Source organism: Streptomyces sp. NBC_01549 (genome assembly GCF_026339955.1).
Classification (GTDB): domain Bacteria; phylum Actinomycetota; class Actinomycetes; order Streptomycetales; family Streptomycetaceae; genus Streptomyces.
This window is the reverse complement of the sequence record NZ_JAPEPW010000001.1, coordinates 6,930,922-6,985,936: the sequence shown is the minus strand read 5'-3', so window position 1 is coordinate 6,985,936 and position 55,015 is coordinate 6,930,922. Positions and strand designations below refer to the sequence as shown.

The following is a 55,015-nucleotide window of genomic DNA, read 5'->3' as shown; positions in this document are numbered from 1 at the left end:
CGGGCCGGACGGCCGTGCGGCGAAGAAGCGGCTGCTGTCCGCCGTGCGGTTCGTCTTCTATGCGTTCGTCGCCTACTCCGTGCTGTCGTTCGCGGCGGGCCCGGGCAGTGGTGGGCAGAGTTCGAGCGACCGGCAGTCGCGGGATGTGACGGCCAAGGTGCTGGACCTGTCGGCGGGGCAGTGGATCGTCGGCGCCGCCGGAGTCGGCATCGTCGTGGCGGGTGTGCTGATCGGCGGGCGGGCCGTGTTGCGCAAGTACCACAAGAAACTGAAGCTCGGTCAGATGTCGGCGCGTACGCGGCGGCTGGTGGATGTGACCGGCGTGGGCGGCGGTGCGGCGCGGGGGCTGGTGTTCGCCGCGGCGGGGTGCTTCGCCGTGCGTGCGGCGATCGACTACGAACCCGACCGGGCGAAGGGGCTGGACGACACGATCCGCTCGTTCGCCCACACCCCGGCGGGACCGTGGCTGCTGGTCTGCGTCGCCGGCGGACTCGTACTGTTCGGTCTGTTCTCCTTCGCGATGGCGCGCTGGCGCCGGGTCTGAGCACGTCACTTCACCAGGCCCTTGTCCTTCAGATAGGTCCGGGCCACGTCCGCGGGCAGCCGGCGCCAGCTGTCCACCTGCCGGTTCATCGATGCCAGGTCCGCGGTGGTGAGGACGTCGTTGAGCTTGCCGAGTGCTTTGGTGACGCCCTCGCTGCCGGCGCGCGAGCGGTTGACGACGGGCACGATGTAGTCGGCGTTCTGCAGGTGCTTGTCGTCGGCGAGGAGGACGAGGCCGAACTCGTCCAGCGTCGCGTCCGTCGTCGTGGTCAGGACCATCTGGTCCTGACCACTCTGCACGGCCCGCTTCGCCTGCGTGGTGCCCACGCCCTTCGGGTCGACGCCGATGATGTCGATGCCGTACGTCTTCTTCAACCCGGGTTCGCAGTAGGGCCGTTGAACGCATTCGTCGCCCGCCGCGAGCCGTACCGGAAGATGCGACGCGCCCAGGTCGCTGAGGGTCTTCAGGTGATGCTGCCTGGCGTACGCCTTCGTCACCGCGAAGGCGTTCTGGTCGACGGCCCTGCCGGGGTCAAGGACGGTGAGGCCGCGCGGTGTGGCGAGCGACCGGAGCGCCTTCATCGTGGCGGCGAGGTCGGGTGAGCCGACCGGCGGGGCGCCCGCGCCGTGGGTCTTGGCGTTCAGCCAGTCCGCGAAGGTGGCCGCGTACTCCGGTACGACGTCGATCTGGCCCGATTCCAGGGCGGGTTCGTAGAGTTCGCGGTTGGCGACCGTCAGCGTGGAGGTCTTGTATCCGGCCTGGTCGAGCAGCAGCGCGTACATCTGGGCGAGCAGGTCGCTCTCGGTGAACCCCGCCGAGCCGATGGTCAGGTGCTTGCTGTCGCCGGGCGAGGCGGTGACCGCGCCGCGGTTCTCCAGGGACGGACCGGTGCCGCATCCCGTCAGCAGGACCAGGCACAGCAGGGCGCCGCCCCGCCTCATCGGACACCCCTCGCCCAGCGCGGTGCCAGCCGTTCGGCGATCTCGAAGATCCCCTCGACGATCAGGGCGAACACGGCGACGAGCATCGCGCCGGCGACGACCTGCGGGGTGCTCGCCAGGTTGAAGCCCGCGGTGATGATCCGGCCGAGTCCGCCGCCGCCCGCGAGCGCGGCGATGGTGGCGGTCGCGACGAGCTGGACGGCGGCGATCCGCACGCCGTTCATCACCATGGGCAACGCGAGGGGCAGTTCGACATGGAACAACATCTGCCGCCCCGTCATCCCCATGCCTCGCGCCGCGCGCACCACGCTCCGGTCGACCTCGCGCATCCCCACGTACGCGTTGGTGAGCAGCGGCGGTACGGCGAAGAGGACCAGCGCGACGACGGTCGGGCCCTCGCCCCACTTGCCGAGCGGGGTGAGCAGCAGGAGGACCAGTACGGCGAAGGTGGGGACGGCGCGGCCGATGTTGGAGATGTTCACGGCGAGCGCGCCGCCCTTGCCGAGGTGGCCCAGGACGAGGGCGACGGGCAGCGCGATGAGGCAGCTGATGACGAGGCAGACGACGGTCAGGACGAGGTGCTGGGCGAGGCGGTTCCAGACGCCGTCGTCGCCGGACCAGTGCGCGGGGTCGGTGAGCCAGTCCCAGGCCCCGGTCAGGGTGTTCATCCGCGGGTCGCCCGGGTCCAGGGGGTGATGAGCCGCTGCGCCGCGAGCAGGAGGAGGTCCGCGGCGACGGCGATGACGACGCAGAGCACGGACGCGGTGAGGACCTGCGCCTTGAAGTAGGTGTTCATGCCCGCGTAGATGAGGTTGCCGAGGCCGCCGAACCCGACGATCGCGCCGACCGTCACCAGCGAGACCGCCGAGACGGTGGCGATGCGCAGTCCGGCCATCGCGGCGGGCACGGCGAGCGGCAGTTCCACGGTGAGCAGGAGGCGGATGGGCCCGTATCCCATGCCGCGTGCGGCCTGCCGGGTCTCCTCGGGGACGGCGCGCAGGCCCGCGAGGATGTTCCGGACGAGGAGGGTCAGTGAGTAGAGGACGAGGCCGGAGACGACCAGCGTGGCCGACAGTCCATACACGGGCAGGAGCAGCGAGAACATCGCGAGGGACGGGATGGTGTAAAGGATCGTGGTCACCGCGAGGACCGGTCCGGCCGTCCAGCCCCAGCGACGGGCGAGGACGGCGAGCGGCACCGCGATGACGAGTCCGACGAGGACGGAGACCGCCGTGAGCTGGAGGTGCTGGACGACCGCGTCCAGGAGGATCTGGCGGCGCGTGCTCAGATACTCACCGCAGATCCACTCGTTGCGGGCGAGACAGTCGTCCGGGGGCGCGGTCACGCGTCCATTGCACCGGGGGCGGGCGGGGGTCGGCGCGTTCTGGTGACCCGTACGGGGTGTCACTGGGTACACCCCGCGATACGGGTTCTGTGCCCCATGTGGGTCGGGCGTGCGCTCCGTAGCGTCGTGAGCGAGGCACAGGGCGTGCCGGACGGAGAGTGATGACGATGTTTCGCCGCACCTCGCGACGTACGAACGAATCGGAACCCGACCGGGAGGCGCTGCGACTGGTCAAGGTCGGCAAGACCTACGGCGCCGGGGAGAGTGCCGTGACCGCGCTGGACGAGGTCAGCCTCGGTCTGGCACGGGGCAGCTTCACCGCGGTCATGGGGCCCTCGGGGTCCGGCAAGTCCACGCTGCTTCGGTGCGCGGCCGGGCTGGAGCGGCCCGACAAGGGCATCGTGCGGGTCGACGGTGTGGAGATGACGGGCGGCGGGGAGGCCGAGCTGACGAAGTTCCGGCGCGAGAGGATCGGTTTCGTCTTCCAGCAGTACAACCTGCTGCCGACGTTGACCGTCGCCCAGAACACGATCCTGCCGCTGAAGCTGGCCGGGCGGCGCGTCGACCGGGCCCGGGCGCGGGAGATCCTGACGGCGGTCGGTCTGGGCGAGCGGCTCGGCAGCCTGCCCGACCAGCTCTCCGGCGGTCAGCAGCAGCGCGTGGCGATCGCCCGGGCGCTGGTCGCCGAGCCTCGGGTGATCTTCGCGGACGAGCCGACCGGTGCCCTCGACAGCCGTGGCGCACGGGATGTGCTGCGGCTGCTTCAGGAGGCCGTGCGGGTGCACGGCAGGACGGTCGTCATGGTGACGCACGATCCGGTCGCCGCCTCGTACGCCGACGCGGTCGTGTTCCTCGCGGACGGGCGGCCGGCCGGTCAGCTGCGCGCGCCGACGGCGGACGCCGTGGCCGGGCGCCTGGCGCACCTCGGCGACGACGCGAAGGTGGGGGTGTGAGCCGTGTTCGCTCTGGCCCTGCGTTCCCTCCGGCAGCGCCCCGGGCGCGCCACGGCGACCCTGCTGTCCGCCTTCCTCGGCGCGGCGATCGTCATGACCTTCGAGTCGCTGCACGACACGGCCGGGCAGCCCGGGGTGGACTCCGTGAGCGCGGAGTCGCTGTCCACCGCGGCGGGCGTCGTCGGCGGCTACGGCACCCTGCTGGTGTTCTTCGCGATCGCCTCGACCCTGACGGTGAACGTCCGTCAGCGCGGTGCCGAGATGGAGCTGCTGAGGTGCTCAGGGGCGACTCCCGCACAGATCAACCGGCTGGTCGTGGCCGAGGCGGTGGCGATCGCCCTGGTGGGTGCGGTGCTGGCGATGGGTCCGGCGATGCTCGGCGGACGCGCCCTGCTGGGCGTCTTCCAGGACAGCGGCCAGGTCCGCCGCTCCGTCGACTACTCCTTCGGTACCGTCGCCCTCGCGTCGGGCATCGGCATCACGGTGTCGGCCGCGGCGGGCGCGGCGTTCCTCGCGGTGCGGCGGGTGACGCTCCGGCGTCGCACCCGGGGCGGGGCGCGGACGTTCCTCGCGTACGCGGCTCTGCTCGTCGGTGGTGCGGCGGTCTGTTCCACCTTCGCGTTCTCGGCCGAGGACGCCGCACTGATGGCGCCTCCCGCGTACGGGGCGATCCTGCTGTCCGTGGGGTGCGCGCTGCTGGCGCCGCGGCTGCTGGAGGGCCTGCTCGACCGGCTGCCCCTCGCGGGCTCGAGCGGGTATCTGGCCGTACGGAACCTGCGTCGGCGTGCCACGGAGATGTCCGGTGTCCTGATGCCGCTGATCCTCTTCACGTGCATGGCGTCGGCGACGCTGACCATGCAGGCGGTCGAGAACGACGCGATCAGGGCCTCCGGTGTCCTCGAGTCGGTCGACGCGAAGAACCTCGAGACGCTCAACCTCACGGTCGTCGGCGTCATCGTGGTCTTCTGCTGCGTCATGCTGATCAACTCCCTGTACGCGGCGACGACTTACCGCGGCCGGGAGTTCGGGCAGCAGCGGCTGGCCGGTGCGACGCCGGGGCAGGTGCTCGGCGCGGTCGGCGCCGAGGGCCTGATCCTGACGGTGACCGGCGTCTTCTTCGGCACCCTGACCGGGCTCGCCGGGGTCCTCGCGTTCACCGCCGTGCGTACGGACTCCCCGTGGCCGGGCCGGGGACCGGGCATCTGGCTCGCCGTCGTCGCGGTCGCGGCCGTGGTGACCCTGGGGACCGTCCTGTTCACGGCCCGCCGCACCCTGCGGACGCCGGCCGTGGCGGCGGTGACCCTGGTCGCGTGAACGGGCGGCGGACCGCGGGGGCGTTGCCCACTGGTACCTGCCCGGCCGAGTCGCCACGATGGACTCGAAGGACGACGGTTTCCGCCGCCAGGATCCGGACCCCGGAGGGGACGATGACGTCAGACACCTGTTCGGGAGGCGCAGATCCGCCCGACGCTCCGCAGGAGTCCGTACCCGCCGGCACCACGGACCGGATCGTCGAGCTGCGGGAAGAGGTCGACCAGCTGAAGGAAGCCGTCACCTCGCACGCCACGGTGGACCAGGCCATCGGCATGATGGTCGCCCTCGGCCGGGTCTCCCCCGACCAGGGCTGGGCCGTGCTCCAGGAAGTCTCACAGCACACGAACATCAAGCTGCGCGCGATCGCGGGAATGATTCTCGTCTGGGGGCGGCAGGGAGATCTGCCGCCCGAAATGCGCGCGGTCCTGGAGGAGACGCTCGACAAGTACGGGCCCACGCAGATCCCCGGGGGTTCCCCCGCCCCGTAGCCGCCGAATTTGTTTGGAACTGATCCACCCAGGTAGTCCAGAGAGAGGTGGCCCGCTGGCCAACCGCTCCCGGGAGGGTTCGGCAGTGAGCTCGCCTCCGACCGTCCGGACGGGGCAACCCCCCGGGCGGTCGGGTGTGTCCCCCGCCCATGGTTCCGCCCATGGTTCCGCCCATGGTTCCGCCCATGGTTCATGCCGCATCGGCGAGCACCTGTTCGCGCACGGAGGCGCAGCAGTTGCTGAGGAGGCGGGAGACGTGCATCTGCGAGATGCCGAGCTGATCGGCGATGCAGCTTTGCGTCATGCCCTGGAAAAAGCGCAGGTAGAGGATGGTGCGTTCGCGCTCGGGGAGCTCGTGGAGGGCCGGTTTCACCGACTCGCGGTCGATGACCAGGTCGAACCCGTTGTCGAGCGCGCCCAGCGCGTCGGTGAGCGCGTAGCCGTCGTCCCCGCCGGGCAGTTCGGCGTCCAGGGAGAGGGCGGAGAAGCTGTCCAGGGCCTCGAGACCGGTGCATACCTCCTCCTCGCTGAGGTGCGCGTACGCGGCGATCTCGGCGACGGTGGGCCGTCGGCCCTGCATGGTCTGCGACAGGTCCTTGAGGGCCGTGCGCACCCTGTTGCGCACGTCCTGGACGCGGCGCGGGACGTGCAGGGTCCACATGTGGTCGCGGAAGTGACGCTTGATCTCGCCGGTGATGGTCGGGACGGCGTAGCTCTCGAAGGCGTTGCCGAGCTCGGGGTCGTAGCGGTCGACAGCCTTGACCAGGCCGAGTGCCGCGACCTGGTTGAGGTCCTCGACGGACTCGCCCTTGCCCCGGTAGCGGCGGGCCACTCGCTCCGCCATGGGCAGCCAGGACCGGACGATCTGCTCGCGCAGCGCCTGCCGCTCGGGCCCGTCGGGCAGGGCGGCGAGGCGGATGAAGGCCGCGGCGGTGTCGGGGGCGTCGTCGTGGGGGTGTCGCTTGGTGCCGGACGTCATGCGCATGGTGCTCACAACTCCCTATGGGGTTGCCGACGGGACAGTCCCCATGGGAGGGCGCGCACAAAGAACCGGACGGGAGACACCGGCGATCTGGCGGAGCCAGCTCCCACGGACGTGCCTCCTGTCCGAAGCACTTAGGTGACAATTCCCCCATATCGGGCACGCAAACAATCCTGGAACAAACCTCGGAGAATCGCCCGAAGGAAGTGACACCGGGCGAAGGGCCGTTTCCGGAGCGTCACGAATCGTCCGCGAATCCGTATCCGTCGGATTCACCCGGACCCCCGCCGACCGTTGACGGGGCGGCCGCACCATGAAAATCTAATGCTCAATGAAGAGAATACGGTTCTCACCAGCAGGATCGTAACTGTTCACGCGACGTCCGCATCGGAGGACCGACGCGACGCGCCCACGCCGAGATCCGCCGCGTCGCCGAACCACTGCCCTGACCCCGCTCGACGGCCGCCCGAGCCCTGCCGACCCACCCCATTCACGACCACGGGGGGACACACGCGTCGCGGTGCCGAAGGGAGCGTTGCACACGGTGAACGACTTCGAGGCGATGAACTTCTTCCGGGACGACGGGCTCGTCGCGGATCCCTACCCGTACTTCGAGGCGATGCGGGGGAAGTGTCCCGTACAGCGCGAGAGCCACCACGACGTGGTGATGGTGACGGGGTACGACGAAGCGATTCAAGTGTTCAACGACAGCGAGACGTTCTCGTCGTGCCTCTCGGTGAGCGGCCCCTTCCCGGGGTTCCCGGTCCCGCTCGAAGGGGACGACGTGACCGAGCTCATCGAGCGGCACCGTGCCGAACTCCCCTTCAGCGACCAGCTTCCGACGCTCGACCCGCCGACGCACACCGACCACCGCGCGCTGCTGATGCGGCTGATCACACCGCGACGCCTCAAGGAGAACGAGGCGGCGATGTGGCAGCTGGCCGACCGCCAGCTGGACACGTTCCTCGCCCAGGGCGAGGGCGACTTCATCAGCGGGTTCGCGGGCCCGTTCACCCTGCGCGTGATCACCGACCTGCTCGGCGTGCCCGTCGAGGACCACGAGGAGTTCGTCAAGGGGCTGGAGCACCGGCCGCAGACGGACGGCGGGGTGGGCAGCACGGAACGGGAGATGGAGCACACACCGCTGGAGTATCTGTACGAGCGGTTCGCGGCCTATGTCGAGGAACGGCGCCGCGAACCGCGGGGCGACGTGCTCTCCGGACTGGCCTCGGCGACGTTCCCGAACGGCTCTGCACCGGACGTCGCCGATGTGGCCCGGGTGGCGACCAATCTCTTCGCGGCGGGCCAGGAGACCACGGTCCGGCTGCTCAGCTCCGCGCTCAAGCTGCTCGTCGAGCGCCCGGAGCTGCAGCGGCGACTGCGCGAGGAGCGCGACCGCATCCCCAACTTCATCGAAGAGGCGCTGCGGATGGAGAGCCCGATCAAAGGCGACTTCCGGCTGTCCAGGGTGCCGACCACGGTGGGCGGTGTCGACATACCGGCCGGCACCACGGTGATGGTGCTGAACGGGGCCGCGAACCGCGACCCCCGCCACTTCGAGGAGCCGGACACCTTCGACCCGGCCCGCGCCAACGCCCGCCACCACATCGCCTTCGGACGGGGCATCCACACCTGCCCCGGTGCGCCGCTGGCCCGCGCCGAGGGCCGGGTGGCCATCGAGCGGCTCCTCGACCGCACGGCCGACATCAGGCTCTCGGAGCGCGTCCATGGCCCTGAGGGCGAGCGCCGGTATCACTACATCCCGACGTACATCCTGCGCGGTCTGACCCACCTGAACGTCGAGTTCACTCTCACCGAGGAGCCGGCGCGGTGAAGGCGGACGTCGACGGGGACCGCTGCCGCGGACACGGGGTCTGCTGGTCGCTCTGCCCCGAGGTGTTCGACCTGACCGACGACGGCTACGCGGTCGTACTCGCTCCAGAGGTACCGGCCGAGTTCGAGGAGACCGTGCGTACGGCGATGGGCAGTTGCCCCGAGCGCGCCATCACGCTGGACTGAGGGTCGCGGCCCGCGCACACCGCGCGGGCCGCTTGCACGGACTCGAATTCGAGGACGACCGTACGGTTGCCGTGCCGGCTGCCCTCCAGGAGCTGGGGCCCTGAATCCACCGCCAGGACGACGGCTCCTCGACCACATCGACCTCAAGACGATGGTCGTCCACACACCGAGCGGACCCGATGTGGCCGCGAACTGCGCCTCGCCACCGCCCACCGGCAGCGGTCGGCGGCGGACCGCTGAACCCACGGGCACTCACGGGTCCTCACGTGGGTGCTGACGGCCTCACGTGCGACCGGCTCGCGTCCGGACGGCGGCGCACACACCGCCGTCCACGAGGAGGTCGATCCCGCTCAGGAATCCGGCCTCGGACGACAGCAGGAAGGCGACGGCCGCGGCGACGTCCTCGGACCGCCCCTGCCGGCCGAGCGGGGTCTGCCGCAGCAGCAGTTCCATCCCCGGATGGCTCGCGGATTCCTTCCGCCCCTGGGGAGTGTCGATCAGCCCGGGAGACACCGAGCAGATACGGGCGCCCAGCGGCCCGATCCGCACCGCCTCACGCTGGACGAAGCGGTGCACCCCGCGTTTGGCGCACGCGTACGCGATGCCGGTGTCCTCGATGCGCGGTCCGACGGCCTCGTGCACGCGGTCGAGGAACCGCTCGTCGAGCGGGTCGTCCAGCACCGCGTCGACGGCCGGGTCCGGGTCGGTGCCGCCGAGCAGCGGGGCCATCGACGCGAAGCACACCAGGGCCGTGCCCTCGGTGGCGAGCGGGCGGAGCGTCTCGGCCAGCAGCGCGGTCCCGACGAGGTCGACGGTGAACATACGACGCCAGTCGGCCATGGTGGGCGAGATGCCCGCGGCGTGGGCGACGGCGCGCAGGGTGCCCAGTTCCCCGACCCGGGCGGCGAGCCCGGCCAGGCCCTCGGCATCGGTGATGTCGAGGACGAACGGTTCGACGACAGCGCCCTGACCGGTCGCGGACAGGTCCTTGGCGGCCGCGGTCACGGTCGCCTCGTCCCGGTCGACGAGAAGCAGCGTGTCCACCTGGTCGGTGAGTCGCCGCGCGCAGGCCAGCCCCATCCCGCGGCCGGCGCCGGTGACGATCCCGACGGTCGTCATGCGCTCATCCCCCAGAACCGCTCCAGGCTCTGCCGCGCCACCCGGCTCACCAGTTCGACGCGGTAGCCGCTGGCCGGGCTGCGGAGGAACGCGAACGGGGCGCCGTCGGCACCCCTGCGCGTCGCTTCCCGGACGAAACCGTGGCGTTCCAGTTCGGCGGCGTCCGCGGCGACGTCGTCGGACCAGTAGCCGACATGATGGACGGCGCCAGCGGCCGCCGGTTCCCAGAGGGTCCCCGGGACGCGCCGGACGATCTCGAGACGGGGTGTCGTCGTCGAGAACACACACACCCGAGTTCGACCACCGTGTCTCCACCCGGCAGCGTCACGGGAACCGGTCCGCTGATCTCGCCGCACCACCTGTACCCGAACAGGGAAGAGAACTCGGCCAAGGTCGTCTCGAAGTCCTCGACGACGATGCCGAGATGGAACTGGTCCTGAGCCTTCAGTACCCGGCCGACGGCCGCCTGCCCGTACTCCGTCGCTTCCACATGTCTCCCTCGTCGTTGAGTTCAACCACCGCTAAGAAGTGCGTTCTTTTAAATGAGAATTATATTCTCACGGGCTGTCGGGAAGCGCAACGGAACTCCTCGCCGCAACCTTTCTTCCTACCAACAGATTCATGCCGCTTCGCAACGAAACCGGGGGTTGCGGCGTGGGTGTTCAGGTTGTGTTCAGGCCCGCCGCGGGCCCTGGCAACTCCTGCACCAGAAGCACCAAAGCAATGGCAAAGACCCCTGTGACCAGGGCTGTTCGCCGTGTCATCGTGCGGGCATGAGCACAGAGCCCCTCACCCGCCGCCGTCGCGCACCCGGCACCGCCCATCTGGCGAGCAAGGTTCCGGAAGTCACCCTCTACTTCTGGGTCATCAAGGTGCTGACCACCGGTATGGGTGAGACCGCCTCGGACCTTCTCGCCAAGAAGCTCGGGCCGATCCCCGCAGTCGGCCTCGGCGGGCTCGCCCTCGTGGTGGCACTCACCATCCAGCTCAAGGCCCGTCGCTACGTCGCCTGGATCTACTGGACGGCGATCGTGATGGTCAGCGTGTTCGGCACCATGGCCGCCGACGTCCTGCACGTCGGCCTGGGCGTCCCGTACACGATCTCCACCCCCTTCTTCATGGCCGCGCTGGCAGCCGTGTTCGCCGTCTGGTACGCCAGCGAGAAGACCCTCTCCATCCACAGCATCCACACCCGCCGCCGCGAGCTCTTCTACTGGGCCACCGTGCTGGCCACCTTCGCGCTCGGCACCGCCGCCGGTGACCTCTCCGCCACGATCGGCTTCGGCTACCTCGGCTCGGCCGTCCTGTACGCCGTCGCCATCGCCGTCCCGGCCGTCATGCACAAGTGGGGCGCCCTGAACGCGGTGGCCGCCTTCTGGACCGCGTACGTCATCACCCGCCCGCTCGGCGCCTCGGTCGCCGACTGGATGGCCCTCGGCCACGCCCGCGGCGGCCTCGGGCTCGGGCTGGGACCGGTCACCCTGTCCTGGACCGTCGCCATCATCGGCTTCGTCGCCTACCTGGCCGTGTCCCGCAGCGACGTCGGGAACGCCGAGCGCCTCACGTAGGGCACCGGCCGCGCGGGCGGCTCGGGCCATCAGTACTTCTCCGACGACACCCACCACGACCATGTCCACGTGGGGTTCACCACCTGACGCCCGCGCCGCCGTCCCGCCACGCGTCAGCAGATCCTCGGCAGCTGTTCCCCGATCGGCAGGTCGACCACCCGGGTGCCGCCCAGTCCGGTGCGGGCCACCACCATGCCCGGATGGGCGTCCACGACCTCGCCGATGATCCTGGACTCCGTACCCAGCGGATGCGCCCGCATGGCGTCCAGTACGGCGTCGGCGTGCTCACGGGGCACGAACGCCACCAGCTTGCCCTCGTTGGCCACGTACATCGGGTCGAGGCCCAGTACGGCGCAGGCGTTGGCGACGGCCGGCGGGACCGGGACGTCGCGTTCCCGGATGACGACGCCGGTGCCCGAGGCCGTCGCGATCTCGTTCAGCGCGGCGGCCAGCCCACCCCGCGTGGGATCGCGCAGCACACGCAGATCCGGGGTGACGGCGAGCATGGCGTCGACCAGTCCGCCCAGCGCCGCACAGTCGCTCTCGATCTCCACCCCGAACTCCAGGCCCTCACGCACGCTCATGATCGCCACGCCGTGCACGCCGATCGCACCGCTGACCAGCACCACATCGCCGGGCACGACCCGCTGCGGGCGCAGGTCGACACCCGCCGGGATGAGCCCGATACCGGCCGTGTTGATGAAGATCCCGTCGCCGTGACCGGCCTCCACCACCTTCGTGTCGCCGGTCGCGACCTCGACGCCCGCGGTCCGCGCCGCCGCGCCCAGCGCTTGGGCCACCCGGGCGACGGTCTCCATCTCGACGCCCTCCTCCAGGATGAAGCCGCAGGAGAGGTACGCGGCCCGGGCGCCGCTCATGGCGAGATCGTTGACGGTGCCGTTGACGGCGAGATCACCGATGCTGCCGCCGGGGAAGAACAGCGGCCGCACCACGAAGGAATCGGTGGAGAAGGCCATCCGGACACCGCCCAGCGACAGCGCCGCCGCGTCGCCCAGCTGGGCGAGCACTTCACCTCCGAAGGCGGGCGCGAAGACGTGCTGGACGAGTTCGGCGGACAGCGCTCCGCCTCCCCCGTGGCCCATGACGACCCGCGGCTGGTCGCGCAGCGGGGCCGGGCAGGTCCAGGCGGCGGGGTCGAGTACGGGCGTACGGAGTTCGGTGGTGCCGGTGGTCTCAGACAACGGGGGTCGCCTCCCGGGGCGCGGGGGTGATGTCCAGGCGCCGGTAGAGGTAGTACGCGGCGCAGGCGCCCTCGCTGGAGACCATGGTGGCGCCGAGCGGGGTGCGGGGGGTGCAGAGCGTGCCGAACGCCTCGCACTCGTGCGGCTTGAGCAGTCCCTGCAGGACCTCGCCGCTGCGGCATTCGGCCGGTTCGCGGGTCTGGATGCCGTCGACCGAGAAGCGGTACTCGGCGTCGTGGTCACGGTATTTCGCCGACAGCCGCCAGCCGCTGTCGGGGATCACACCGATCCCGCGCCAGGCCCGGTCGGTGACCTCGAAGACGTCCTCCAGCATGGCCCGCGCTGCCGGGTTCCCTTCCGGGCGGACGGCACGCGGGTAGGCGTTGTCGACGGTGTGTTCGCCGCGCTCCAGTTGCACCACGGTCCGGCGTACGCCTTCGAGGATGTCGAGGGGTTCGAATCCGGTCACGACGATCGGGACGCGGAAGCGCTCCGCCAACTCCGGGTACTCCCCCACTCCCATCACGCTGCACACGTGCCCGGCCGCCAGGAAACCCTGGACGCGGCAGGTCGGCGACTGCATGATCGCCTCGATGGCGGGCGGTACGCGGACGTGGGACACCAGCAGACTGAAGTTCGGGATGCCGAGCTTGCGGGCCTGATACACCGTCATCGCGTTGGGCGGCGCGGTCGTCTCGAAGCCGATGCCGAAGAAGACCACCTCGCGGTCTGGGTTCTGCTGGGCGATCCGCAGGGCGTCGAGCGGCGAGTACACGACCCGCACATCGCCGCCCGCGCCCCGCACCTGGAACAGGTCCCGTCCCGTGCCGGGCACACGGAGCATGTCGCCGAAGGAACAGAAGATCACCCCCGGCCGGGAGGCGATCTCCAGCGCCTTGTCGATGACCTCCAAGGGGGTCACACACACGGGACACCCCGGACCGTGGATCAACTCGACCTGGTCCGGCAGGAGTTGGTCGATGCCATGGCGGATGATGGTGTGCGTCTGTCCGCCGCACACCTCCATCAGCGCCCATGGCCTGGTCACCGTGGAGTGGATGTCGTCGAGCAGCCGACGTGCCAGGTCGGGGTCCTGGAACTCGTCGATGTACTTCACTTCCGCGCCTCCTCTCCCGCGGCCGGCAGGGTCTCGCCCACCTCCGCGGCCAACTCCCAGGGGTCGCCGAACTCCTCCTGCAGCAGGCCGAGGGAGGCGAACAGTTCGAGCGTCTGCTTCGCCGACTCCTCGTCTAGGCGCTGCAGGGCGAATCCGACGTGCACGATGGCGTACTCGCCGACCTTGAGGTCGGGCAGGTACTCCAGGCACACCTCCTTGACCACACCGCCGAAGTCGACGTTGGCCATCCGGGTGCCGTCCCGTTCCTCGATGTCCAGCACTCTGCCGGGTACCGCCAGGCACATGGGCCTCTCCTCGCTGTTGGTCAGTCGTTGGCTCGGGTTCGGTCCTCGGCGCGCGCGGCCACCACGAGCTGCCCGAGGGCCAGACCGCCGTCGCCCGGCGGGACCAGGTGGTGGCGCAGGACCGTGAACCCGTCCGCGCCCAGGGCCGCCGCGCAGGCCGAGGACAGCGGGGAGTTGGCGAACACACCGCCGGTCAGGGCCACCGTCTCGACCGCGTGCCGTTCGCGCGCCAGCACACAGACGCGGTGCACGAGACCGGCGACGGCCCGGTGGAAGCGGTCCGCGACGACGGCCGGTCCGGCACCCGCGCGCAGATCGGCCACGATGGCGGCGAACACCGGTGCGGGGTCGGCGACGACGGGCCCCCGATCCGCCGAGCCCCCCGCGCCAGGTCCGCGTGCGCCATACGTCCTCGGGAGCCCGCCCTCGCCCGAACCGGGCGGCCGGAGGGCGAAGGTGTACGCGCCGGGATCCCCCGCGGGTGCCCGTAGCGCGGCGGCCTCCAGCTCCATCGCCGCCTGGGCCTCGTAGCCGGACTCGTGACAGACGCCCGCGAGGGAGGACACGGCGTCGAAGAGGCGGCCCATGCTGGAGGTCGGAACGCAGTTCAGGTCGCGCTCCAACTGCCGCTCCAGCACGAGCCGTTCATCGGCCGGACAGGCCCTCACGCAGGCCAGCTCGTCCGACCAGCCGATCCCCGCCGCGCGCAGATGCGCGAGCGCCATCCGGTACGGCCGCCGCACCGCCGCGTCACCGCCGGGCAGCGGCACATACGCGAGGTGCCCGAACCGGGTGAAGCCGTCGTAGTCGGCGAGCAGGATCTCCCCGCCCCACACCGCGCCGTCGTCGCCGTAGCCCGTGCCGTCGAAGGCGACCCCGATCACCGGCCGGCCGCCGTCCAGCCCGTGTTCGGCCATCGCGGCGGCGACATGGGCGTGATGGTGCTGGACGCGTACGACGGGCCGGCCCGCCGCGTTCCGGTCGGCCCAGCGCGCCGAGCGGTACCCGGGGTGCCGGTCGGCCGCGATCAGTTCGGGGCGTACGGGAGTGATCGACTCCAGTTGGGCCACGGCGCGTTCGAAGGCGTGCTGGGTGGCGAGGTCGTCCATGTCGCCGATGTGGGCGGACAGCCAGGCCCGGTGCCCCTCACCGAGGCAGAGCACGTTCTTGAGGTCCCCGCCGACGGCGAGGGCCTGGCGCACCGGGACCGGCAGGGTCAGCGGCAGCGGCGCGTAGCCGCGGGCGCGACGCAGTGGCAACAACTCCCCGTCGCACACCCGCACCACGGAGTCGTCACACGGCACATGGATCGGCCGGTCGTGGGTGAGCCAGCCGTCGGCCAGCCCCGCCAGCCGCTCCAGCGCCTCCCGGTCGTCGGTGACGATCGGCTCACCGGACACGTTGCCGCTGGTCATGACGAGCAACGGGGGTCCCTCGGGGTCTCCGGGCAGTCCGAACAGCAGGTGGTGCAGGGGGGTGTACGGCAGCATGGCACCGAGGTCGGGGCTGCCGGGCGCGACGGAGTCGGCGGGCCGTGGTGCCCCCGCCACGGGTACCTCCGTACGGCGGCGCAGCAGCACGATGGGGCGGGTGGCGCCGACGAGCAGGCTCCGCTCCTCGGCGCCGATCCGTACGAGGTGCCAGAGATCGTCGAGGCTCCGGGCCATGACCGCGAAGGGTTTGTCCCCTCGGGCCTTGCGTCGGCGCAGCAGATCGACGGCTGCGGGGTTCGTGGCGTCGCAGGCCAGGTGGTAGCCGCCGAGGCCCTTGACCGCGAGGATCGCTCCGTCCGCCAGGAGCCGGCGGGCCTCGGCGACCGGGTCCGCTCCGGCGACGGGCTCCGGAGGGCCGCTCACGCCCGGTCGAGGGACGAGCAGCCGCAGTCGCGGGCCGCAGTGCGGGCAGGCGACGGGTTGCGCGTGGAAGCGCCGGTCGGCCGGATCCGCGTACTCCCGGGCGCAGTCGGAGCACATCGGGAATCCGGCCATAGTGGTGTGGGAGCGGTCGTAGGGCAGGCCGGTGACGATGGTGAACCGGGGGCCGCAGTGGGTGCAGTTGATGAAGGGGTGGCGGTGGCGCCGGTCGGCAGGATCGGCGAGTTCGCGCAGGCACTCGGCACAGGTCGCCGTGTCCGGCGGGATCAGGGTGCCCGCCGGTCCGCCCGTGCGGGAGGCGAGGATGGTGAACGCGGCGTCACCGGTGACGGGTACGTCGTCGTGGTGCACGGAGTCCACGCGGGCCAGCGGCGGTGCCTGGACGGCGATGCGGTCGCAGAAGCGGGCGACGGCCGAGGGGGCGCCCTCGACCTCCGCGATGACGCCCTCGGGGGTGTTGGTGACATGCCCGGACAGTTCGAGGCCGGTGGCGAGGGTGTAGACGTACGGGCGGAAGCCGACGCCCTGCACCACGCCCCGTACGGTGACCCGTCGGCGCAGCGGTGTCCCGTCGACGACGGCGCCCAAAGAAGGCGAACCGCTCACGAGTGGGAGTGCGCCATGGCGCCGGTGCCGTGCGGGTGCTCATGGCCGTGGTGATGGTGGGTGGTCGAGGCGCCGTCAGGTCGGCGTGCCATGACGGGCTCGTGGAGCGGGGCGCCGTCCGCGGCCGCCAGCGCCCGGTCGAGCAGGGCGCCGACGCCCCGGTCCCGGCGGGCCGAGGTCAGCAGCACGTCCACTCCGGGGTTGACCCGCTCGACGTTCGCGCGAAACGCCGCCTCGTCGAACTCGACGGCCTCGGCGATGTCGGTCTTGGTGACCACCACGAGGTGGGCGAGGCCGAAGGCGGTGGGGTACTTGAGCGGCTTGTCCTCGCCCTCGGTCACGGAGGCGAGCACGACTCTCAGAGTCTCCCCGAGGTCGTAGGAGGCCGGGCAGACGAGGTTGCCGACGTTCTCGACGAACAGCAGCCGGGTGTCGTCGGGCAGCCAGCCCTCCAGGTGGCGGCCGAGCATCCCGGCCTCCAGGTGGCACAGCCCGTCCGTGAGGACCTGTTTGACCGGAACGCCCGAGCGGGCCAGCCGCTGCGCGTCGTTCTCGGTCGCGAGGTCGGCGGTGAGCGCCGCGACCGGCACGGACCGCTGCCGTGCGAGCCCCAGTTCCCTTTCCAGCAGTGCTGTCTTGCCGCTGCCGGGGCTGGAGAGCAGGTTGACGACCGTGGTGCCGCGGGAGGCGAGGCCGGTGCGCAGGGTGTGCGCGGTCTCGTCGTTCTTGGCCAGGACGGCCTGCTGCAGGTCGACCACACGACACATGGTTCAGCGCTCCTCGGAGATCGGTTCGCGGGGGTGGGCGTGCGCAGGGCCGTCCTCCCACTGCACGCTGAGGATCTGGAGTTCCCGGCCCGCCAGCAGCTCTGTGGTGGCTCCTTTGCAGCGCGGGCAGGTCAGCGCGGGCGGCATGCCGACGGCCCATTCGTGCGCACAGGGTGCGCAGCGGGCCCGTCCCGGCACGGCTTCGGTGACCAGTTCGGCGCCCTCCAGCACGGTTCCGGCGCAGGCCAGTTCGAAGCAGAAGGAGAGGGCATCGGGTACCACACCGGCCAGCTCGCCCACCTGAAGCCGTACCGAGCGCACGGCCGTGACGTCACCGGCCCGCTGCGCCGCCTCTTCCACCTGGCCGATCACCGCCATCGCGAGGGACATCTCGTGCATCGACCGGTCTCCGTCTCGGGCAGGGCGTCCGCCGCCCCTCATTAGAGAGGAGGCGTCCGGGGGCGGTGGACCGGCACGCCGTCGCCGGCCGGACGCGTACGCCGTTCGCCGCAACGGCGCCGCGCGGCGGGGGCGTTCGGCCGGGAGCACGTCGGCTCACATGCTGCGGATCCGCAGATAGCGTCTGAGGTCGGGCAGGATCTGCACGAGGACGGCGGTGACAACGGCGGCCAGCGCGCCGCCGACGAGGGTCTTGATCATGGCTTCTCTCCTCACTTCGCGGCTTCGCCGACCGTGGCCCGCGGCGCGGACTCTCCCGGTTCGTCGGCCCGCAGCAACTCTTCGATCAGCCGGACGGCCTCCGGTACGGCGGCCGACACCGGCGGGCTGAGCCCGATACCTTCCTCGACGGAGGCGGGTTCGCATCCCACGACCAGCGTGCGGCGCGGCGGCTGCCCGCCGGTTGTGGCGCAGAGGGTCTCCAGCAGCGCGAGCACGGTGTCGGGGGTCATCCGGTGTCCGTCGAGGGGTACGTCGTGCGGCTCGCCCGCGTCGGCGCTGTCGTGTTCGATGACGTACAGGGTCCCGGGTCGCTCGCCGTGCGCGGTGGCGTCCACGAGGATCAGGGTGTCGTAGCCGTCGAGGACCTGGTAGGCCAGGTGCACGCCCCGTACGCCGATGTCCACGGCCTCGACGTGCGGAGGCAGTTGCCGCCCGGTGAGGGCGCGCACGGTTTCGACGCCGAAGCCGTCGTCCCCGAGGAAGATGTTCCCGATCCCGGCGACGAGGACCTTGCCGCGCTCCTGGCGGGGTGAGTCCGCGGGCAGGCTCATGCCTCGTCCTCCAGCGGTTCGACCTCGTCGGGCTGGAAGTAGAGGAAGCGGCCCTGTTCGCGGCGGATGTCGGCGCCCGGATCGTCCTCGACCGTCACCGCCAGGTGCACTCCGCCGTCCACGTCGTGCAGCACGGCCTCGACCTTCGCCGTACGGCCCGCAAGGAACAGGTCCTGTGCGTCGGCGCGGCGCAGCCCCGGTCGCAGCAGCACCCGGCTTCCCGCGCCCAGCGAGCGGCCGTCGACGTCGATCCGGTCCCGCGCCGGGTCGAAACCGGCGTCGCTCGCCGGGTCCCACCACGGGGTGTCGGGACGCCGCACGCCGAACTCGTCGGGGAAGCCGTCCGCGGCCGGAGCGGACGCCGCTGCGGTCTTCTCGCCCGCTCCCGTCACCTCGCGCAGACTGCGCACCGCCCCGTGCAGGCGCTCGAGCACCTCGGGCGGCATGGTGTCGGCCAGGTCGATCACGGCGGCCGCCCGGTCGTCGGTGCCCCGGGCCTCGCGTTTCTCCTCGTCGGTGAGCGCGGCGGTGCGCAGGGCGAGGATCTCGTCGATCTCGGTGGCGTCGTACAGGGCCCCGGGGCTCTCCGGCGCGATGGCCGGGTGGTCCTCCAGGATGATCGGCGAGGACAGCACCACGTCCCCGCGCCCCGGTTCGCCGGCGAGTACGGGCCAGGTGTGCAGATTGCGGCAGGACGCGACCGCGCGCTTCGCCCACTCGGGGGGATCCGTCATCGACAGGAACGATCCCGCGCTCAGCCCCATGAGGAGGTGGGCGGCGACCAGGGAGCGCGGGAGCGCCGCGTCCCGGTCGGCCGCCGTGCCGTCCGGGGGTGTCCAGGTGCTGGTGTTCTCGACGATGGTGGTCAGCCGCAGTACGCGGTAGGGGCCGTCGAGTTCGCTCGCGGACAACCGGAGTACGCCGCTCGTCTCCTCGTAGCGGCGGACCATCCGGCCGACGACGCGGCCGGTCTCGTCGAGGACGGGCTCGGTGTCCTCACCTGCCGGTCGGTCGAAGGGGACCCTGACGCCGTCGCCCAAGAGTTCGCCGACCGGCACGACCGCCTCGACGCGTTCTTCCGTTCCCTCGTCCCAGGGGACCAGGGTCCGGTCCCCGAGCCGTAGTTCGGGGACCGTGTCGAAGCCGCCGTCCGGACGCGCCTGCTGGACCGTGCGGCGCCGGGCGCGCAGGAAGCGCAGCTCGACCGCGAGGCTGGCGTCCGCCTTGGGTTCCATCAGGCATTCGGTGTGCTGGAAGTCGTACTCCTCGCAGTCGGCGCCCCAGGCGGGCGGGACGAGTACGCCGAACTGCCAGCGCAGCCGGTTCTTGGCCGCCGAGGCACGGTACGGGTAGAGCACATAGCCCTCGAAGAGGACGGCGTCGGCCACCTGCCGGGCGAGGGCGAGGCGGGCCTCGGTCTCCGGGGCGAACGTGGTCACGCTCACGGAGCGGTCCTTCCGGTGGTGCTGGTGATGCCGGTGAGACTGAATCTTCGGGGTGGTGCGGGGGCCGCCCCGCCGTTCTCGTCGAGCAGGGCCCGCACGGTCGCTTCCCAGGAGGGCAGGGCCCGTCGGGAGCGGAAGGCGAGCAGGGCGTCCATGGTGTCGCGGGGCAGCCGGATCCAGCCGCAGCCGGGGAAGTGCTGTTCGACCATCTCCCGCCAGGTGGCCACCGGCATCCGGAAGACCGCCTCCCGGTCCCATGGGACGGGTTCGACGCGGAAGCCGCCCGCTCCGGTGAACGCCGTGCCGGAGAACAGCATCAGCAGTGGCACCTCGCCGCCGGTCAGCGCGGCGAAGTAGCGGGTCGCGGCGATGTCCATGTCGTACGTGCACGGTACGACGAGGTCCGTCTCGGTCTCTCCGGTGAAGGCGGGGACCATGACGGAGACCTGGGCGAACTGCACCGGCTGGAGGGTGCTGCCCCAGCGCGAGCGCTCACCGAAGAGGTCGGCGAGCCCGTCGGCCTCCGCGGTCTCGTAGCCGCGCTTGGCGGGCTCGATGCGGATCTGGCAGCGCAGGGCCATGGCGTGGACCGGTTGATCGCCGGTCGCGGTGATGCGCAGTTGGAAGACCAGGGTCGGTCCGGCGGCGAACCGGTCGGCGCGCACACCGGTGCAGGTGAAGGCGAACTCCGTCACGCCGGGCCCTCCTCGCGGACGGGGCGGGCGCGTCGGCCGAGGTGCTCGAAGAAGGCGTCGAGGGCGGCGCGGGCCTCGGCGCCGCCGTCGAAGCCCTGCCACAACAGGCGCATCCGGCCCACGAGTTCGTAGCAGATGTCGACGGGCACGAGATAGCACTCGCAGCGGCCCTCGTGACGGCGCAGCAGCAGCGCCTCCACATCGGGTTCGAGCAGTTCGGCGAGACGGCTGTCGCCGAGGACAGCGGTCCAGGTCGCCGGATCGAGTTCGCTCTCGGTGGCCCCGGCCGGGCTCGGGTAGAGGGCCACCAGCCGGTCGAGCGCGGCGTTGCGGAAGAAGAAGGCGACGCCGACCGGGATCTGCAGCGCCTCCCAGGCACCCTCGTCGAGGTGGTGGTCCGGGTCGGTGAGACAGCGGTCCGGGACCGCGCGGAAGCGGCCGAGGGCGGCGCCCGGCTGTTCCATCAGCAGGGCGCAGGGCGTACAGGCGCAGACGATGGCCCGGTGCTCGGTGTCCACCAGGTGGCGGTGGCGTGCCTCGTCCACCGCCACCGCGCACAGCCCGCAGCGCTCCGACCGCGGTTCACGGCCGGTCAGGAACCTGCGCAGCCCGGAGCCGCGCGTGGCCGGGCGGGGGGCCGGGGGCGCGCTCACGGGGTCTTCGCCGGGGCCGGGCGGGCGGTGGTGCCGGCGCGGGTCCCGGGGCCGGTGCCGATCTGGAGCAGCGTGGGTTCCCTCGACCGGTCGGCGTCCTGTACCTCGACCGCCGTGACCTCCGGCGCGAAGCAGGCGAGCGCGCCCTCGGCCGCCTGCTGGGCCGTCGTACCGCTCGCCGCGCAGCCGCATCCGCCTCCTCCGGCCGCCCGCAGCCGGAGGGTGCCCGTGTCCTCGTCGAAGTCCACGACGTCCAGTTCGTGGTCGCGGACGCTGTCGAGCGCGCGGGTGATGCGGGTCGACCGGTCCTCCGGGTGCAGGTCGTGCAGGACGAGGAGACTCGCGACCAGTTCGTCGCCGAGCAGCCCCGCCAGGGGGTCACCGGGGGAACTGCCGCCCACGGGCGCGGACAGCAGCTGGAGCATCCGGGCCAGGCCCGCCCCGTAGAAGTCCATGAGGGCCTGGACGAGTTCCTCGGCCGCCGCGCGGGTGGCCGGGTCACCGGTGGTGGCGAGCCGGTCGAGTACGTCCTCGATCCGCTGCCCGGTGCGCACCGCGTCGACCGCCGGTGCCGCCTTGGTCGTGTCGATGGTCGTGCCCGCGCTCATCCGCCCAGTCCGCTCAGGCCGGTGGGCATGTGCATCTTCTGGACGGTCTTGCCGCCACCGACGTACATGTGCACGCCGCACGGCAGACAGGGGTCGAAGCTGCGGACGGCGCGCATGATGTCGATGCCCTTGAAGTTCTCCGGGGAGTTCTCCTCGAAGATCGGCGTGTTCTGCACGGCGTCCTCGTACGGGCCGGGCGTGCCGTAGGTGTCCCGGGTGCTGGCGTTCCACGGGGTCGGCGGGTACGGGTGGTAGTTGGCGATCTTGCCGTCGCGGATCACCATGTGATGGGAGAGCACACCGCGGACCGCCTCGGTGAAGCCGACGCCGATGCTCTCGTCGGGCACCTCGAACTTCTCCCAGGTCTGGGTGCGTCCGGCGCGGACCTCCTCCAGCGCCTTCTCCGCGAAGTGCAGGGCGACGGCGGCGGTGTAGGCCTGGAAGTAGGTGCGCGCGCGGTTGCGTTCCAGCGCGTTGCTCCAGCGCGGGATCTGCCATTCGAAGGTGGTCTCGGGCTTGGTCATGGTGCGCGGCAGGTTGATGACCACGCTGTGGCCGGTCGCCTTCACATAGCCCGTGTCGACGAGGCCCGACAGGGCGGTGGACCACAGGCGGGCGATGGGGCCGCCGCCGGTGTCGAGGGCGAGGTGCTCCTTGCCGTCGAACCAGCGGGGCGACATGACCCAGCTGTACTTGTCGTCGAAGTTCCGCTTCTGCGGGGCGGGGATGGTGTGCTGGTTCCACGGGTGGCGCGGGTCGACCGGGTTGCCGAGCGGGTCGTGGGTGACGAACTGCTCCTGGCCCTCCCAGTCCTCGTAGTACGAACTGCCCAGCAGGATGCGGATGCCGAGGTTGATCTTGGTGAGGTCGTTGGTGACGAGCTTGCCGTCGACGATCACGCCGGGGGTGACGAACATCCGCCGGCCCCAGTCCGTCATGTTGGCGTAGGTGAAGTCGCAGTACTCGGGGTCGTTGAGCGCGCCCCAGCAACCGAGCAGCACCCGCCGGCGCCCCACTTCCTCGTACCCGGGCAGGGCCTCGTAGAAGAAGTCGAACAGGTCGTCGTGGAGGGGGACGACGCGCTTCATGAACTCGACGTAGCGCATCAGCCGGCTGAGGTAGTCCGTGAAGAGCTGGACGGAGGCGATGGTGCCGACGCCGCCCGGGTAGAGCGTGGAGGGGTGCACATGGCGGCCCTCCATGAGGCAGAACATCTCCCGGGTGTAGCGGCTCACCTGGAGCGCCTCACGGTAGAACTCGCCCTCGAGGGGGTTCAGGGACCGCATGATGTCGGCGATGGTGCGGTATCCGTGCTCGGCGGCGTGCGGCGCCTCGGTGCGCTCGGCGAGTTCGAGGACGCCCGGGTTGGTCTCCTTGACCATCTTCTCGCAGTAGTCGACCCCGACCAGGTTCTCCTGGAAGATGTTGTGGTCGAACATGTACTCCGCGGACTCGCCGAGGTTGATGATCCACTCGGCGAGGTTCGGGGGCTTCACGCCGTACGCCATGTTCTGCGTGTACACCGAACAGGTCGCGTGGTTGTCCCCGCAGATCCCGCAGATGCGGCTGGTGATGAAGTGCGCGTCGCGGGGGTCCTTGCCGCGCATGAAGACGCTGTAGCCGCGGAAGACGGACGAGGTGCTGTAGCACTCCGCGACCCGCTTCTGCTTGAAGTCGATCTTCGTGTGGATGCCCAGGCTGCCCACGATCCTCGTGATCGGGTCCCAGGCCATCTCCATCAGGCCGCTACCGTCTCCGGCCGCCTTCGTCTTCGGTGCCATCGTGTGTGTCGTGCCCTTCTTCGCGCGGGTGGTCCGGGAGGGTGTGGACGGGCTGGTGGAGCTCTGTCTCAGGTGGGGCGGGGGTTCACCACGGCGGCCGGTATCCGGTGGTGATCTTGTCTCCCGTGTGGCGCCACTTCGGCTCCTTGTCCACGGTGTTGGTCGTGAGCGACCTGAGTCTTCGGATCACCGCCCCGTAGGCGCCGCTGGCCGTGACGGACAACTTCGCGCCCGGGGGTTCGTCCATGAACGGCATGAACTTGTCGGGGAACCCGGGCATGGTGCAGGCGATGCAGATGCCGCCGACGTTCGGGCAGCCGCCGATGCCGTTCATCCAGCCCCGCTTGGGCACGTTGCACTTGACGACCGGACCCCAACAGCCCAGCTTCACGAGGCACTTGGGCGAGTCGTAGGTGGTCGCGAACTCGCCCTGCTCGTAGTAGCCCGCGCGGTCGCAGCCCTCGTGCACGGTGGCGCCGAACAGCCACGACGGGCGCAGCTTGTCGTCGAGGGGGATCATCGGGGCGGAGCCGGCCGCCTGGTAGAGCAGATACGTCAGTGTCTCGGCGAAGTTGTCGGGCTGGATGGGGCAGCCGGGGACACACACGATGGGGATGCCGGCGTGCGACTTCCAGTCCCAGCCGAGATAGTCGGGCACGCCCATCGCGCCGGTCGGGTTGCCCGCCATGGCGTGGATGCCGCCGTACGTGGCACAGGTGCCGATGGCGACGACGGCGAGCGCCTTGGGCGCGAGCCGGTCGATCCACTCGCTGGTCGTCATCGGCTGGCCGGTCTCGGGGTTGTCGCCGAAGCCGCACCAGTAGCCCTCGGGCTTGATCGACTCGTTGGGGACGGATCCCTCGACGACCAGCACGAACGGATCGATCTCGCCCCGCTCCCCCTTGAAGAACCACTCGATGAACGTGTCCGCGCCGCCGACCGGACCGCATTCGAAGTCGATGAGAGGCCAGTGGACGGCGATCTTGGGCAGACCCGGCAGATCGCTGAGCGCGATCTGTTCGATGCTCGGCTGCATGGCCGCCGTCAGCGCGACGGAGTCTCCGTCGCAGCTCAGCCCGGCGTTGATCCAGAGGATGTGGATCGTGGGCGTCTCGTCGGCGGGCGCACCACCGGCGTTCGTCGCGCCGGCCGTACTGGGTGTCGCCGCTGTCATGGGACCGCCTCCTCGGGGAGGTGAGGGACAAAAGCCTGTATTTCGACCATCAGCTCTCTTGGTACCAGCCATCCGGCCGGGGCGAGAGGTCATCCAGGGCCGATCCAGTGACGCGCGCCCGGGCGGACCGGTCCGCCGCCGCCCCCTGCCCTGGTGGTCGTGGTCGTCGCGAGGTCGAGGTGCGGCGGGGTGCGAGCCGGCCGTTCTTTGTGGACGAACGCGCGGCGCAGTGCGTGGTAGGGGGCGTCCGGGTCGTCGAAGGTGCGGCGCATCCTGGCCAGCTCCCGCTCCCGGAAGGCGGCCAGGGGCTCGCCGCACTCCTGGCGTTCCAGTTCCGCCTTCTTCGCGGCGATCCGGGACGGTGATCCCGGCAGTGCCGCGAGCCGGGCAGCGAGGCGGCCGACCTCCGCGGCGAAGTCCCCGGGACCGCAGTCGACCACCCGGTCGACGAGCCCGAGGTCGCGGGCGCCGACCGCGCTCATCGGCAGGGCCTCACCCAGGAGCCGGTCGGCCGTCGCCGCGCCCACGCGCCGTGGCAGCGTGTAGGTCCAGTACTCCGAGCCGTACAGGCCCATGAGCCGGTAGTGCGGGTTGAGTACGGCGCCCGTGCGGCACCAGACCTCGTCGGCGGCGAGGGCGAGCATCATGCCGCCCGCCGCGGCGTTGCCCGCGACGGCGCAGACCACGAGCCGGTCCGTGGTGGTCAGGACGGCCTCGACGAGGTCGTCCATGGCGTTGATGTTGGCCCAGGACTCGGCGGCGGGGTCCTCGGCCGCCTCGATGACGTTGAGGTGGATTCCGTTGGAGAAGAAGTCCCGCTGCCCGCCGAGCACCAGCACCGAGGTGGGCCGCGCGCACGCCTGTCGGTAGGCGTCGAGAAGGCGTCGGCACTGCGTGGTGCTCATCGCTCCGCCGGGGAACGAGAATGAGAGGATTCCGACGTTCCCGTCCTCCCGGTACCCGATGTCCGTCCAGGTGCGCCGGCGCGGGTCCGCGCAATCCGGCGCGGCGAGTTCCGGCAGCGACGGCAGCCGGTCGCCGAGAGCCTGTGCGGCGGGCAGTTTGTACGTGGGCGGCCGTCCCGGAGCACGCCTGCGCCGCAGTTCGGGGATCCAGACGGCGCCGTCCGTCGTGGCCCGGCAGATCGCGCCGGCCCGGGTGGCCAGCAACTCCCCCGGAGTGCCGCGCAGGCCGCCCTCGGGGTGGCCGCCGTGCAGGTACCACTCGGCGCCGCACAACACGTCCAGCACACCGGGCTGCGAGTCCGCCGCGCGCAGCTTGCGCAGGACGGTCTCCGTGGAGTCGGCGTCCCAGTCGATCCGCCGGACGCTCTGGCCGAGGTACGGGCGGATGCGCACCGGGGTGTACTCCGCGTGGGCAGGGCCCTGCGGGCGCGGGGTGTGGGTCCCGGAGGCGAAGCGCTCCACGGCGAGCAGGACGGCCGTGAGCGCGGCGTCGGCGATCTCACCCCGGTACAGCTCGCTCTTGCCCACCGGCGGGACCGCGCAGTCGACGGACGCCCAGACGTCCCCCGCGTCCATCTCCTCGTCGGCCTGAAGGACCGTCACCCCCCACCGGTCGGCGCCCCGCTGGATCGCCCAGTCCAGCGAGGACGGCCCCCGGTCCCCGAAGGGCCCCGGGTGGACGATGAAGCACGGGTACGCGGCCCACACCTCGCGGGGGATCGCCGTCTTCAGCATCGGCGCGAGCACGAGGTCCGGGGTGTGCCGCCGGACGGCCTCGGCCAACGGGCGCTCGGGCAGCGCGAGTTCCACCGCGACCGTGTGCCCGTGGTCGCGCAGTTCGGCGTGGACGCGCTGGGTGAGGCTGTTGAAGGCGCTGGCCACGAGCAGGATGTGCACGGCGAGCTCCGGCGGCGGACGGTGCGGGCGGCGACGCCCCGGTCGACTGCGATGCTCGGACACGCCGAACCGCCCCGCCCCGACGACAGGCTGAGGGGTCACCCGAAAGCGGACGGCAACCCGCCACCCGGCGGCCCCGCGGCCCGGGCCGTACGGCGGGCTTCAGGTGCGGTACGTCGCCTCGTCGAAGTCGGCGTGCAGGCCGCCCCCGGTCAGGTCCCAGGCCCACAGTCCGACGAACGCGCCGGTGAACCCGAGGGCGCGGATCTGGTCGCCCTCCATCTCCTCGACGTGTTCGTCGGACAGCACGGTCGCGTCGAGCGGCGGGCCGAGGGGACGCCAGCCGGCGCCCGTGTCGTAGCGGAAGCGCAGGGCGGATCCGTCGAGGTCGAGACCGAGGCGCAGCCGCGTGGTGGCGCCGAGAGGTTCCCCGCCCGCTTCGTCGACGGTGAGCGCGCCCCGGTCGCGGGCCGCCACGCGCAGCACCGCGCGCGCCTCGTCGTCCGCGGTGACGTGCAGGAAGTACCAGGTGCGGGTGTTGTAGTACGCGGTGATCCCGGCCAGTTGCTGGAAGGTCCGCGGCCGGTACTCCATCGTGGCCTCGAACGCGCAGCGCGCGGCGGTCACCCGGCGCGCCACCAGGCTGGGGCCGATCAGGCTCTGCGGGGAGCGACCGCCGCGCAGCCGCAGATGGGAGGCGCGGTCGGTCAGGGACAGCCAGTCGGGGGCCGGGGGTCGGCGCAGCGTGGACCACTGGGGTCCCAGCACCGGCCGGTCGAAGCCGTCGGAGTCCGCCGGGTCTTCCGGGTCGCCATGGTCGTCCGGGCGTGAGGGGGCACCGTCGACGAGTGTGTCGGGGGCCGGTACCTCCAGGGCGGGCAGGCCCGTGAGGGTGCGCGGCCATCCGTCCGGGGTCCAGGTGACGGGTGCCAGCGCGGTCTCGCGGCCCATGACGCACGGTCCGTGCCGGCCGTGCGGCCGGGCGACCAGATAGGCGAGATACGACAGGCCGCCCGGGGTTTCCACCAGGCTGCCGTGCCCGGCCTTCTGGAGGGGCAGATCCGGGTCGTGGCGGGCGGTGATCAACGGGCCCGCGGGGTCGCGTTCGTAGGGGCCGGTCAAGGCACGCGAGCGGGCGACGGTTACCTGGTGGTCGTAGCCCGTGCCGCCGTCCGCGGTCAGCAGGTAGTACCAGGGGCCGCGGCGGTAGAGGTTGGGGCCCTCGATCCAGTCGGCCCCGGGCGGCAGCACGACGGGCTCGGGCTCGCCGACCAGGCGGCGCGTGGCGCGATCGTACCGGGTCGCCTCCAGGCCGGCCGAGCCACCGTGGCCCGGACGCCAGTCGTGGACCAGGTTCAGCAGCCGGCTGTCGGTGCCGTCGTGGAAGAGGGAGGCGTCGAAACCGCGCGCGTGCAACGGCACCGGGTCGGACCAGGGCCCGTCGATCGACTCCGCGGTGACCAGGTGGTTGGGGCTGTCGCTGAAGCCGCCCGCGTATGTCGACACATTGCTGTAGACCAGGTGGAACAAGCCGTCCGCGTAGCTCAGGTTCGGCGCCCACACGCCGCCGGAGTCCGGGCAGCCGGTCAGGTCCAGCAATCGGGTGCCGTCCAGGGCACCGCCCAGGGGCCGCCAGTGCACGAGGTCCCTGGAATGGTGCAGCCGTACGCCCGGACACCACTCGAACGTCGAGGTCGCCAGGTAGAAATCGGTCCCCACACGGAGGATGGACGGGTCCGGATGCGAGCCGGCCAGGACCGGGTTCCGGACAACCTGCGCGGTCCGCTGCCGCATACGTCTCCTTCGAGGGGCGATGATCTAGAGCGGGTGATCGAAGAGGACCGTAGTGTCGAACACGTACGCAGGCAACGGTGGTTCGGCCGCCGGGAACCCGTAACCGAAGGGATCGGAATCGATGAACGACGTCACGACCGAGAACCAGGTCCGCTCACTGAAGGAGGCCGTCGGGCGGTACGGCATCTGGAGCGTGGGTCTGCGATCAGAGGATCCGCAGCGAGCGGGCGAGCGCGCCGAGGCGGCCGTCGAGCTGGAACAACTCGGCTTCGGAGCGGTCTGGTTGGGTGGCAGCAGCACCGCGGAGAACGCGGCGCCGCTCATCGCGGCGACCGAGCGGCTCATCGTGGGGACCAGCATCCAGAGCATCTGGACGCAGGACGCCTCCGCGAGCGCGGTGAGCTTCGCCGATCTGGAGACGGCCCACCTGGGGCGCTTCGTGCTCGGCCTCGGGGTGAGCCACGCCAAGCTCGCGGACCAGTACCGCCGCCCCTACGCGAGCATGGTCGCCCATCTGGACGCGCTGGACGCGGTGGGAGTGCCCGCCGGGCGCCGGATGCTCGCCGCCCTCGGCCCGAAGATGCTGAAGCTGTCGCGTGACCGCGCCGCCGGGGCGCTCCCGTACCTGGTAACGCCGGAGCACACCGCGCAGGCCCGCGAGATCCTGGGTGAAGTCCCGCTGCTGGCACCGGAGTTCAAGGTCGTCCTGGAGACGGACCCGGACCGCGCCCGCGCTCTGGCCCGGGGCGTCCTCGCCCTCTATCTGTCGCTGCCGAACTACACCGACAGTTTTCTGCGGCTGGGCTTCGCCGAGTCCGACTTCTCGGACGGTGGCAGCGACCGTCTCGTGGACGCGCTTTTCGCCTGGGGCGACGAGGACCGTATCCGCGCACGTCTCGACGCCTTCCACGCGGCGGGCGCGGACCATGTGGCAATCCAGGTGGTGACCGGGCAGTCCCCCGATTCCCTTCCGCGCGAGGAGTGGCGGCGGCTGGCGGGCATGCTGCTCTGACTCTCCCCCGCGCTTCCAGGTCCTTGCCGGCGCCCTCCGGGGTGGCTCACGTGGTATAACGCGCTACACCATCGATCCGGGGGGCCGGTCCCTCGTGGCGGCGGGCGGGCGACGGGATCGTTGACGGCAGAGATCGCAACGGACCCGCGCGTCCCCTTCCAAAGGAAAATCCCGTGAAGTCGCTGCTCGCCGCCGTGAAGTCGTTCGTCGCCAACCTGCTGCTCTGGTCGTTCTTCGTGGGCGGCCTCGCCGCGAGCTCCGCCTCCGGCGCCGTGCTCGACGGCACGCGGAAGGACGTGGCCACGTACGCCGGTGTCGCCGTGTCACTCGTGGCGGGCTCGCGCATCGCGAAGAAGCCGAGGATCAAGGCGTTCCTGTCGACGCCGCCGGTGCTGTGGTTCCTGTTCCTGTTCAACGGCGCCGTGGCCGCGGTCTGCTACTTCACCATGGACGGCGCGAAGGGGATCATGGCCGCCGTCGGCATGGGCCTGGTCTCGCTGGGTGCGGCCGGCGGCCTCATCGCCGGCCGCCGCAAGAAGCCCGCCCAGGCGGTCGACCAGCCCTGGTACTGACCGGTCGCCCCGCCCCGCCTCCGCCGCCCTTCCCCAGGCACGCCCGATTTCCGTCAAAGGGCCCTTCCCATGGCCGCTGCCCCCCGACGTGGACGCCGCATCGCCAAGATCGACGCCAAGACGGACGACGAGCTGAAGAACGTCTGCACGTCGTGATGCCGGAGTCGGCGCAGCCCCCGCAGGACGTCCTACCCCCAACGGACAGGTTTGGACGGGGCTTGCCAGGTCAGGCGTAGTGCTGGAGCGCACTGTCGAACCAGTGGCCGAGGACCACGCCTTGCCCAGGGCCCGCCGCACCCGCTTGCGGTGGGCTCATGTCTTTTCAGGCAAAGGAGAGAGGAATGTGCGCGGACTACCGGACCAACTCCACCGACCCGACGACCGCCCCGGGGCGACCGTGCTCACCCGGACCGCACAGTCCGGCCGAGGTGCGCGAAGCGGTCAGGCACGCGCTCGAAGGCGCGCGGCGATCCGGCGGGCGCGAGGGCGAGGGCGCGGGCGATGACATCGCCGTCGGCGACGTCCTGCTCGTCGCCTCGGAACTCACCACCAACGCGATGCTGCACGGCGGCGGTGTCACCGAGTTCGAGGTGATGCTGGTCGACCGGGAAGTACGCCTGTCGGTGAGCGACCACAGCCGGGAACTGCCCGCACCGGCAGAGCACGCCGACGACCTCGGACCCATGAGGATCGGAGGCCACGGCTGGCCGATCATCTGCCGACTCGCCCGCGACATCACCATCGCGGAGCTCCACGCCGGCGGCAAACGCATCACGGCCGTCGTACCGCTCTCACCGCGCTGAGTCCCCTAACGGGGTTCCCACCTTTCGTACCAGCGGCGGGACGAGCGGCCGGAGACGCCTTGGTCGACGGGAAGCCGTCCGCGCGACGGGCCCCGGCAGGCTGATCGAGCTCACGCCGTGAGCGCCTGCCGGGGCGTGCCGGTCGCCGAGGGTGCGCCTCGCACGACGGGGCGCACCGGATACGTGGTCTTCGCCGGGTCCATCACCGGGTCGCCCAGCTCGATCCGGCCCGCCGCATGCAGCACGTCGCACTCGTCCGTGGGCAGGGCCACGTAACAACCTCCCCGTCCCGTCTCGGAACTGAGGGGCTGCCAATAGCCGTACCGGCGCCGCCCGTTGGCATGCACGGTGAGGCAGACGGGAACGCGCTGCACGGTGATCAGACGCAGGACCTCGGCACCACCGGGGCCGAGTGCCGCGGGCGAGCGCGGGAGGGATTGGAGCATCGTCAGCGGCCTCCGTTCAGGGCTCGCGGCACGGCGCGGCGTCGGAGAGCGGGCGTCATGTACGGGCGGCCTTTCGACGGACGGGTTCGATCGCGTACCACCGGGAGCGGTGACGTTCTCGCTGCTCGGCATTGTCGCGGAGGGCACTGACAATGCGGTCGGGCTGTTCCGGGACGCTCCCCGATCCCGTCCGGGTTCCCGATCCCGTTCACCGCTGGTGCGGCGGTGTCCGTGCGCGGGCGGCAGCAGCGGCGAGAAGGGCGAGACATCCCTCACCAGGGGAGGAAGGCGTGCACATCCTTGCCGTCGGGCCGCACCACGACACTCACCTGATGGCAGAGCGCGTGGAGCAGATGCCAGCCGATTCCGCCCGCGCCGTGGGCCGGGTCGACGCGGCGAGCCGTGGGCGGCGTGGTGCTGCTGTCGCGCAGCGTGACATGCACACCGTCGAAGGTGCGGCGGATCCGGAGCTCGAAAGGTCCCGGAGCGTACTGGACCGTGTTGGCGGCCAGCTCCGTCACCACCAGCAGAACGTCGTCCCAGTGCTCGGCCGACCCGGGCGGCGACGTCCGCGCGAGTTCGCGCAGATAGTCGTCCGCCACGAGACGAGCGTCGGTCACGTTGCGCAGCTGACCGGGAAAAGCGCTGGTGAGGCCCTCGGGCTCGGCGCCCGACACCTTCTCGTCCCCATTGGGGTCGCTTTCCATCGCGCCTCCCCGGTCTCGTCGGCGGGATGACTTCCTCTTCGTGACCGCGTGCCTACGCGCCGGAGTCCCGGGACCTGCGGGCGACCGTGCGCCGCCTCAGCGCGCGTCGTTCGGTCTCACTCGTACCGCCCCAGACGCCGATGGTCTGTCCCGTGTCGAGCGCCCAGCGAAGGCATTCCTCACGGACGGGGCAGCGTCGGCAGACGGCCTTCGCCTCTTCGACCTGAGGCAGCGCGGGGCCGGTGCTACCGATGGGGAAGAACAGATCGGGATCGACGGTCCGGCAGGCCGCGGACTCTCGCCAGTCGTTCATGGGGGCCTCCTGAGAGCGCGATGGTGTCGCGCGATCTGTTGTTCGTGGGACTTCGGTCCTCCTTCGGGTCACCCTTGATCGCACCTGTGAAACAGCCGGTTTCGCGGAAACGGCACCGTTTGAGCGAGGACGACGCGGACAGCCGTGTACGGGTACGGCGCCCCCTGCCCGTCCGGCGCGGCGGGGACGCCCGAGTGGGAAGATGGGACCGCGGATGAGCGGCGGCGGCGCTTCGACGGACAAGCAGGTGGCACATGTCGCACGAGCCCGGCGAGGTCTGGGAGCAGTTCGCCGTCGCCCTGGCGGAAATGGCGCGGGATCTGCTGGCCCAGGACTCGGTCCAGGACACCTTGGACCGCGTTGTGCAGCATGCGGCGGTTCTCATCAACGGATGCGACGACGCCGGCATCCTCACCGTGCGGCGGGGTGAGGTGCATCCCCTGGCGGCCACGAGCGACGTGGTGCGCCGCGCGGACCGGATCCAGCAGGATCTGCGGGAAGGCCCGTGCTTCGACGCCGTGGCCGACCGTCAGCAGATCTACACCATCGAGGACCTGAACCAGCCGCATGAGCGCTGGTCCCGCTTCGCCCCCGAGCTGAGGAAGCTGGGCATGGGAAGCGTGATGGGCTTCCTCCTCTTCACCGAGGACGACGAGCTCGGCGCCCTCAACCTCTACTCCCGCCGGCCGCACACCTTCGACGAGGCCGCTCAGCGTGCCGGCTGGATCCTCGCCTCGCACGCCGCGGTGGCCTTCTCCGCGGCCCGTACGCATCAGCAGCTCGGCGACGCCCTGGAGACCCGTCACGAGATCGGCGAGGCCATGGGCATCCTCATGGAGCGCTACGAGCTGACCGAGGACTCCGCTTTCCAGTTGCTCAAGAAGGCGTCCCAGGACCACAACATCAAACTGCGCGAGATCGCCCGCCGCATCTGCGAGACCGGCGAAAGGCCCAGCTGACCGCCGCGGGCTCAGCGGGCGACGAGCCGGCCCGGGCCACCCGGCGGAGACCGTCGAAATGGTCTCCGACCTGCTGTGACTTCAGCCACCCTCTCTTGCCCTGGCAAAGAAGGCATACCTAAGTTTTGTTTCATGGACCCACATAACCCCCCGCCTCCCGACGACACCCCCGCGCTGGTCGACTTCTCCGTCGACCTCACCGCTCAAGAGGGGCAACGACAGGCCCAGGTCCTGGCCGCCCTCGGTTCCGACTGGGACCCGATCGAGGTCATGCGCGGCGAGGAGGCCGCGTACGACCTGCTGTACTCCGGTCTCGACGAGGAGCAGCAGCGCCTGTACGACGACCTGGTCGCGGCCGGGGTGCTCCCCCCGCGGGGCGACGGCCGTGCTGCCGCTTGACCCGCAGGCGGACCGCGGGCGCCGCGCCTGGGTGAGCTGTCCGAACTGCAACGACAGTCGCGGATGCGTACCGTGCGAGCAACGGCGTACCTGCTCCGACCACTGGCGCTATCTGCTCTCCAACACCGGCAGCCTGCTCCACCTTCAGTGCCCGTCCTGCACCCACGTGTGGGTCCACGAGAGCGGCTTCGGCGCCACCCGCTCCCTGTGGAGCCGCATCACCGGCGGCCGCCCGGATCCTCGCTGATCGCTCCGGCTCAGGGAGCGTGCGGGTCGGTGGGTGCCCGCGGTTCGTCGGGGACGTAGCAGGCGACGAGGGCGGCTGTGTCGTCGTGGAGACGGTTGCCGCTGTAGGCGAGCAGATCGTGGTGGAGACGATCGAGGAGTTCCCGGGGCGGGAGAAGGCCCCAGGAGCGGACTCGCTCGACGAGGGGGTAGAAGACGCCGTCCCGGTCGCGTGTCTCGGTGACGCCGTCGGTGTACAGCAGGAGCTGATGGCCCGGCCGGAAGGGATGTTCGTCGGAGTGGTAGGGCTCTCCGACGAGCACGCCGAGGTTCAGGGGCGGTGAGGACTGGCGCGTCTCCAGTTCGGTGACTTCGGCGCCGCTGATGAGCAGAGGGGGCGGGTGGCCGCAGTTGACGATCCGCACGACGCGGGCGGGGGTCACGATTTCCACGAAGACCGCGGTGACGAAGCGCTCCGCCATGTCGCTGCCGGGGTAGTAGGAGGCCCGGCGGCTCACGCTGGTCTCCACCCGGCGCACCAGGGCGGCGAGATCGGGTTCGTCGTGGGCGGCTTCGCGGAAGGCACCGAGCAGGGCGGCGGCGGTCTCCACGGCGAACAGACCCTTGCCTCGGACGTCGCCGATCACGAGGCGGAGGCCGTGCGTCGTGGGCACCGCCTCGTAGAGATCGCCGCCGACACGTGCCTCCGCGTCGGCGGAGAGGTAGAAGCTCTCCACCAGGATGTCACCGACGCGGTGCGGAACGGGCCTGAGCAGCACGCGCTGGGCGATCTCGGCCACGAAGCGCACGGTGGCCAGCGTGCGCTCCCTTCGCATCCGGCTGACGGCCAGGATGGTTCCCAGGGTGCCGACGAGGACGGTGCAGATGTAGGCGGCCACGTAGTGGCGGTCCCACAACAGGTAGCCGACGGAACGTCCCGCACAGCACGGGGTGCCGGCGAGAACCCCCTCGAGCACGACGGCGAAGACGGTGACACCGACGACCATCAGGGGTCCATGGGCGAAGGCGGCCACCAACGGGAGCGCGATCAGCAGGAAGCTCACCGGCCACTGCACGGGCGTGATGGGCTCGATCAACAGAACGACCGCGACGTACAACAGCGGTAGCCAGCGCATCCACACGGGCGGTGCCGGCAGCGAGCGGCCCGTGCTGTCCGGCTCCGGCGCGGCGCTCCCCGCCTCCGTGCCGCGACCCCGCCACCTCATGGCGTCCCGCGACGCTGTGCGAGGGGCGGGAGCGGGGACGTCGCCGAGGCAGGGGGGTGCACCGAGAGTGGGCCCACGAGCGGACGGCACGACTGACGGCTCGTTTGATGCAGCCTGTTCACACGGAACTCCTGGCACACGGTTTCGGCAAGACGCCCAGCCTGCTGCGCCCCGGCACGGCGTACCGGTCATTGCTCCACTCCACGGCATGTCAAGCACCGGACCCTGCCGACGACACACCCGTGACCGCCCTGCTCCGGGAGGCAGTGCTTCAGAGTGCCTGGAGCTGGGTGAGCAAGCTCAGGGTGTCGGTGTTGACCCAGTACTCCACGAACCTGCCGTCCCGGGCGCGGAGTGTGTCGGTGCCGGTGAAGGTGACCACGGTCCCGGGCTCGGCCTTGGCCCCGGGGAAGCCGCCGCCGTAGGTGCCGGTGGCCGTCCAGCGCACGGATGCGTAGCGGCCGTCGACCAGAGGGGGGACCTCGATAGTGAAGCGCAGGTCGGGGAATGCCGCGCGGGTCTGGCCGATCCAGGCCACCAGGCCGTCGACGCCCCGGATGGAACTGCCGTCACCGCCGTCGAGGAGGGCGGCGTGGACCCGGAACCCGGGCGAGATGATGCCCGGGGCCTGGGCGAAATCGCCGTTCCAGAGCCGCAGCCACGCGTCGAGCATCGCCTTCGGCGTCTGCTCGGCTCCCCGGCGGTCGTGGGCCGCGACGGTCCGCTCGGCCGCGGTTGCCGGTGCGGTGTCCGCGGCGGCCGTCGTGGCGGTGAAGGCGAGGGCGGCGATCGCCGCGGGGACGAGCAGTCGCGCCCGGTGGCGCCTCGGGGTGGTGCGGATGGTGCGGGTGGCGGTCATGACGGTTCCTCGCGTCTCGGGTGATGGAGGGACTACAGGCGAAGGGAAGGCAGGCGAAGGGAAGGCAGGGGAAGGGCGTGCGGGGAAAGGGCGTGCGATCGGCGGCACCAGAACCACGTGTTAGGGGTTCAGTACGACCTTCCCGGCCACGGTGCCGGACTCGGCCAGCCGCAGGGCTTCGCCGACGCGGGTGAGGGGCAGTTGGGCGGCGATCTGGGCCGTGACGTCACCGCGCTGGAGGGCTCCGAAGACCTGGGTGAGGTCGGCGCGCAGCCGGGCCCGGAACCGGTTCTTGGCCAGGGCCCGCCCGGCCCAGACGTTGAAGAAGTAGGCGCGGCGGCGGTTGGGCAGCGCGTTCCACAACCACACCCGGCCGAGCAGCTTGAGCACGGGCCACTGCTTGGAGCCCTCGTCGTCCCGGGTGGAGGCGCTGCCGTACGCGACGAGCGTGCCGCCGGGCGCGAGGAGGTGCCAGGAGTCGACCGCGCTGCGGCCGCCGACGTGGTCGAAGACGGCGTCCACCCCGCCGGGGGCGAGCTCGCGGACCCGTGCGGCCACGTCCTCGGTGCGGTAGTCGACGGGGATGACGCCCCGCTCCCGCAGTGCGTCGTGGTGGCGCGCGGACGCCGTGCCGATCACCTTCACGCCCGCGGCGTGGGCGAGCTGGACCAGAACCGAGCCGACGCCGCCGTTGGCACCGTGGACCAGAATGGTCTGCCCCGCGCGGATGCGTGCCTTGCGGTGCAACATCTGCCAGGCCGTGATGCCGTTGACCACCACGGTCTCCGCCTCCGCCGCGCCGATCCCGTCGGGCACCGGCACCACGTCCGCCGCCTCGACGAGCACGTGGCTGGCCCAGCCGCCGACCTTGACCAGCGCTGCCACCCGGGTCCCGGCCAGGCCGGGCTCGACGCCCTCGCCGGTCGTGAGAACCGTGCCGACCAGGTCGTAGCCGGGCACGAACGGGAACGCCGGCTGGTCGTAGTACCGGCCGCGGCGCATCTGCTGCTCCGCGAAGGAGACCCCGGTCGCCTCCATCCGGATCACGACCTCTCCGGGCCCCGCGGCGGGCACGGCTCCGTGCCGGATCTCCAGCCCTTCCGGCTCCACCTTGCCCGGCAGTACGACCTCGACGAGTCCTTCGGCGTTCATGACGACCTCCACTGCGCTCCGCGTTGATTACTCGCTCTTGCGTTCGTTAGAAGTTATAACTCGATGCGACAGAGAGAGTCAAGAAGTTTCGTGATAGCTTCTAACTAAATCTTGATGCTCCATCCTCGCGAAGGCCGAAAGGTGGCAGGCCAATGGTCGACACAGGCGCGCGGACCCCTCGTGAGCGCTACCGCGCCCACGTACGTGCGGAGATCAGGGAACGGGCGTGGGAGCAGATCGCCGTGGCGGGGGCTTCCGCGCTCTCCCTCAACGCGATCGCCAGGCAGATGGGCATGAGCGGGCCCGCGCTCTACCGGTACTGCGCCGGACGCGACGAGCTGATCAACGATCTCGTCAGGGAGGCGTACCGAAGCCTCGCCGACACCTTCCGCGCGGCCTCCGAATCCGGTGCCGGCCCGGCCGCGCTGGCGCACGCCCTGCGCGGGTGGGCCCTGGAGGACCCTCAGCGGTACTTCCTCGTCTACGGCACACCCGTACCGGGCTACCACGCGCCGGACGACATCACCGTGATCGCCTCCGAGATCATGACGATCCTGCTCGACGCCTGCGCCGCGCTGCCTCCCGGCGGCCCCGCGGCGCCGTTCGACACTCATGTCGGAGGGCACAGGGCGTGGGCGGACGGCCACCCCGCCCCGCCCGAGGCCCTGCGCCGGGCCCTGGCCTTCTGGACCCGGCTGCACGGAGTTCTGTCCCTGGAGCTCGCGGGCCACTTCACCGGGATGGGCTTCGACCCCGCCCTGATGTTCGCCGCCGAACTGGCCGACCTGTCGGCGCACTGACTCGATGCCCGGCTTCCAGTCCGTGGTCCACCCCGCCCACAGGATCAGGAAGTTGGCGATGACGAAGGCCAACGGGGACACCCAGCCGCCGCCGGGCAGCCGGTACGGGCGGTCGACGCCCGGGAGGCGGCGGAAGACGCCGAAGGACAGGGGCGCGCCGGCGTACATCAGCACGCCGACGCTGGTGATCAGCCCCGTGCGGGCCAGCAGTCGGATGCCGAGGAAGTTGATCGCCGTGATCACACCGCCATCAGCCGGACCGCGACGGCGATCCCGGAAGCGGTCAGGATGTGCTGGCCCCCTGGGTCTTCAGCCAGCCGTTCGCCCACGAGTAGGCCAAGTCGGACATTGGCACGGTTGCGATCAATATCTGACTCGGCAACTATTTCGGCTTACCATCACCGCATGTCTTCCCCGAACCCGATCGACGACCGCCTGATCACCACCTTCGGCCGCCTGCGTCCAGCAGGCTCGAACAGCGGCTCGGTGCGGCCCTGCAGGCGGAGGTCGGGCTGCCGCACGTCTGGTTCGAGGTGCTCATCCGTCTCGCCCGCTCGACGGAAGGGCAACTGACCATGAGCGCGCTGGCCGACCAGATCGCGCTCACCACCAGCGGCATCACCAGGCTGATCGACCGGATTCAGACGGCCGGCTACGTCGAGCGCCGCCCGTGCCCCACCGACCGCCGAGTCGCCTTCGCCGCCATCACAGACACCGGCCGCGAAGTCCTCGACCGGGCCGCGGTCGTCCACGCACGGAACCTGTGGGCCGCGTTCGGTGACTTCGGCGAGCCCGATCTGACCGCACTGGACACCCTGCTGGACCGCTTGCGGAAGGCCGCGTCCGACATCCCCTGAAACCGGGAGGAGTCCCCGCGGCCGACGCACGGCCGACGGCGAGGTCGCGCCGGTCACCGGCCGGTCACTGCTGACGGAGATCCTTCACCCGGCGGAGCTTGCCCAGCGAGCGCTCCAATGTCTCCGGGTCGACGATCGTCACCTCGACGGTGACACCCACGCCGTCCTTGACACCCTGGGCGATCTCCTTCGCGGCCGCCTCCCGCCGCTCGCTCCCGGCCCCGGGGCGCGCCTCGACACGGACGGTCATGTGGTCCATCCGGCCGCGCCGGGTCAACTGCACCTGGAAGTGCGGGGCGACGCCGGGCGTGCGCAGCACGATCTCCTCGATCTGGCTGGGGAAGACGTTCACACCGCGCAGAATGATCATGTCGTCGGAGCGACCGGTGATCTTCTCGATACGACGGAAGGCGGGCCGGGCGGTGCCGGGCAGCAGCCGGGACAGGTCGCGGGTCCGGTAGCGGATGATCGGCAGGGCCTCCTTGGTGAGGGAGGTGAAGACCACCTCGCCCTCCTCGCCCTCGGCCAGCACGGCGCCCGTGAACGGATCGACCACCTCGGGGTAGAAGTGGTCCTCCCACACATGCAGCCCGTCCTTGGTCTCGACGCACTCCTGCGCCACGCCCGGGCCGATCACCTCGGACAGGCCGTAGATGTCGACCGCGTGGATGTTCATGCGCTCCTCGATCTCCCGGCGCATCGCCTCCGTCCACGGCTCGGCCCCGAAGATGCCCACCTGGAGGGAGGTCGTACGCGGGTCGACGCCCTGCCTCTCGAACTCGTCGAGCAGGGTGAGCATGTAGGACGGGGTGACCATGATGATCTCGGGCTCGAAGTCCTGGATGATCTGCACCTGGCGGGCCGTCATGCCGCCGGAGGCGGGGATCACCGTACAGCCGGCGCGCTCGGCGCCGTAGTGCGCGCCCAGGCCGCCGGTGAACAGGCCGTATCCGTAGGAGATGTGCACCTTGTGGCCCGCGCGGCCGCCGGCCGCGCGGATCGAGCGGGCGATCATGTCGGCCCACATGGAGAGGTCGTTCTCGGTGTATCCGACGACCGTGGGGCGGCCCGTGGTGCCGCTGGAGGCGTGGATGCGTCGTACGTCCGCCATCGGGACGGCGAACATGCCGAAGGGGTAGGTCTCCCGCAGATCCGCCTTGGTGGTGAAGGGGAACCGGGACAGGTCCGCCAGGGAGCGGCAGTCGTCGGGCTTGACCCCGGCCTCGTCGAACTTCTTGCGGTACAGCTCCACGTTGTCGTACGCGTGCCACAACGTCGCCCGCAGACGGTCGAGCTGAAGCTCCCTCAGCTGCTCGCCGGTGAGGCGCTCACCCTCGTCCAGCAGATCCTGGGGAAGCGGCTCTCCCAGGCGGGCCGGGCGGGGGTCCGCGGCCGCGCCTGCCGTCGCTGCGGTGTTCATCGCGACTCCTTCGTCGTCGTGCCTCTGATGCTGCGGCTGCGTCCGCGGAACTCCAGGATCACCTCGTCGCCGCGCAGCACGCTCACGTCGTAGATGCCGCTGCGGCCGAACCGGGTGCGCTCCCGCGCCGTGGCCACCAGGACATCACCCTCGTACGCCGGGGCGATGAAGTCGACATCGGCTCCGGCCGCGACGGTCACGGGTCCGTGGCTGTTGCAGGCACAGGCGAAGGCGGTGTCGGCGAGCAGGAACAGATAGCCGCCGTGGGCGATCTTGTGTCCGTTCACCATCGTCGGCGTCACGGTCATCCGGAGCGTGGCGGCGCCCTCACCCTGATCGAGGAGCTCGATGCCCAGCGCCCGGGACGCCTCGTCCGCGGCGAACATCGCCTCGGTGGGCGTCCCCTCGGCCGAGGTCGTTCCTGTGGCCCGTGTCACCGGTTTTCACCACCTTGTGTCCCGACCGAACATTCGGTTAGCGTTCGGCACGGCCTAGTAATCCAGCATCACCACTGCCTGTCAAGAGGTGGAACGCATGCCCCAGAACCGCCCCGAGCGCCCGGACTTCTTCGCCCGGCACCGCGCCCTGCTGGAGCAGGCGGTCGCCGCCACCGCGCGCCGCGCACCGTCAACCGGCTGTGCGCGTCCGGGCTGACGGCGGTCGCGAGCGCGGCCCAGGCGATCCGCTCCGGTGAGGCCGACCTGGTCGTAGCGGGCGGTGTGGAGTCGATGACCCGCGCGCCCTGGGTGATGGCCAAGCCCGGCACCCCGTGGGCCAAGCCGGGCGAGGTGCACGACACCTCGCTGGGCTGGCGCTTCACCAACCCGCGCTTCACGGCCGCCGACCGGTCCGTCACCGCCGACGCGGGCCCCGAGACGGCGAAGGTGACCCTGTCGATGGGGGAAACCGCCGAGGAGGTCGCCGCGCTCGACGGCATCACCCGTGCCGACTCCGACGCCTTCGCACTACGCAGCCACCAGCGGGCGGTGGCCGCGCAGGAGGCCGGCCGCTTCGACCGCGAGATCGTGCCGGTCCGGGTGAAGGACGGGGAGGTCACCCGCGACGAAGGGCCTCGCCCGGGTACGACCCTGGAGAAGCTCGGCACCCTGCGGACCATCTTCCGCCCCGACGGCATCGTCACCGCCGGTTCCTCCTCGCCGCTGTCCGACGGCGCCGCCGCGCTGGTGGTGGCGAGCGCCGCGGCCGTCGAACGGTACGAGCTCACCCCTCGGGCCCGGATCATCGCCTCCGCCTCGGCCGGCGTACAGCCCAACCTGATGGGTCTCGGCCCCGCCCCCGCCACCGAGAAGGCCCTCGCCCGGGCCGGCCTGGAGAGCGGCGATCTGGACGCGGTCGAGCTGAATGAGGCCTTCGCCGCGCAGGCACTCGCGGTGATACGGCGGTTGAAGCTCGACGGAGAGGGTCAACGCCGACGGCGGTGCCATCGCGCTCGGTCATCCCCTCGGCTGCTCCGTCGTACCGGCCGACGGGCTTCTCGACGAGGCGCACGCGCTGCATCGCGGGACCGGACGCGGTGTCGGATGCGCGGCGCCGGCATCGCCCAGTCGTTCGCGGCCGCGGGCTCGTCCGTGACCGTCGTGGAGAGCGGCGAGCAGGCCGCGGCCGCCGCGCTGGACCGGGTCGCCACCGGGCTGAAGCGGGCCGCCGAGCGCGGCAGACTCGGCTCGCCCGCCGAGGAGGTGCTCGGCCGGGTCTCCGTCGTGGGCTCGGTCGACGAGCTGCCGCCGACGTCCGTTCTCGTCGTCGAGGCCGTCCCCGAGGACGCGTCGCTCAAGACCCTGCTGCTCGCCGCCGCCGAGCGGGTCCTGAGTCCTGCGACCGTCCTGGCCAGCAACACCAGCTCCCCGTCGGTCACCGACCTCGCGTCGGCCCTCTCCCGCCCCGGGCGCTTCCTCGGCATGCACTTCTTCAATCCGGTACCGGCCTCCGAGCTGATCGAGATCGTCGTCGCCCCGGAGACCGAGGACGAGACCGTGCGGCTGGCGCTCGCCTGGACGCACGCCCTCGGCAAGAAGGACGTCGTCGTCAAGGACTCCCCCGGGTTCGCCAGCAGCCGCCTCGGCGTGGCGCTGGGTCGCCGAACCGACGGCCATCGACGACGCCATGAGCCTCGGCTACAAGCACCCCATGGGCCCGCTGCGCCTGACCGACCTGGTCGGACTCGACGTGCGCCTCGCCATCGCCGAGCACCTGCACGCCACACTCGGGGAGCGCTTCGCGCCGCCGCGGCTGCTGCGTGACAAGGTCGCGCGCGGCGAGCTGGGGCGGAAGACGGGGCAGGGTTTCTACGCCTGGCCCTGAGCGGCCCCGGCCGAACGAAAGTCTTGCCGGGCCGGAAGAAAACCGTCACACTGGAACCGAACGAATGGTCGGTAGGGAAGCTGGTATCGATGACCACGACACACTCCGCCGCCGCGGGCGCCGACGGCGTCGGGCCGGCGGCCGAAGAGCGGCTCCAGGAGCACTTCGACGCGACCGTCGCCCGCGACCAGCGGGTCGAGCCGCGCGACTGGATGCCGGACGGCTACCGCAAGACGCTGATCCGGCAGATCGCGCAGCACGCGCACTCGGAGATCATCGGCATGCAGCCGGAGGGCGAGTGGATCACCCGCGCTCCGTCGCTGCGCCGCAAGGCCATCCTGTTCGCCAAGGTCCAGGACGAGGCCGGGCACGGGCTGTATCTGTACTCGGCGGCCGAGACTCTGGGCGCGGACCGCGCCGATCTCACCGAGCGGCTGATCGAGGGCCGGCAGAAGTACTCGTCGATCTTCAACTACCCCACCCTGAGCTTCGCCGACGTCGGCGTGATCGGCTGGTTCGTCGACGGTGCGGCGATCTGCAACCAGGTGCCGCTGTGCAGGAGTTCGTACGGTCCGTACGCGCGATCCATGGTGCGGATCTGTAAGGAGGAGTCGTTCCACCAGCGCCAGGGGTACGAGCTGCTGCTGACAATGATGCGCGGCACCGACGCCCAGCGGGCGATGGTGCGGGACGCGGTGGACCGCTGGTGGTGGCCGTCGCTGATGATGTTCGGCCCGCCCGACGACAACTCGCCCAACTCGGCCCAGTCCATGGCCTGGAAGATCAAGCGGCACAGCAACGACGAACTGCGCCAGCGCTTCGTGGACATGACCGTGCCGCAGGCCGAGAAGCTGGGTGTCGTCCTGCCCGACCCCGAGCTGCGCTGGAACGAGGAGCGCGGACACCACGACTTCGGCACCCCGGACTGGGACGAGCTGATGCGCGTCATCAAGGGCGACGGACCGTGCAACGCCGAGCGGATCTCCCGGCGGCGGACGGCCCACGACGAGGGCGCCTGGGTCCGCGAGGCGGCCACCGCCCACGCGGCCAAGCAGAGTGAGCGAGCCCGGAAGGAAACGGCGGCATGAGCGACATCGACGGCAAGAAGGACGGCTGGCCGCTGTACGAGGTGTTCGTACGGGGCAAGCGCGGACTGAACCACGTACACGTCGGCTCGCTGCACGCCGCCGACGACACGATGGCCCTGACCCACGCGCGTGACCTGTACACCCGTCGCAACGAGGGCGTCAGCATCTGGGTGGTGCGCTCGGAGCACATCGCCGCCTCCACCCGCGACGAGAAGGACCCCTTCTTCGCGCCGAGCGCCGACAAGGTCTACCGCCACCCGACGTTCTACGACATCCCCGACGACGTCCCGCACATCTGAGGAGCAGGGCATGAGTGACGACCACGTCTACCTGACCCTCGCCGAGGGACACGAGGACGACACCCGCTGGGCGTACGGCACCGGATTCGAGGACCCCCTGCACGGGGTCGACACCACCGTGCCGGACGGGCTCGACGCCGCGGAGCTGGCGGCCTCCTGCGTCGCGCTCGCCGACGACGCGCTCGTGTGCGCCCAGCGACTGGCCGAGTGGACCACCCGCGCCCCCGAGCTGGAGGAGGAGGTGGCGCTCGCCAACATCGGCCTCGACCTGCTCGGCCAGGCCCGTCTGCTCTACGCCCGGGCCGGCCAGGTCGACGGCACGGGCCGCGACGAGGACGCGTACGCCTATTTCCGCGACGCCGACGACTTCCGCAACGTACGCCTGGCCGAACTCCCGAACGGGGACTTCGCGTTCTCCGTCGTGCGGCTCCTGGCGCTGTCCAGCTGGCGGCTCGCGCACTTCGAACAGCTCGCCTCACACCCCGACCCGGTGCTCGCCGCCATCGCCGCGAAGGGCGTCAAGGAACTGACCTACCACCGCCAGTACGCGGCCGAGTGGGCCGTGCGACTCGGCGACGGCACGGCGGAGTCCCACCGCAGGATGCGTACGGCCCTGGAGCAGGTCGCCCCGTACCTGGGCGAGCTGTTCACGGCCCACGACGTACGGGACGAGGTCGTCGCCGTGCTGCGTCAGGTCACCGAGGCGGGCGGGCTGCCCATGCCCGCGTACCGGCCGCTGCCCGGCTCCGGACGCGCGGGCGAGCACACCGAGCATCTGGCACCGCTGCTGACCGAGTTGCAGAGCGTGGCCCGCGCCCACCCGGAGGCGACATGGTGACCGTACTGACCGACGTGCGACGGGCCCGGCACATCGCCGAACAGGTGCCCGACCCGGAGATGCCCATGCTCACCCTCGCCGACCTGGGCGTGCTGCGCGAGGTGTCGCTCGGCCCCGACGGCACGGTCGTCGCGAGCCTCACGCCGACCTACTCGGGCTGCCCGGCGATGGCGGAGATGCGCGCCGACGTGGCCGCACAGCTCGCCGCCGCCGGGTACGAGCGCGTCGAGATCCGTACCGTCCTCGACCCGCCGTGGACCAGCGACTGGATCACCCCGGCGGGCCGCCGCAAGCTCGCCGAACACGGAATCGCCCCGCCCGGCGCCGCACCGCGGCGCCCGGCCGGTCCGGTGCCGCTCGTGCTGACCGCCACCCGGCGGACCGCCGTGCCCTGCCCGCGCTGCGGCTCGGCGGACACGGAGGAGACCTCCCGCTTCGCCGCCACGTCCTGCAAGGCGCTCTGGCGCTGCCACGCCTGCCTGGAACCGTTCGAGTACGTCAAGGAGATCTGATGGACGACCTGATGGAGTCGGCCACCCCCGCCCCGGCGGTACGCCCGCGTACCCGCCGCCGGCCGGCCTTCCACTCCCTGCGGGTCGCCGCCGTGCACCCCCTGTGCGAAGACGCGGCCGCGGTCAGCTTCGACATCCCCGCGGAGCTGGCCGAGGAGTTCGCCTTCGCCCCCGGGCAGTCGCTCACCCTGCGGCGCGAGGTCGACGGCCGTGACGAGCGCCGCTCGTACTCCATCTGCTCTCCGGCCGGATCCGTGCCGCGCATCGGGGTGCGGGTGGTGCCGGGCGGCCTGTTCTCCGCGTGGCTGGTGCGGGAGGTGCGCCCCGGTGACACGGTCGAGGTCATGGCCCCGACCGGCGCCTTCACACCCGACCTCACCGCCCCTGGCCACCACGTGCTGATCGCTGCGGGCTCCGGCATCACCCCCATGCTCTCCATCGCCGAGTCGGTCCTGGCCGCGGACTCCCGCTCTACCGTCACCCTCTTCTACGGCAACCGGCGCACCGACACCGTGATGTTCGCCGACGAGCTGGCCGACCTGAAGGACCTCTACCCGGCCCGCTTCCAGCTCGCCCACGTCCTCTCCCGCGAACCGCGCGAGGCCGAGGTGCTCTCCGGCCGGCTGGACGCCGAGCGGCTGTCGGCGCTGGTCGACTCGCTGGTCGACGTGACGGGCGCGGACCACTGGTGGCTGTGCGGCCCGCACGGCATGGTCCGCGACGCCCAGCAGGTGCTGGCCGGACTCGGCGTGCCGGGCGACCGGGTGCACCAGGAGCTGTTCTACGCCGACGACGAGCCCGTGCGGGAGGTGCACCACCAGGACACGGCGACCGAGGGCCCGGTCAGCGAGGTCACCATCACGCTCGACGGCCGGCCCACGACCGCCGCCCTGCCCCGCGGTCGAAGCATCCTCGACGGCGCCCAGAAGACCCGTCCCGACCTGCCCTTCGCCTGCAAGGGCGGTGTGTGCGGCACCTGCCGGGCGCTGGTCACCGACGGCAAGGCCGACATGCGCCGCAACTTCGCCCTCGAACCCGCCGAGATTGACGCGGGCTACGTCCTCACCTGTCAGTCGTTCCCGGTCACGGAGACGCTCGCCGTCGACTACGACAGCTGACGCGGTCGGTCGTACATCGCCCCCACCGGGAATGGTTGCGGCAGCTCGGCGTGACATCCGTCACGCCGACTTCCGCTGTCAACGTGGTGCGGTAGTACATGGCACCTGGGCGATATAGGCAGACTTGCCACCCGGAAACAGACATACGGAACGCATGCACCTTTGGCGTACGCCAAAGGTGTTTTCACCTCACCGCCCGCCGGGCACACGGGGCCTCCTGACGCAGCGTCAGACGCTGTCGCACTCCGGTCAGCCGGGTCAGCACACCCGTGCGCCCGATTCAAGGGCGTTCGAGGTCTACGAGGCAAGGTAGTAGTGGGGGGCATTGCCGCGCACTCACTCAGGTTTTAACAATGTCGGCCCCAGACGGCGTCACCACAGCTCAGGCACAGTGTCCGTGCCGAGCCGGCCCAACCGGTGGCGCCCCCGCGACGACCGAGCGAGGCCGCATGAGCAAGCACCGCAGGAAGACGCGCCACCGGCAGATAACCATCGCTGCCGTCGTGCTCAGCGCGCTGGCAATACCCACTGCCGCCATGGCATGTAAGAACGACCAGAGCGCCGGGGACCCCGGATCAAGCGGTCAGCGGCAGGGCTCGAAGAACTGGCAGAACTGGCAGAACGCGTCCCTGCAGGAGCGGTGGAAGGGAGGCGGCTGGACCCGGCACACCCAGAAGCCGACCTCGCAGGCCACCACCGCGCCTGCCACACCTGCAGCACCCGCCTCGACGGAACCCGCCGCACCCGAGGCACCGACCTCGACGGAACCCGCGACACCCGAGGCGCCCACCTCGACGGAACCCGCGACACCCGCCTCAACCGAACCCGCCGCACCAGAGGCCACCGCGTCCCCGAGCACCACGGCCACGGCAGCCCCGGCGTCCGCCGCCGTGGCCAGCGTCCTGGCCCTGGTCAACAGCGAGCGCGGCAAGGTCGGTTGTTCCGCCCTGACCCTGAACGAGAAGCTGTCGAAGGCCGCCCAGGATCACAGCGCGGACATGGCCGCCCACCAGAACATGTCGCACACGGGCTCCGACGGTTCGGATCCGGGGCAACGGATCACAGCTGCCGGCTACAGCTGGAGCGCGTACGGCGAGAACGTCGCGTACGGATACTCCACGCCCGAGCAGGTCATGGCGGGCTGGATGTCCAGCCCCGGCCACAAGCGCAACATCCTCGACTGCGGTTTCAAGGAGATCGGCGTCGGGCTCGCGCAGCCCGGCAGTTACTGGACGCAGGACTTCGGCACGGCCCGCTGACCGACGCCTCGCGGCGGCCTTCGTCAGCGTCCTCCGTTCCGGCCGCACGGTGTGAAGGAGCCGAGCGGGACACCCGGGGCCGCCGCTACGCCGGTCCGCTCGACGACCCGGCTTCGGCTGCCCCGGGACGGGAGGGAGCCGGGACAGCCGTCGCGGCCGGCGTCGGACTCCAGGTCGGAGACGACCGGGTCGGCAACCACCGGGGCCGGAACGGGTGGATCGGCAACCACCGGGGCAGCGACGGGCGGGTCGGCAACCACCGGATCGGCGACCACCCTTGCCGGAACGGCCGGCTTGTGGAGCAGGAGCAGGGCCGCGTCGTCGTGCAGTCGGCCGCCCACGTGCGCCAGCAGTTCGTCGTGGAGCGCGGTGAGGGTGCGCGCCGGCTCGTCGCACCAGTGGCGCGCCAGTCCCTCGGCGAGCGGATAGAACTCACGGCGGTGGTTGCGGGCCTCGGTGACCCCGTCGGTGTAGAGCAGCAGCTGATCCCCGTCGGCGAAGGGCAGCACCTGGAGGCTGGGAGTCTCACCCGTGAGAGCGCGCAGGCCGAGCGGCGGGGCCGGATGGGTGGGATCCACCGGCACGACGCTTCCGGATGCGCGTACCAGCAGCGGAGGCGCGTGCCCGCAGTTCACCACCTCCAGATACCCCGTCTGCGGATATCCGGCCACCACGGCGGTGACGAAGTCGTCGCAGCCGAGGTTGCGCGCCAGGCTCCGCTCGATCCTGGCGACGACGGCGAGGAGATCGGGCTCGTCGTAGGCGGCCTCGCGGAAGACACCCAGTACGAGGGCTGCGGTGCTCACGGCCGGCAGGCCCTTGCCGCGCACATCGCCGACAATCATCCTGACCCCGTACGGAGTGGACAGGAGTGCGTAGAGATCGCCGCCGATACGGGCCTCCGCCGCCGCGGCGCTGTAGCGGACGGCCACCTGGAACGGGCCGACTGTCGCCGGTACCGGCCTGAGAAGCGCGTGCTGGGCGGCCTCCGCGACCGAGCGGACGGCCGCGAGCACCCGTTCACGACGCCCTCGCAGCGCGCCGGACAGACCACTCGCGAGAGTGACAGCCGCCAGTGCGGACAGCACGGCCACCAGTTCGCGGCCCGGGACACCGTCCCGGGCTCCGACCACCGCGCCCAGCACCACGGCGAGGAGACCGACACAGAAGACTCCGCGCGGCCCGCTGGTGGTGGCGGCCAGCGCCGGCCCGGCCGCGAGCAGTGGCAGCCAGATCATCCCCGCTCCGCCGCAGAGGTCGACGAGCACGACGGCGAGAACGATCAGCACGGGCAGTACGGGGGTACCGGAGGCCACGTGTGCGGCGGCACGTGTCCACGCCGAAGCCCCGGGACCGGCCACTCGGTTCCTCAACGGCCCTATCGGCCAGTGGTCGCCACCATGGTCTCGGGCCTGAGTCATGTTTCGTCCGCAGTCCTCACTGTGCGCCGCACGCACTCCGGAAATGTCCGTTTCATCCAGGAAACGGGTTCAGCTCGGACGCGACAAGAACAGGGATTTCAGATAGTGAGCGAGAGGCTCCTGGTCACGCGGTTCGCGGTCGGGATCAACCGCTCCACGACCTCCTCCAGCCGGGAGACCCGGCTGGCCGGCAGCGACACACCCAGCGAGCCGAGCGTGTCCCCGCTGTACACCGGCACCGCGACACACACCGTGCCCAGCGCGTACTCCTCCAGATCCGTGACCCCCGGAGCCACCGGCGAGGTGTCCAGCCGCCGCAACAGCTCCACAGGACTCGTGATCGTCCGCGGGGTGAGATCCCACAGCGGATGCCGCGACAGATACTCCCGGCGCGACTCGTCGTCCAGCTCCCTCAGCACACACTTGCCCAGCGCCGTCGCGTGCCCCGCGTCCTCGCACCCCACCCACAGATCCACCCGCGGCGCCCGCGGACCGTCGACGATCTCCGCCACCCGTATCTCACCCTCCTCGTAGAAGGTCAGATACGCGGCCGTCGCCAGCTCGTCCCGCAACGCGGCCAGTGCGGGACGCACCCGCCCCAGCAACGCCTGCCCACGCCCCGTGCTGTGCAGGGACTGCACCTTGTCCCCCAGCACGAACCCGCCGTCGTCCAGTTTCCGCAGATACCCGTCGTGCACCATCGTCCGCAGCAGGTGATACGCCGTCGCCAGGGGCAGGCCCGTCTCCCGCGCCAGATGCTTCGCCGGCACACCGTTCTCGTGCGTGCCGACCGCCTCCAGCAGACGAAACGCCCGCTGCACCGACGTGATGAGCGTGGGGCCCTCCTGACCACCCATACGACCAGCCTGCTCCGGACACACCGCACGGGCAAGGCGTGCACCACTCCGGATGTGCGCCGCCCCGCACGACCGCGCGCACCGATCCGGCGTACGGCCTGCGCGCCCTGGCTTGAGGGCGCAACGGCGTCGCGGGAGGCTGGAGAAGGACGCCCGTGATGTAGGCCTGGCTCCCCAGGCGCCCCTCGGGCCTCCACCGAAGCGAGGACGAGGGTAAGCGCCCATGGACAGCGAGCACGTCGCATCCGGAGGAACGGCGCCGTGGCCGGTACCGGAGGACTCCGCGGCCGTCATCGACGCCCGTGGGGCGGTCGTGGTGTGGAGTGCCGGAGCCAGGCAGCTGCTGGGATACGAAGCCGACGAGATCGTGGGCCGCCCCGCCACCGACCTGCTCGCCGCCGACCTGCCCGCCTCCGCACGGCGCCACATCGCCGACGGACGCCAGTGGGCTACCGAGGTGGCACTCCGGCACCGGGAGGGGGGCCGTGTCGTGGTGCGGCTGCGGGGAGCGCCGCTGGTGGACGCGGCGCGCAGGAGGCTCTGGCTCGTGACCGGCGCGACGCTGACGAACCCTGCCGGACCGTCCGACCCGAATGCGGCCGCGATGTGGGACTGCACGCTGGCACAGCTCCCGCTGCCGGTGGCGGTCTACGACCGCGAGGCGCGGCTCGTCGCCGCCAACCAGGCCATGACGCAGGTGATGGGCAGGACCGAGGAGGAGATGCGGGGTCTGACTCTGTGGGAGATCGAGCCGAGCTGGCCCTTCGACGAGTACGACCGCCTCCAACGGGAGGTGCTGCGCACCGGCGAGGTGATCTTCCATGAGCAGCACGGCCAGGCTCCGGGCGAGACCCGGGAGCACGCGTGGTCGATGTTCCTGTCGCCGCTGAAGGACGAGACCGGCGTGGTGCAAGGGATGTCGGCGGCCGTGCTCGACACCACCGAGCAGTACTGGGCCCGCCGCCGCCTGGCCGTGCTCAACGACGCCAGCCTCCGCATCGGCAGCGCCCTGGACGTGACCCGAACCGCCGAGGAGCTGGCCGAGGTGGCCGTGACCGGGTTCGCGGACTTCGTCACCGTGGACCTGCTGGAATCCGTGGCACAGGGCGAGGAGCCCCAGTCGGTACCGCCCGGCAAATCGGTCACGGTCCGCCGCACCGCGCAGCGATCGGTACTTGAGGGCTGCCCGGAGTCGGTGGTCCCCCCGGGCGGCACAACTGTCTACCCGGCGGATTCACTACCGGTGCTGGCGCTGGTCGACGGCCGGGGCACCCGGCATCGGTCGGACGACCCGGCGCTGCGGGCGTGGGTCGAATCCTCCCCGGCCCGCGCCCAGACCGTGGGCAAGTACCTGATCCACTCGGTGATGATGGTCCCGCTGCGGGCCCGGGGAGTGACCCTGGGCATGGTGCACTTCCTGCGGCACCGGACGCCGGAGTCCTTCGGCCAGGACGACCTGCTGCTCGCCGAGGAGATCGTGGCCAGGGCGGCGGTGAGCGTGGACAACGCCCGCCGTTACACACGTGAACGCCGCACGGCGCTGGCGCTCCAGCGCAGTCTGCTGCCCGAGCGGTCCCCTGCCCTCACCGCGGTGGAGGTCGCCTACCGCTACCTCCCGGCCGGTTCCGGAGCGGACATCGGAGGGGACTGGTTCGACGCGATCCAGCTGTCCGGCGCGCGGGTCGCCCTGGTCGTGGGCGATGTGGTGGGCCATGGCATCCAGGCCTCGGCCACGATGGGGCGCCTGCGGACCGCCGTACGGACTCTCGCGGACGTCGATCCAGCCCCCGACGAGTTGCTCACCCAGCTCGACGACCTCGTCATCAGGCTCGACCGGGAGGAGGGACCCGAGGCGCGCGGGCGGGCGGGGGAGACATCGGGAGAGATCGGGGCCACCTGTCTGTACGCGGTGTACGACCCGGCGTCCCGCCGCTGCACCCTGGCCCGTGCCGGGCATCCGCCGCCCGCCCTGGTCACCGCGGACGGCACCGTGCGGTTCCTGGACCTGCCCGCGGGACCGCCGCTCGGCCTCGGCGGTCTGCCGTACGAGTCCACCGAGGTGGAGCTCGCCGAGGGCAGCCTGCTCGCCCTCTACACCGACGGCCTGGTCGAGGCCGCCGACCGGGACATCGACGTCGGGCTCGGGCTGCTGCGCCGGGCGCTCGGCAGCCCGGCCGACACCCTGGAGGAGACCTGCGACCAGGTACTGAACACCGTGCTGACAGGCCGTCCCGTCGACGACACCGTCCTGCTCCTGGCCCGTACCTCCGCGCTCGACTCCCAGCAGGTGCGGACCTGGCAGTTGCCGCGGGACCCCGCCGCTGTCGCCGGAGCCCGCAAGGTGGCGAGCGAACAGCTGGCTACCTGGGGGCTGGAGGAAACGGCGTTCGCCACCGAACTGATCGTCAGCGAGCTGGTCACCAACGCCATCCGGTACGGCGACGCGCCGATCCAGCTACGGCTCATCCGCGACTCCACGCTGATCTGCGAGGTCTCGGACGGCAGTGGCACCGCCCCGCACATGCGCCGAGCCCGCGTCTTCGACGAGGGCGGGCGCGGGTTGCTGCTGGTCGCCCAGGTCTCCGAGCGCTGGGGCAGTCGCCAGACCCCCACCGGCAAGACCATCTGGGCCGAACAGCCGCTGCCCGCGTGACACCGGGACGACCCCGCGCCGGCGTCGGCGTCGACCGTCGTGGTTGTGGCCGGTGTGACTGGTGTGGCCGGTGTGGTGACTGTGGCCGTGGCTGTTGGGGCGGGATCACGGCATCGGTCACGCGTCGGGCGGGCGCCGCCGCGCGGAGTTCACGAGCCGGTCGGCGAGCGCGACGACAAGGTCCCGGAGCTCGTCCGGTCGCTCGATCACGAAAGGCCGATCGAGCGACGCGAGCACCGGAGGCAGCCAGTCGAGCCGTTCCACCCGCAGTCGGACGCGCAACCAGCGCTCGGTCCCGCCGTCCGCGCGGCCTGCCGCCGACGGCTCCTCGACGACCGCGACGCTTGCCGGAAGCCGGGCGCGGATCTGCTCGACCGTCCCCTGGATCCGCAGGATCACTTCGTGTCGGTACGGAGCCTCGGCGAATCCCGACAGGACGCGCTGCGCCGGATCGAGCCCCGAGGGCCGCTCGAAGGAGCCGGGCAGGGTCCTCACCTCCGCGACGCGGTCGAGCCGGAACGTCCGGTCCTCACCGGTCTCGGGCTCCACACCCGTTACGTACCAGCGGCCTGAGTGGACGACGAGACCGTACGGGTGCACCGTGCGGGCGCTGCGCCGGCCGTCTCCGGCGGTGTACCTGATCGAGACCGGCCGGCGATGGCGGACCGCGTCGGCGATCGAGAGCAGGACCGCGCTCTCCGGTGCGGCTGTCTCGTCGGGCGCGGCGGTGAAGGCGAGGGAGTCGAGAACCGCGTCGAGCCGTCGGGTGAGGCGCTTGGGCAGGACCCGCCGGATCTTGGCCGTGGCCGTCTCGTTGGCGGTACCCGTGGCCGTCGGCGGTCCGGCTCGGCGACCGGCGATCAGGCCGAGCAGCACGGCGAGCGCTTCGTCGTCGCCGAGCATCAGCGGAGGCATGCGGTGGCCGGGGGCGAGCCGGTACCCGCCGTAGCGGCCGCGCACCGATTCGACGGGCACGTCGAGGTCGATCAGGTGGTCCACATACCGCCGCACGGTGCGTTCGTCGATCTCAAGCCGGTCGGCGAGTTCGGCCGCCGTCCGGATGCCGCCCGACTGCAGGAGCTCCAGCAGGGTGAGCACGCGAGCTGTGGGCCGGGTCATGCTCAGAAGTATCCCCTCGATACCGGGCGGAATCTGTCCGCTATCCCTCCTAGTCTCCTGTTCGGGGAAAGGCCCAGCCCAACCCAGCGCAACCGAACCCAGCCAACCGAACCGACCGGGAGATCATCACCGTGGACTTCTTCTCGATCCGCGTCATCACGGGCGACGTCGCGCGCCTCGTCGACTTCTACGAGCGCGCGACGGGCATGCGGGCGAGTTGGTCCAACGAGGACTTCGCCGAGCTCAGGACGGCATCCGCCACTCTCGCGATCGCCGGCACCCGTACCGTCCCGCTGTTCGCGCCCGACGCCGCCCGTCCGTCCGACAACCGTTCCGTGATCATCGAATTCCTCGTCGACGACGTGGACGGTGTGTACGAGAACCTGACCGGCTTCGTGGCGGACTTCGTCAACAAGCCCACCACCATGCCGTGGGGCAACCGTTCGCTGCTGTTGCGCGACCCCGACGGCAACCTCGTCAACTTCTTCACTCCGGTCAGCCCGGACGCCATCAAGAAGTTCGCCCGCTGACGACACGGACAGGCAGCTCCGCCCCCACGACGGCACGAGCGGTGCCGGCCGCGGAGGCGGAGCCGTCGGGCTGCCTTACGCCACGATGGTGATCCCTCGTGCCGTTGTCATGAGCGGCGTGCGCGGCGGGAGGCGTACACCGCCCCGGCGCCGAGGGCGACCACCAGGGCGGCGCCGCCCGCGATGGTGCCGACCGGTGCGCTCGCGCCCGTCTCCGCCAGCGGGGGCCCGCTGTCGCTGGGCGACGGCTTGGGGGTGGCCGGCGGCGTCGACTCCAGCGGGGGCACGTCCGGCGTCGTGTGAGGCGGGGTGGAGGGCTTGGGGCTGGTCGGAGGTGGGGTCGTCTCCGCCGCGGGAGGCTGTCCGCCCGCGGGGGTCGAGGGCGTCACCGGCGTGGCCGGAGTGCTCGGGGTCGACTCCGACGGTGTCGGGGTGGGCGAGTCCGACGAGCCGGGGGCGCACGGCTGCTCGCCACCGTTCCACGCCGCGATGAGGTGGTAGGGGGTGACGACGTTGTCGGGCTCGTAGGGCAGGGGACCGTGCCCCTCCCCCGTCTTGCCGTCGTAGGTGACGTCATCGCCGTACAGGTCGATCTGGCCGTAGCAGTCCGGCGACTTCACGCTCAGCTTCTGCCAGGTCCGCTTCGCGTCGTCCGCACCGGCGACGTCGTCGGCGGTGAGATAGACCGTGGCCTTGTCGACCAGGCTCTGGTGTCCGGAGACGTACCAGTTCGGTCCCTCGGTGGTGTATTCGGCGAGGGATACGGGGTACTTGCAGCCTTCCCCGACGGTCTGCCCCGGAGCGAGCCGGACCTGGACGCTCCCGGGGACGGTGTCCCAGAGATGGAACCCGCCCTGCGAG

Annotated in this window: 55 protein-coding genes and 5 pseudogenes (2 of these 60 running past the window's edge); 25 read left to right on the top strand and 35 right to left on the bottom strand. The window is 71.2% G+C overall.

Annotation, left to right across the window (positions count from 1 at the left end):
* Positions 1 to 544, top strand: the 3' portion of a protein-coding gene (locus tag OG819_RS31210) for a DUF1206 domain-containing protein (protein WP_266651908.1). It extends 296 nt beyond the left edge of the window; only the last 544 of its 840 coding nucleotides appear in the window; its start codon lies off the left edge, out of view; it ends in the stop codon at positions 542 to 544.
* A 5-nt stretch (positions 545 to 549) separates the two neighbouring features.
* Here OG819_RS31210 and OG819_RS31205 read toward each other — a convergent pair whose 3' ends face one another.
* Genes OG819_RS31205 through OG819_RS31195 form a run of 3 tightly spaced genes read right to left on the bottom strand, consistent with a single transcriptional unit; the run spans position 550 to position 2,830 of the window.
* On the bottom strand, positions 550 to 1,485 hold the full coding sequence (locus OG819_RS31205) for an ABC transporter substrate-binding protein (RefSeq protein ID WP_266651906.1): 936 nt from the start codon (positions 1,483 to 1,485) through the stop codon (positions 550 to 552).
* Positions 1,482 to 2,153, bottom strand: coding sequence for an ABC transporter permease (locus OG819_RS31200; RefSeq protein ID WP_266651904.1), 672 nt, complete (start codon positions 2,151 to 2,153; stop codon positions 1,482 to 1,484). The genes OG819_RS31205 and OG819_RS31200 overlap by 4 nt, the downstream gene beginning before the upstream one ends.
* Positions 2,150 to 2,830, bottom strand: coding sequence for an ABC transporter permease (locus tag OG819_RS31195; protein WP_266622113.1), 681 nt, complete (start codon positions 2,828 to 2,830; stop codon positions 2,150 to 2,152). Before OG819_RS31195 ends, OG819_RS31200 begins: the two co-directional genes overlap by 4 nt.
* 161 nt (positions 2,831 to 2,991) lie before the next feature.
* Between OG819_RS31195 and OG819_RS31190 the strand changes: the two genes are divergently transcribed.
* The 3 genes from OG819_RS31190 (at position 2,992) to OG819_RS31180 (ending at position 5,585) form a co-directional block, all read left to right on the top strand.
* On the top strand, positions 2,992 to 3,783 hold the full coding sequence (locus OG819_RS31190; protein ID WP_266622115.1) for an ABC transporter ATP-binding protein: 792 nt from the start codon (positions 2,992 to 2,994) through the stop codon (positions 3,781 to 3,783).
* Between the two features lie 3 nt (positions 3,784 to 3,786).
* Positions 3,787 to 5,097 carry an FtsX-like permease family protein gene (locus tag OG819_RS31185; RefSeq protein WP_266651902.1) on the top strand — a complete coding sequence of 437 codons (1,311 nt, stop codon included), beginning with the start codon at positions 3,787 to 3,789 and terminating at the stop codon, positions 5,095 to 5,097.
* Positions 5,098 to 5,210: 113 nt separating this feature from the next.
* Positions 5,211 to 5,585, top strand: coding sequence for an ANTAR domain-containing protein (locus OG819_RS31180; protein WP_266651900.1), 375 nt, complete (start codon positions 5,211 to 5,213; stop codon positions 5,583 to 5,585).
* Positions 5,586 to 5,775: 190 nt separating this feature from the next.
* Here OG819_RS31180 and OG819_RS31175 read toward each other — a convergent pair whose 3' ends face one another.
* Complete coding sequence (locus OG819_RS31175) at positions 5,776 to 6,570, bottom strand: RNA polymerase sigma factor SigF (RefSeq protein ID WP_266622120.1); 795 nt, start codon at positions 6,568 to 6,570, stop codon at positions 5,776 to 5,778.
* 541 nt (positions 6,571 to 7,111) lie between these two features.
* Here OG819_RS31175 and OG819_RS31170 point away from each other — a divergent pair.
* Positions 7,112 to 8,401, top strand: coding sequence for a cytochrome P450 (locus tag OG819_RS31170; protein WP_266651898.1), 1,290 nt, complete (start codon positions 7,112 to 7,114; stop codon positions 8,399 to 8,401).
* Positions 8,398 to 8,586: a ferredoxin gene (locus tag OG819_RS31165; protein ID WP_266622123.1), complete on the top strand. Its 189-nt coding sequence runs from the start codon at positions 8,398 to 8,400 to the stop codon at positions 8,584 to 8,586. Before OG819_RS31170 ends, OG819_RS31165 begins: the two co-directional genes overlap by 4 nt.
* A 32-nt stretch (positions 8,587 to 8,618) precedes the next feature.
* Here OG819_RS31165 and OG819_RS31160 read toward each other — a convergent pair.
* The 3 genes and pseudogenes from OG819_RS31160 to OG819_RS31150 form a co-directional block, all read right to left on the bottom strand.
* Positions 8,619 to 8,696, bottom strand: a pseudogene (locus tag OG819_RS31160) (DUF1330 domain-containing protein); the annotation flags it as partial.
* A gap of 172 nt (positions 8,697 to 8,868) precedes the next feature.
* Complete coding sequence (locus OG819_RS31155; protein ID WP_266651896.1) at positions 8,869 to 9,705, bottom strand: SDR family oxidoreductase; 837 nt, start codon at positions 9,703 to 9,705, stop codon at positions 8,869 to 8,871.
* Positions 9,702 to 9,989: a VOC family protein gene (locus OG819_RS31150; protein ID WP_266651894.1), complete on the bottom strand. Its 288-nt coding sequence runs from the start codon at positions 9,987 to 9,989 to the stop codon at positions 9,702 to 9,704. The genes OG819_RS31155 and OG819_RS31150 overlap by 4 nt, the downstream gene beginning before the upstream one ends.
* Positions 9,990 to 10,478: 489 nt before the next feature.
* Here OG819_RS31150 and OG819_RS31145 point away from each other — a divergent pair, with 489 nt between their 5' ends.
* Positions 10,479 to 11,273 carry a hypothetical protein gene (locus OG819_RS31145; protein ID WP_266651892.1) on the top strand — a complete coding sequence of 265 codons (795 nt, stop codon included), beginning with the start codon at positions 10,479 to 10,481 and terminating at the stop codon, positions 11,271 to 11,273.
* 113 nt (positions 11,274 to 11,386) lie between these two features.
* Here the strand turns inward: OG819_RS31145 and hypE are convergent, their stop codons facing one another.
* The 15 genes from hypE to OG819_RS31070 all read right to left on the bottom strand — a co-directional run bounded on the left by hypE (position 11,387) and on the right by OG819_RS31070 (position 28,388).
* On the bottom strand, positions 11,387 to 12,376 hold the full coding sequence (gene hypE, locus OG819_RS31140) for a hydrogenase expression/formation protein HypE (RefSeq protein ID WP_266652889.1): 990 nt from the start codon (positions 12,374 to 12,376) through the stop codon (positions 11,387 to 11,389).
* Positions 12,377 to 12,467: 91 nt separating this feature from the next.
* A complete protein-coding gene (gene hypD, locus OG819_RS31135; RefSeq protein ID WP_266622130.1) occupies positions 12,468 to 13,592 on the bottom strand; it encodes a hydrogenase formation protein HypD in 1,125 nt (374 codons plus the stop codon).
* Positions 13,589 to 13,897 carry a HypC/HybG/HupF family hydrogenase formation chaperone gene (locus OG819_RS31130; RefSeq protein WP_266622132.1) on the bottom strand — a complete coding sequence of 103 codons (309 nt, stop codon included), beginning with the start codon at positions 13,895 to 13,897 and terminating at the stop codon, positions 13,589 to 13,591. Before OG819_RS31130 ends, hypD begins: the two co-directional genes overlap by 4 nt.
* Before the next feature lie 20 nt (positions 13,898 to 13,917).
* The gene (hypF, locus tag OG819_RS31125; protein WP_266622134.1) at positions 13,918 to 16,377 is read right to left on the bottom strand and encodes a carbamoyltransferase HypF; all 2,460 of its coding nucleotides are present in this window, start codon (positions 16,375 to 16,377) and stop codon (positions 13,918 to 13,920) included.
* Positions 16,374 to 17,144: a hydrogenase nickel incorporation protein HypB gene (gene hypB, locus OG819_RS31120; protein WP_266417921.1), complete on the bottom strand. Its 771-nt coding sequence runs from the start codon at positions 17,142 to 17,144 to the stop codon at positions 16,374 to 16,376. Before hypB ends, hypF begins: the two co-directional genes overlap by 4 nt.
* 3 nt (positions 17,145 to 17,147) lie before the next feature.
* Positions 17,148 to 17,543: a hydrogenase maturation nickel metallochaperone HypA gene (gene hypA / locus OG819_RS31115; protein WP_266622137.1), complete on the bottom strand. Its 396-nt coding sequence runs from the start codon at positions 17,541 to 17,543 to the stop codon at positions 17,148 to 17,150.
* Positions 17,544 to 17,815: 272 nt separating this feature from the next.
* A complete protein-coding gene (locus tag OG819_RS31110) occupies positions 17,816 to 18,376 on the bottom strand; it encodes a hydrogenase maturation protease (protein ID WP_266622139.1) in 561 nt (186 codons plus the stop codon).
* Positions 18,373 to 19,821, bottom strand: coding sequence for a hypothetical protein (locus tag OG819_RS31105; protein ID WP_266651890.1), 1,449 nt, complete (start codon positions 19,819 to 19,821; stop codon positions 18,373 to 18,375). The genes OG819_RS31110 and OG819_RS31105 overlap by 4 nt, the downstream gene beginning before the upstream one ends.
* A complete protein-coding gene (locus OG819_RS31100; RefSeq protein ID WP_266417916.1) occupies positions 19,818 to 20,516 on the bottom strand; it encodes a DUF6084 family protein in 699 nt (232 codons plus the stop codon). The genes OG819_RS31105 and OG819_RS31100 overlap by 4 nt, the downstream gene beginning before the upstream one ends.
* A complete protein-coding gene (locus OG819_RS31095) occupies positions 20,513 to 21,169 on the bottom strand; it encodes a DUF5947 family protein (protein WP_266622142.1) in 657 nt (218 codons plus the stop codon). The genes OG819_RS31100 and OG819_RS31095 overlap by 4 nt, the downstream gene beginning before the upstream one ends.
* Positions 21,166 to 21,777 carry a hypothetical protein gene (locus OG819_RS31090; RefSeq protein ID WP_266651888.1) on the bottom strand — a complete coding sequence of 204 codons (612 nt, stop codon included), beginning with the start codon at positions 21,775 to 21,777 and terminating at the stop codon, positions 21,166 to 21,168. The genes OG819_RS31095 and OG819_RS31090 overlap by 4 nt, the downstream gene beginning before the upstream one ends.
* Entirely contained in the window at positions 21,774 to 23,558 is a 1,785-nt protein-coding gene (locus tag OG819_RS31085) for a nickel-dependent hydrogenase large subunit (RefSeq protein ID WP_266622145.1), read from the bottom strand. Before OG819_RS31085 ends, OG819_RS31090 begins: the two co-directional genes overlap by 4 nt.
* Positions 23,559 to 23,643: 85 nt before the next feature.
* On the bottom strand, positions 23,644 to 24,732 hold the full coding sequence (locus OG819_RS31080) for a hydrogenase expression protein HypE (protein WP_266417910.1): 1,089 nt from the start codon (positions 24,730 to 24,732) through the stop codon (positions 23,644 to 23,646).
* 89 nt (positions 24,733 to 24,821) lie between these two features.
* Positions 24,822 to 26,594: an enoyl-CoA hydratase-related protein gene (locus tag OG819_RS31075; protein WP_266651886.1), complete on the bottom strand. Its 1,773-nt coding sequence runs from the start codon at positions 26,592 to 26,594 to the stop codon at positions 24,822 to 24,824.
* A 162-nt stretch (positions 26,595 to 26,756) separates the two neighbouring features.
* Positions 26,757 to 28,388, bottom strand: a complete 1,632-nt coding sequence (locus tag OG819_RS31070) for a family 43 glycosylhydrolase (protein ID WP_266622148.1) — start codon at positions 28,386 to 28,388, stop codon at positions 26,757 to 26,759.
* Positions 28,389 to 28,509: 121 nt separating this feature from the next.
* Here OG819_RS31070 and OG819_RS31065 point away from each other — a divergent pair, with 121 nt between their 5' ends.
* The 3 genes from OG819_RS31065 (at position 28,510) to OG819_RS31055 (ending at position 30,775) form a co-directional block, all read left to right on the top strand.
* Positions 28,510 to 29,400, top strand: coding sequence for an LLM class F420-dependent oxidoreductase (locus tag OG819_RS31065; RefSeq protein WP_266579999.1), 891 nt, complete (start codon positions 28,510 to 28,512; stop codon positions 29,398 to 29,400).
* Positions 29,401 to 29,573: 173 nt separating this feature from the next.
* The gene (locus OG819_RS31060) at positions 29,574 to 29,972 is read left to right on the top strand and encodes a hypothetical protein (protein ID WP_266417905.1); all 399 of its coding nucleotides are present in this window, start codon (positions 29,574 to 29,576) and stop codon (positions 29,970 to 29,972) included.
* Positions 29,973 to 30,313: 341 nt separating this feature from the next.
* On the top strand, positions 30,314 to 30,775 hold the full coding sequence (locus OG819_RS31055; RefSeq protein WP_266651884.1) for an ATP-binding protein: 462 nt from the start codon (positions 30,314 to 30,316) through the stop codon (positions 30,773 to 30,775).
* A gap of 110 nt (positions 30,776 to 30,885) precedes the next feature.
* On the opposite strand, the gene OG819_RS31050 is transcribed toward OG819_RS31055, so the two are convergent.
* The 3 genes from OG819_RS31050 to OG819_RS31040 form a co-directional block, all read right to left on the bottom strand.
* Positions 30,886 to 31,221: a hypothetical protein gene (locus tag OG819_RS31050; RefSeq protein WP_266651882.1), complete on the bottom strand. Its 336-nt coding sequence runs from the start codon at positions 31,219 to 31,221 to the stop codon at positions 30,886 to 30,888.
* 272 nt (positions 31,222 to 31,493) lie between these two features.
* Positions 31,494 to 31,928, bottom strand: coding sequence for an ATP-binding protein (locus OG819_RS31045; protein ID WP_266417900.1), 435 nt, complete (start codon positions 31,926 to 31,928; stop codon positions 31,494 to 31,496).
* 52 nt (positions 31,929 to 31,980) lie between these two features.
* Entirely contained in the window at positions 31,981 to 32,241 is a 261-nt protein-coding gene (locus OG819_RS31040) for a WhiB family transcriptional regulator (RefSeq protein ID WP_266417899.1), read from the bottom strand.
* 254 nt (positions 32,242 to 32,495) lie between these two features.
* On the opposite strand from OG819_RS31040, the gene OG819_RS31035 reads away from it, so the two are divergent.
* From OG819_RS31035 to OG819_RS31025, 3 genes are all read left to right on the top strand, one after another.
* Positions 32,496 to 33,200 carry a GAF and ANTAR domain-containing protein gene (locus OG819_RS31035; RefSeq protein WP_266651880.1) on the top strand — a complete coding sequence of 235 codons (705 nt, stop codon included), beginning with the start codon at positions 32,496 to 32,498 and terminating at the stop codon, positions 33,198 to 33,200.
* Positions 33,201 to 33,332: 132 nt separating this feature from the next.
* Complete coding sequence (locus tag OG819_RS31030; protein ID WP_266622155.1) at positions 33,333 to 33,599, top strand: DUF6400 family protein; 267 nt, start codon at positions 33,333 to 33,335, stop codon at positions 33,597 to 33,599.
* Positions 33,586 to 33,846 (top strand): hypothetical protein, encoded by a 261-nt coding sequence (locus OG819_RS31025; protein WP_266622157.1) that lies wholly within the window; start codon positions 33,586 to 33,588, stop codon positions 33,844 to 33,846. The genes OG819_RS31030 and OG819_RS31025 overlap by 14 nt, the downstream gene beginning before the upstream one ends.
* Before the next feature lie 10 nt (positions 33,847 to 33,856).
* On the opposite strand, the gene OG819_RS31020 is transcribed toward OG819_RS31025, so the two are convergent.
* The 3 genes from OG819_RS31020 to OG819_RS31010 form a co-directional block, all read right to left on the bottom strand.
* On the bottom strand, positions 33,857 to 35,050 hold the full coding sequence (locus OG819_RS31020) for a PP2C family protein-serine/threonine phosphatase (RefSeq protein WP_266622158.1): 1,194 nt from the start codon (positions 35,048 to 35,050) through the stop codon (positions 33,857 to 33,859).
* 271 nt (positions 35,051 to 35,321) lie between these two features.
* Entirely contained in the window at positions 35,322 to 35,909 is a 588-nt protein-coding gene (locus OG819_RS31015; protein ID WP_266622160.1) for an ester cyclase, read from the bottom strand.
* A 120-nt stretch (positions 35,910 to 36,029) separates the two neighbouring features.
* On the bottom strand, positions 36,030 to 37,061 hold the full coding sequence (locus OG819_RS31010; protein WP_266651878.1) for a medium chain dehydrogenase/reductase family protein: 1,032 nt from the start codon (positions 37,059 to 37,061) through the stop codon (positions 36,030 to 36,032).
* Positions 37,062 to 37,213: 152 nt separating this feature from the next.
* Here OG819_RS31010 and OG819_RS31005 point away from each other — a divergent pair, with 152 nt between their 5' ends.
* Positions 37,214 to 37,861 (top strand): TetR/AcrR family transcriptional regulator, encoded by a 648-nt coding sequence (locus tag OG819_RS31005; RefSeq protein ID WP_266651876.1) that lies wholly within the window; start codon positions 37,214 to 37,216, stop codon positions 37,859 to 37,861.
* Positions 37,862 to 37,864: 3 nt separating this feature from the next.
* Here OG819_RS31005 and OG819_RS31000 read toward each other — a convergent pair.
* A pseudogene (locus OG819_RS31000) lies at positions 37,865 to 38,050 on the bottom strand (amino acid permease); the annotation flags it as partial.
* A 305-nt stretch (positions 38,051 to 38,355) separates the two neighbouring features.
* Between OG819_RS31000 and OG819_RS30995 the strand changes: the two are divergent.
* Complete coding sequence (locus OG819_RS30995; protein ID WP_323139388.1) at positions 38,356 to 38,718, top strand: MarR family transcriptional regulator; 363 nt, start codon at positions 38,356 to 38,358, stop codon at positions 38,716 to 38,718.
* A gap of 64 nt (positions 38,719 to 38,782) precedes the next feature.
* Here the strand turns inward: OG819_RS30995 and paaK are convergent, their stop codons facing one another.
* Together paaK and paaI are read right to left on the bottom strand one after the other, a co-directional pair.
* A complete protein-coding gene (gene paaK / locus OG819_RS30990) occupies positions 38,783 to 40,138 on the bottom strand; it encodes a phenylacetate--CoA ligase PaaK (protein ID WP_266651874.1) in 1,356 nt (451 codons plus the stop codon).
* Complete coding sequence (gene paaI, locus OG819_RS30985) at positions 40,135 to 40,524, bottom strand: hydroxyphenylacetyl-CoA thioesterase PaaI (RefSeq protein ID WP_266622170.1); 390 nt, start codon at positions 40,522 to 40,524, stop codon at positions 40,135 to 40,137. Before paaI ends, paaK begins: the two co-directional genes overlap by 4 nt.
* 237 nt (positions 40,525 to 40,761) lie before the next feature.
* On the opposite strand from paaI, the pseudogene OG819_RS30980 reads away from it, so the two are divergent.
* The 8 genes and pseudogenes from OG819_RS30980 to OG819_RS30945 form a co-directional block, all read left to right on the top strand.
* Positions 40,762 to 41,611 (top strand): annotated as a pseudogene (locus tag OG819_RS30980) (acetyl-CoA C-acyltransferase); the annotation flags it as partial.
* Between the two features lie 68 nt (positions 41,612 to 41,679).
* Positions 41,680 to 42,460: pseudogene (locus OG819_RS59145) on the top strand (3-hydroxyacyl-CoA dehydrogenase family protein).
* Between the two features lie 89 nt (positions 42,461 to 42,549).
* Positions 42,550 to 43,548, top strand: a complete 999-nt coding sequence (gene paaA, locus OG819_RS30970) for a 1,2-phenylacetyl-CoA epoxidase subunit PaaA (RefSeq protein ID WP_266651872.1) — start codon at positions 42,550 to 42,552, stop codon at positions 43,546 to 43,548.
* A complete protein-coding gene (gene paaB, locus OG819_RS30965) occupies positions 43,545 to 43,847 on the top strand; it encodes a 1,2-phenylacetyl-CoA epoxidase subunit PaaB (protein ID WP_266417876.1) in 303 nt (100 codons plus the stop codon). The genes paaA and paaB overlap by 4 nt, the downstream gene beginning before the upstream one ends.
* A gap of 10 nt (positions 43,848 to 43,857) precedes the next feature.
* Complete coding sequence (gene paaC, locus OG819_RS30960; protein WP_266622174.1) at positions 43,858 to 44,685, top strand: 1,2-phenylacetyl-CoA epoxidase subunit PaaC; 828 nt, start codon at positions 43,858 to 43,860, stop codon at positions 44,683 to 44,685.
* Complete coding sequence (gene paaD, locus OG819_RS30955; protein WP_266622175.1) at positions 44,679 to 45,197, top strand: 1,2-phenylacetyl-CoA epoxidase subunit PaaD; 519 nt, start codon at positions 44,679 to 44,681, stop codon at positions 45,195 to 45,197. The genes paaC and paaD overlap by 7 nt, the downstream gene beginning before the upstream one ends.
* A complete protein-coding gene (paaE, locus tag OG819_RS30950; protein ID WP_266651870.1) occupies positions 45,197 to 46,315 on the top strand; it encodes a 1,2-phenylacetyl-CoA epoxidase subunit PaaE in 1,119 nt (372 codons plus the stop codon). The genes paaD and paaE overlap by 1 nt, the downstream gene beginning before the upstream one ends.
* A gap of 449 nt (positions 46,316 to 46,764) precedes the next feature.
* Positions 46,765 to 47,574, top strand: coding sequence for a CAP domain-containing protein (locus tag OG819_RS30945; protein ID WP_266622177.1), 810 nt, complete (start codon positions 46,765 to 46,767; stop codon positions 47,572 to 47,574).
* 287 nt (positions 47,575 to 47,861) lie between these two features.
* Here the strand turns inward: OG819_RS30945 and OG819_RS30940 are convergent.
* Positions 47,862 to 48,995 (bottom strand): annotated as a pseudogene (locus OG819_RS30940) (PP2C family protein-serine/threonine phosphatase); the annotation flags it as partial.
* A gap of 98 nt (positions 48,996 to 49,093) precedes the next feature.
* Entirely contained in the window at positions 49,094 to 49,852 is a 759-nt protein-coding gene (locus OG819_RS30935; protein ID WP_266622178.1) for an IclR family transcriptional regulator, read from the bottom strand.
* Between the two features lie 223 nt (positions 49,853 to 50,075).
* On the opposite strand from OG819_RS30935, the gene OG819_RS30930 reads away from it, so the two are divergent.
* The gene (locus tag OG819_RS30930) at positions 50,076 to 52,505 is read left to right on the top strand and encodes a SpoIIE family protein phosphatase (protein ID WP_266651868.1); all 2,430 of its coding nucleotides are present in this window, start codon (positions 50,076 to 50,078) and stop codon (positions 52,503 to 52,505) included.
* Between the two features lie 117 nt (positions 52,506 to 52,622).
* On the opposite strand, the gene OG819_RS30925 is transcribed toward OG819_RS30930, so the two are convergent.
* Positions 52,623 to 53,624, bottom strand: coding sequence for a YafY family protein (locus tag OG819_RS30925; RefSeq protein WP_266622180.1), 1,002 nt, complete (start codon positions 53,622 to 53,624; stop codon positions 52,623 to 52,625).
* A gap of 131 nt (positions 53,625 to 53,755) precedes the next feature.
* Between OG819_RS30925 and OG819_RS30920 the strand changes: the two genes are divergently transcribed.
* On the top strand, positions 53,756 to 54,154 hold the full coding sequence (locus OG819_RS30920) for a VOC family protein (RefSeq protein ID WP_266622181.1): 399 nt from the start codon (positions 53,756 to 53,758) through the stop codon (positions 54,152 to 54,154).
* A gap of 107 nt (positions 54,155 to 54,261) precedes the next feature.
* Here the strand turns inward: OG819_RS30920 and OG819_RS30915 are convergent, their stop codons facing one another.
* Positions 54,262 to 55,015: the 3' portion of a hypothetical protein gene (locus tag OG819_RS30915; protein WP_266651866.1), read on the bottom strand. 149 nt of this gene lie beyond the right edge of the window; 754 of the gene's 903 nt are visible here — the last part of the coding sequence; its start codon lies off the right edge, out of view; its stop codon occupies positions 54,262 to 54,264.

Bases quoted from the DNA above. Each gene is read 5' to 3' on its own strand.
- OG819_RS31175 (WP_266622120.1), bottom strand. From the start codon at position 6,570: ATGCGCATGACGTCCGGCACCAAGCGACACCCCCACGACGACGCCCCC.
- OG819_RS31145 (WP_266651892.1), top strand. From the start codon at position 10,479: ATGAGCACAGAGCCCCTCACCCGCCGCCGTCGCGCACCCGGCACCGCC.
- OG819_RS31130 (WP_266622132.1), bottom strand. From the start codon at position 13,897: ATGTGCCTGGCGGTACCCGGCAGAGTGCTGGACATCGAGGAACGGGAC.
- paaC (WP_266622174.1), top strand. From the start codon at position 43,858: ATGAGTGACGACCACGTCTACCTGACCCTCGCCGAGGGACACGAGGAC.
- OG819_RS31110 (WP_266622139.1), bottom strand. From the start codon at position 18,376: ATGAGCCTGCCCGCGGACTCACCCCGCCAGGAGCGCGGCAAGGTCCTC.
- OG819_RS31070 (WP_266622148.1), bottom strand. From the start codon at position 28,388: ATGCGGCAGCGGACCGCGCAGGTTGTCCGGAACCCGGTCCTGGCCGGC.
- paaB (WP_266417876.1), top strand. From the start codon at position 43,545: ATGAGCGACATCGACGGCAAGAAGGACGGCTGGCCGCTGTACGAGGTG.
- paaD (WP_266622175.1), top strand. From the start codon at position 44,679: ATGGTGACCGTACTGACCGACGTGCGACGGGCCCGGCACATCGCCGAA.
- OG819_RS30925 (WP_266622180.1), bottom strand. From the start codon at position 53,624: ATGACCCGGCCCACAGCTCGCGTGCTCACCCTGCTGGAGCTCCTGCAG.
- OG819_RS31205 (WP_266651906.1), bottom strand. From the start codon at position 1,485: ATGAGGCGGGGCGGCGCCCTGCTGTGCCTGGTCCTGCTGACGGGATGC.
- hypE (WP_266652889.1), bottom strand. From the start codon at position 12,376: ATGGGCCACGGGGGAGGCGGAGCGCTGTCCGCCGAACTCGTCCAGCAC.
- OG819_RS31020 (WP_266622158.1), bottom strand. From the start codon at position 35,050: ATGAGGTGGCGGGGTCGCGGCACGGAGGCGGGGAGCGCCGCGCCGGAG.
- OG819_RS31190 (WP_266622115.1), top strand. From the start codon at position 2,992: ATGACGATGTTTCGCCGCACCTCGCGACGTACGAACGAATCGGAACCC.
- paaA (WP_266651872.1), top strand. From the start codon at position 42,550: ATGACCACGACACACTCCGCCGCCGCGGGCGCCGACGGCGTCGGGCCG.
- OG819_RS31015 (WP_266622160.1), bottom strand. From the start codon at position 35,909: ATGACCGCCACCCGCACCATCCGCACCACCCCGAGGCGCCACCGGGCG.
- OG819_RS31080 (WP_266417910.1), bottom strand. From the start codon at position 24,732: ATGACAGCGGCGACACCCAGTACGGCCGGCGCGACGAACGCCGGTGGT.
- OG819_RS30945 (WP_266622177.1), top strand. From the start codon at position 46,765: ATGAGCAAGCACCGCAGGAAGACGCGCCACCGGCAGATAACCATCGCT.
- OG819_RS31085 (WP_266622145.1), bottom strand. From the start codon at position 23,558: ATGGCACCGAAGACGAAGGCGGCCGGAGACGGTAGCGGCCTGATGGAG.
- OG819_RS31030 (WP_266622155.1), top strand. From the start codon at position 33,333: ATGGACCCACATAACCCCCCGCCTCCCGACGACACCCCCGCGCTGGTC.
- OG819_RS31035 (WP_266651880.1), top strand. From the start codon at position 32,496: ATGTCGCACGAGCCCGGCGAGGTCTGGGAGCAGTTCGCCGTCGCCCTG.
- hypB (WP_266417921.1), bottom strand. From the start codon at position 17,144: ATGTGTCGTGTGGTCGACCTGCAGCAGGCCGTCCTGGCCAAGAACGAC.
- OG819_RS30930 (WP_266651868.1), top strand. From the start codon at position 50,076: ATGGACAGCGAGCACGTCGCATCCGGAGGAACGGCGCCGTGGCCGGTA.
- OG819_RS31040 (WP_266417899.1), bottom strand. From the start codon at position 32,241: ATGAACGACTGGCGAGAGTCCGCGGCCTGCCGGACCGTCGATCCCGAT.
- paaK (WP_266651874.1), bottom strand. From the start codon at position 40,138: ATGAACACCGCAGCGACGGCAGGCGCGGCCGCGGACCCCCGCCCGGCC.
- OG819_RS31050 (WP_266651882.1), bottom strand. From the start codon at position 31,221: ATGCTCCAATCCCTCCCGCGCTCGCCCGCGGCACTCGGCCCCGGTGGT.
- paaE (WP_266651870.1), top strand. From the start codon at position 45,197: ATGGACGACCTGATGGAGTCGGCCACCCCCGCCCCGGCGGTACGCCCG.
- OG819_RS31005 (WP_266651876.1), top strand. From the start codon at position 37,214: ATGGTCGACACAGGCGCGCGGACCCCTCGTGAGCGCTACCGCGCCCAC.
- OG819_RS31200 (WP_266651904.1), bottom strand. From the start codon at position 2,153: ATGAACACCCTGACCGGGGCCTGGGACTGGCTCACCGACCCCGCGCAC.
- OG819_RS31155 (WP_266651896.1), bottom strand. From the start codon at position 9,705: ATGACGACCGTCGGGATCGTCACCGGCGCCGGCCGCGGGATGGGGCTG.
- OG819_RS31055 (WP_266651884.1), top strand. From the start codon at position 30,314: ATGTGCGCGGACTACCGGACCAACTCCACCGACCCGACGACCGCCCCG.
- OG819_RS31090 (WP_266651888.1), bottom strand. From the start codon at position 21,777: ATGAGCGCGGGCACGACCATCGACACGACCAAGGCGGCACCGGCGGTC.
- hypA (WP_266622137.1), bottom strand. From the start codon at position 17,543: ATGCACGAGATGTCCCTCGCGATGGCGGTGATCGGCCAGGTGGAAGAG.
- paaI (WP_266622170.1), bottom strand. From the start codon at position 40,524: ATGTTCGCCGCGGACGAGGCGTCCCGGGCGCTGGGCATCGAGCTCCTC.
- OG819_RS31045 (WP_266417900.1), bottom strand. From the start codon at position 31,928: ATGGAAAGCGACCCCAATGGGGACGAGAAGGTGTCGGGCGCCGAGCCC.
- OG819_RS30935 (WP_266622178.1), bottom strand. From the start codon at position 49,852: ATGGGTGGTCAGGAGGGCCCCACGCTCATCACGTCGGTGCAGCGGGCG.
- OG819_RS31010 (WP_266651878.1), bottom strand. From the start codon at position 37,061: ATGAACGCCGAAGGACTCGTCGAGGTCGTACTGCCGGGCAAGGTGGAG.
- OG819_RS31180 (WP_266651900.1), top strand. From the start codon at position 5,211: ATGACGTCAGACACCTGTTCGGGAGGCGCAGATCCGCCCGACGCTCCG.
- OG819_RS31065 (WP_266579999.1), top strand. From the start codon at position 28,510: ATGAACGACGTCACGACCGAGAACCAGGTCCGCTCACTGAAGGAGGCC.